Source organism: Veillonellaceae bacterium, from assembly GCA_025992895.1.
Taxonomy (GTDB): domain Bacteria; phylum Bacillota; class Negativicutes; order Veillonellales; family Dialisteraceae; genus Dialister.
In genome coordinates, this window is the sequence record DAJPGA010000001.1 from 1 (window position 1) to 57,671 (window position 57,671).

The window sequence follows — 57,671 nt, forward strand, 5'->3', positions numbered from 1 at the left end:
GAGATCTTATGGGCAAACGCCAGCAATCGGTCAAGGAAGAGCGAGTCAGAATCGTTCAGGAGTGCATCGCCAGTGGATGCGATTATAACAAGATAGCCAAGAAGTACAACATGTCCTACCAAACGCTCTACACATGGGTAAAAAAGTTCAAGGAAATGGGCGAAGTTGGTCTTGAGGATTACAGAGGAAAGCCGATCAGGCTCCAAACGCCCCGGACCGAAGAAGAACAGCTGCGTCAGGAGAATGCCAGACTTCTTGAAGAACAGAAGGATCTTATAGCAGAGATTGCCCTGCTAAAAAAAAAAGATGGAGATAGAGGAAAGGTTGCGTTCCTCGAAGGATTCAGCCTTACTCACCTTCTCAGAGATTTTAAAGCCATAAAAGAAGTCCATGAAGAAACCAACATCTCCATAGAAAGTCTCTGCCGACTCTCAAAGGTCTCCCGGGCAGCTTATTACGGATGGCTGAATCATATTAAGAGCGGCCGTGAACTGCTGAGAGAAAAGGTCGCACAGGAGGTCATGAAAACCCATCAGGAATATCCGGATATGGGATACCGCCGGATTAACGATTGGATCAAGAAGGATGACAACATCAATATAAATGTAAGCGACAGTCTGGTTCTTCGTATCATGCGGATACTTAATATTAAGTCCGTGATCAAGTACAAGACCGATGGTTGCACTCGTAACGCAAAGGATCCAAAGTACATTTTTGAAAACCTGCTGAACCGTGACTTTGATGCCGGCGTGTCCAATGCAAGATGGATGACGGATGTCACTGAATTCAAGTACACAACTGCTGATGGAGTTTTGCACAAGTTATATTTAAGCGCGATTATTGACGGCCATGATCGCCGGATTGTCTCTTATGTCATCGGCGACAGGAACAATACTGCACTGGCTTTTGAGACAATGGAAAAGGCACTTAAAGAGAATCCTGGAGAACATCCAATGATTCATACCGACCGCGGATTCCAGTATACAAGCAACGGATTCCATAAGATTGTTGAAAAAGCAGGACTGGTTCACAGCATGTCCCGTGTAGGCTGCTGTGCAGACAACGGTCTGATGGAAGGGTTCTGGGGAATGCTGAAGCGCGAACGTTACTACACACGTAAATTCACCAGCCGTAAAGCAGTGGTAAGCATGATCAACGGCTACATCTACTTCTACAACAACAAACGCATTCAGCGCAAATTACATCTTTTAGCTCCAATGGAAGTATTCAACGCAGCTCCAATGGCTGCATGATTAAGATTAAAGTACGATTAGATTTTTTATGATATTTATTTGTCTGTATTAACAAATCCGCACCACGCTGCCGTCCGTAGCATTTCCGCCGTAGACCGTTTCTTCTGCATCTTCCGAAACCTCATTCACTTTGCCGGATACATCCTCTGCCTGTACTATCGTCCCTGCTGCGCAGGCTAAAAGGAGAGCCATCACTGACAGCCTTAAGAAAACCTTCCCGTTTTTCATTCCCATTCGCCTCATTCTTTAGAACAATATAAAATTCCCTGTCTTAGTTATAAAACAGGGAATGTCGGTTGTGTATTATCCGAAAATATACTTTTTTTATTTTTGTGAGGAAATTGTTATCTGTGCAGCCTTTTTTTGATTACAGATTACAATTTGAACAGTCTTGCGTGGAAGGAGATCTGGCGCATGGTGGGCATGCTGTCGAATTTGATGAGGTAGGCATGGGCGCTTCCGTCGACTTCGACGATGGTGCCCGGGCCGAAGACGGGATGGCGGACGCGGGTGCCTGCTTCCATGGTCGTTTCATCTTTGTCTTCCTGCAGGAAGGCGGTCGATCTTCCTACGTAGACCATGGTTTCCTTCATGAGCTGTTCATCGACGGGCGGATCGAATTCAAGCTTGTCCCTGTCGATGTCCAGGATGAATCTTGACGGGTATCTTGGCGAGCCGTCGAGGTTGGCGCCGCCGGCTTCTGTGATGTAGAGGGCTTTTTCGGCTCTCGTCATGGCGACGAAGGCGAGGCGTCTTTCTTCTTCCATAGCATTCACGGTCCTTGTCTTCCTTGACGGGAAGATGCCTTCGTTCATGCCGCAGATGAAGACGTACGGGAATTCAAGGCCCTTGGCGGTATGGACGGTCATAAGCTTCACTTTGTCCTGTCCTTCCCCGGTGTCCATGTTTGAGAAGAGGGCGGCGTGCTCCAGGTAATGGACGATGTTCGTCTCTTCGCCGCAGGTGGTTTCGTATTCGAAGACGGACTGCTTGAGTTCCGCCAGATTGTCGAGGCGTTCCTGGCTGCCTTCGGTGCGGAGCATTTTCTCGTACCCGCTCTCGTCAAGGATGGCAGAGAGGACTTCGGAAACGGGTTTTCCTTCGCTGTCCTTGGCGAAGGTATCGATGAGTTCGATGAAATCAGCGGCGCCTGTGCGTTTCAGCGTGGGTTCCTCGACGTTCTTCCTGAGGGCTTCAAAGAGCGTGCAGCCGTTTTCAGAGGCGTAATTCGTGAGGAATTCCATGCGGCGCTGCCCGATATTTCTCTTCGGCTTGTTGATGATCCTCCGGAAAGCCATGTCATCCTGGCTGACGATCATGCGCAGGTAGCAGAGAGCGTCCTTGATTTCCATCCTTCCGAAGAACTGCGTGCCGCTGTAGATGGTGTATGGGATTTTCTTCTTGAGGAGCTTTTCCTCAAGGTTCCTTGTGACGTAGTGAGCGCGGTAAAGGAGCGTGATGTCCTTGTACGGGACGCCCTTCTTATGGAGCTCTATGATTTCCTTTGCCACGCGGCCGGCTTCCTCGCCCGCTGTCTTTTCCATGAAGCAGGTGACCTTCGGGCCGCTTGGGCGGTGGGCAATGAGGTTCTTATTGAAGCGGTTCTTGTTCTTGGCGATGAGGGAGTTTGCCGCAGCAAGGATTTCAGGGCTTGAGCGGTAGTTGTCATTCATGAGGATGGTCTTGACGTTCGGGAATTTCTTGTCAAAGTCCAGAAGGAAGCGGATATTGGCGCCGCGCCATGTGTAAATGGTCTGGTCGGGGTCGCCCACGATGAAGAGGTTGTTGTGGTAGCCGCAGAGGGCTTCCATCAGCTTGTACTGGAGCGGGTCGATATCCTGGAATTCGTCGAGCATGATGTATTCGAGGCGCTTCTGCCACTTGAGGCGGATTTCCTCGTTTTCCTCGAAGATGTAAAGCGTGAATTTGATGAGGTCGTTGTAGTCCAGCGCGAAGCATTTCTTTTCCTGGTACAGGTAGCCATAGAAAATGATGTCCTGGACGGTCGTCGCGGTATGGTACTTTTCATAAAGGACCTGAAGCGGCATGGCGATCATGTCCTTGTAGTATTCCGGTTCCCAGACGCACTTCTTCATTTCGATCATGTCGCGTGCCTTGTTGAAGGGCATGTCGCGCAGGGTGAGGCCCATTTCCTCATAAATGATGGCAAGCATCTCGTCGATGTCGGAGTTGTCGATGACGAGGAAATTCTTCGGATAGGAAACGGCAAAGCTGTCCTCCTGCAGGACGGAGACGCAGAAGCCGTGGAATGTATTGACGTATCCTGTGTCGTTGTCGCCGGTCAGGCGGTGGATGCGCATGGCCATTTCGCGCGCGGATTTATTCGTGAATGTGACGCAGAGTATGTGCCCGGGCATGATGCCGAGGTCGTTCACAAGGTAGGCGAAACGGCTGGCAAGGGCGCGTGTCTTGCCCGAGCCTGCGCCTGCGATAACGCGCACGTAGCCTTCTGTCGTGGTGACGGCTTCGATCTGTTTCTCATTGAGTCCTTCCAGTATGTCCATATTTCCCTCCGAACTGATATTCTTATTTTATTATACAACGGACGGAAATACTTGTCAGCCCAATGTGATGGCGGCGATGCCTGCCATGGAAATGACGACACCCAGGATCTTCCTCGGCGTGATTTTTTCGCCGTAAAGGATAGTCCCCATGACCATGAGGGCGAGGACGATGAGGCCGTTCGACACGATGAAGGCGGTATTGACGGTCCAGCCTGCCTGGTACATGTAGACATTCCCAAGCTCGATGCCGACGATGGCGGCGCCAAGGCCAAGAGCCGCCGGATTGATGGTGAAGATGTCCTTCTTCCATCCTGCTTCCCCTGTCCCCTGGATGAAATAAATCGCAAAGGAAACGGCGGATGCGACGAGGTAGGTCACGACGAGCGCGACAAAGGGATCCATACCGGTCGAGACTTCCTTGAGTCCGACCTGGTATCCGACGCTGGATAAGATGATAAGGCCGATCGGCCACCAGAATTTTAACATAGTCCCCTCCTATTTCACGATGCAGAACATGCCGGTCAGAGTGAGAAGGATGCCGGCAAGGCGCATCCAGCTCATCGAGTCTCCGTAGAAGACGCTCCCGACGATGGCAAGGACGACGACAATGGAGGCGGTGTAGACGATGAATCCCACGTTCATCGGCCAGCCTGCCCTGTACATATAAATGGAACCGACTTCAAGGCCTGCAATGGCGGCGCCCACGACGATGGCCGCGGGCTGGACGAGGAGGAGCTCGGCAAAGATGCTCTTTCCCGGCACCATGATTTCAAAAAGGACGGCGCAGACGACGGCGCTTGCGATATAGGTGACGCCCAGGGCTGCCATGGGGCTGGCGTGCGAGGAGAGTTTCTTCGCGCAGACCTGGTAAATGACATCAGCGCCGACGACGAGTGCGACCGGCCACCATAGGGCAAATAATTCCATAACGATACCTCTTTCCATTCCTGTGATTAAAAAAAGGTGCTCCAGCTGTTCTCTCCCGGCTGTGCCGTACCTACGGAGAACTGCTGAAACACCTTCGGACTTTCGTCCATCTTGTCCAACCCGGTGGCGGGACAAGGGGTATTGGTTATTCTTTTATGACTGAGATTCCTTCTTCTTCCAGCTTCCTCATGAAGGAGCTGACGACGGAAAGGCCTTTCTTCAGTGCTTCTCCATCATGGCCGTAGCCGATGCGGAGGGCTCTTCTTTCTTCGAAGCATGTGCCAGGGACGGCGAATGCGCCGGTTTCCTTAAACATTCTCTGACTGAAAATGTCGGAGTCGATGTCAAGGTCGTAATAGACAAGCGCCATCGTGCCGGCTCTCGGCCTGACGTAGGAAGTGCGCGGCTCCTCTTTCACCCATGTATCGAGGATGGGAAGGTTTTCGCGGAGGATGGCGCGGTTCCTCTCAAGGATCTTTTCCTTATGGCGGAGCGCAAGGGCTGCCATTTCCTCGTCGAAAAGTCCGCAGCTGACAAGGTCATAGTCCCTGACGCGCTTGAACTGGCGGAGGGCTTCCCGGCTCTTTGTCGCCAGCCATCCGAGGCGGAGTCCTGCCAGAGAGCAGGCCTTGGACATGGAGCCTGTCGCGATGCCTTTTTCGTAAAGGTCGGCAATCGACGGGCAGGCAGCGCCTTCGATGGAAACGCCGGCATAGACTTCGTCGCAGAGGATGTAGGCGCCAGAGCTCCTTACAATCTCGACGATTTCCTTCATCATGTCTTCTGGGATGAGGGAACCGGTCGGGTTGTTCGGATTGTTGATGCAGATGAGGCGAAGGCCCCTTGCCGCGGCTTTCCTGAGTTCGTCAAGATCGGGAAGGAATCCGTTGCTTCGCCTTAGTTTCAGGACCGTGACGTTGGCGCCAAGTGCGCGGGGCGTCGAGTAGAACTGCTGGTAGCTCGGGGAAAAAGCGACGACCCTGTCTCCGGGACGTACGAGGGAGAAAAGGACGTGCTGGTTTCCGCCGGTCGCGCCATGCTGGGTAAGGATGTCGTCCGGGGTGATCGTCTCATAGAGCCCGGCGATTTCTTCCTTGAGGGAGGCAAGGCCGTAAATGCTTCCGTAGGACTGCTCCTTCTCAAAGAGAGCTTCCACGAAACCTTCCCTGTCTTCTCCTGCAAGGGCAAAGAGTTCCTTCAGCGTCATGGGACGGGCGCAGGTGTCGGTGATATTGTATTTTGCATCCGATTCGTACCTGTCCATCCATTCTTCCACGCCAAACCGCTCGATATTCATGCTTCCCAGCCTTTCTATAACAACACTAAAACGCCGGCTGCTGCCGGTAATCTTTACTATATTACCATGAAATAATTATTACGGCAAACTAGCCGATGAAGATTTCAATACCGATGGCAATCAGGATGATGCCGCCCAAAATGATGGCCTTGTCTGCGAGCTTCATGCCGAATGTCTTGCCCAAAATGAGGCCCGCGATGCAGATGAAGAAGGTGACGATGCCGATGATGAGACTCGCAAGGAGCGCATCGGATACATCGTATTCCGCAATCGTAAAGCCGACGGAAAGGGCGTCGATGGAGGTCGCAATCCCCTGCAAGAAGAGCGCTTTCATATGGACCTGCGGATGGACGGCTTCTTCTTCGCCCGTCAATCCGTCCTTGATCATGAAGCCGCCGATGGCGCAGAGAAGGATGAGGGAAATCCACGGGATGAGCGGCCAGAGGAACTGGAACACATCGATGAGCATATTGACGCAGATCCAGCCGATGAACGGCATCGCGAACTGGAAAAATCCAAAGACCCCGGCGATCAGCGTCATCTTCCTCTTTTTCATGTACGGTTCCTGCAGACCGTTTGCCAGTGAAACGGAAAAGGCGTCCATGGCAAGGCCCGCGCCAAGAAGAAGATTGTTCAGAAAAAACAAAAAGCTCAAAATGATCCCTCTATCCAATACGAACAAAAAAGACCCACGCGCACGAAAACCGTACGCGTGAGTCTCGCGATTATGAATACAGCCAGGTACCATGACCAGTATGTTGACTGTTTCGCCCAAGGGCTGCTACTCCCTCACACATTGTCACTTATATTATCATTATGGCCATTCCCTGTCAAAGCTGTTTTTATCGATATTACATATTTTTGAGGACATCGGCAAAGGAATCAAAGGTCATATCCGCCAGAGCGTTGATTTCTTCCCTTTCCCCGTCCGAGTACTTGTCGTAAATCGCAGCGACGGGAATGCCGGCTGCCTTGGCCGCCCTGACGCCGATCAGGGAGTCTTCGAAGATGAAGCAGTCTTCCGGTTTCTTTCCCAATTCAGCAAGGAGCTTCTCATGGATCTGCGGATCCGGCTTGATGCGTTCGGCATCTTCCCTCGTGTAGATTTTCGCGAAGTACTTGTCGACGGGTGCCTTCTCGCGGATGTTCTTATTTTTTGTCCGGTAGACTTCCATGTTCGCGCGCTTTGTCGTCGTGGAAATGACGAGTGTCTTTCCAAGGGACGCGAGCTTCTTGATGAGTTCCGGCGCGCCTTCCTTGTAGTCGACGCGGTTCACGAGGAAATCCTGCGCGATTTCATAACGGCGCTTCATGATGTCCCTGCCGGATTTCTCTGAATGGTAAATCCTCCCCAGCTCTCCGCAGTAGGAAACGTAAGGATCGTCGTCTGCGCGGAAGCGGGTCAGGAGCTCGTCCCTTCTCCTCTGCGTGAAGGATGGATCCTCTTCGGGGCCTCCGAGCTCTTTGATGAGGGCAGCGTCGACGTCATTCCATACTCCGACGGAGTCGATGAGCGTGTCGTCCATATCAAAGATGATCGTGTCCCCGGCCTGTGAAAGCCATCCCTTCTTATTCATTGACGAATGGTTTGACGTCCTTGACGGCTTCTTTCGCATCGATGCGTTTTTCGCCATTGTCGAGGTCGATCAGGACGTAGCGGTCAAAGCCCATGCCCAGTTCCTTCATGTAGGTCAGCTGGCGCAGGCCATGACGGGATTCCATGCGTTCCACGAGGTCGTGATGGTCTTCTTCCTTCATGGCATAGACGCAGTCAACGCAAGCCTGGTCGACAGCGAGGATGTCAAGAGATGCAAGGATGCCGACATTCGGGGTTACAACCGGTGCGGCAGCGACGCCTTCACAGTCGCAGGATACGGACATATTTCTCATGACATTGATATAAGCGATCTTCTTGCCGAAATGGTCGATGGTTGCTTTGGTGGATTCGGTCATTCTTTCCATGAATTCTTCGGTGCCGATCGACCACTGGTCCTGCCCTTCATAGGTGTGGATCATGGCTTTGCCGACGCGGCCGTCTGCACAGCCGATGCCGATATTCTTGTTGGATCCGCCGAAACCGCCCTGGGTGTGGCCCTTGAAATGGGTAAGAGCCAGGAAGGAATCATAATCCAGAAGGCCCTTGCCAACGGACATAGCGTCGAACCATTTGCCGCCTTTGACAGGAAGCATCGTGGTGCCGTGGGATTCGTCGTCGATGATGTCGACCGGTGCGAATGTCCAGCCATTGACCTTCAGTGTTTCCCTGTGCTGTTCGGTCGTGTAGCGGTCGCCTTCATAATAGGTGTTTGTTTCAATGATCGTGGCATCCGGGATTTCCTTTTCAAAAAGTTCCTTGACCCACGGGCGCGGCAGGATGTTCGGGCCGTGCTTTTCGCCGGTGTGCAGCTTGACGGCAATCTTGCCGGTCAGGTTTGCACTGATTTTTTCATAAATTTTCTTGAGCCCTTCAGCGGAAAGGTCTCTTGTGAAATAGACGATCGATTCATTGCCCGTTCTTTCTTCGTACGGAATGTAATGATCTCCGCCTGTTCCTGGTTTTACTTCTGCCATAATTCTTCCTCCTTTGGCGGCCGGTCTCCCGGTCCCTCTTCCAAATGCAGATGAAAAATTGATCTTTGTTTTAATGAAAGGGACTCCCTGCGCCTTTTGGGCGCGCTAAAAATGCAGGAGCTTTCCCCCTGCATTTACTATAATCCCAAATCCACTATATGTAAAATAGCCATATGTTATAGTTCACTATACCTTTGGCGCATAGGCGCAAAACACTAGTCTTTCAGTGTCCCGTCAAGGAAAGCGGCCGCCTCCGGGTTCTTTCTGATCTCCGCCAGATCCTCTTCTGTCGGATACTTCGGGATGTCCCTGTCGTGATTGACAAGGCAGAGGAAACCAAGGATTTCTCCGCGGTCCGCCCGGAGCTGGTGCCACTGCCACGGAGCAATCGTCAGAAAATCTCCTTCTTCGACAGCATAGACCTGATCGCCCAGAAGGACATGGCCTTTCCCCTTGAAGATCATGACAGCATGCATGTGCTTATGATGCTCCAAAGACGAGAAGCCGTTCTTCTCCACCTGGAAATAACGGAACTGCACCGGCAGGTCATTTTCATTGTCAAAAAGGATCTGCTTCGTCACTTCGCGGAATACGCCCGGGTTTTCCTTATAGATATGGGGTTCTACTCCATCCCATCTGTTCTTGTCCGGATGAAATTTATGAATCATGTTGTACCTCCCATTTTCTTCCATTTGTCCCATTGTAGCACAGGAAAGAGCTTGAGAAAAGAAAAGGACATGAGGGAGCCCTTTGCGGTCCTTCTCATGTCCTTCGATTTTATTTTTACTGCAGTACGCCGATTTCCTTGTAGTACTTCGCAGCGCCCGGATGGAGCGGAACGCCTGCGATATCCTTGACAGCATTCGCTGCGGTGAGCCCCTTCAGGTTCTTCTGGGACTGGCCGAGTTCATCCATGTGTTCCCAGAGTGTCTTCGTCATCTGGTAGACGACATCGTCCGGCAGATCGCCGCGGCAGAACATGACCATCTTGATGGCGGATGTATTCACGTCTTCATTCTGGTTCGGGTACGTGCCTGCCTTGATGGTGTAGCTGGTATACCATGGGTACTTCGCTTTCAGTTTTTCAATGAGCTCATTCGGAATCGGGACGAGGTGAGCGCCGCTTGTCAGCGCCTGGGTGACGGCGGAAGCCGGTGCGCCGGACATGATCCATGCGCCGTCGATGGATCCGTTCTGCAGCATATCGGCTGCGTCGGTGAAGGTGATGTATTCCGCCTGGATGTCTTCCGGGAACTTCATGCCGGCCGCCGTGAAGTGGACGTCGCATTCATTGTAGACGGAAGATCCTGCAGAAGCTACGGCAAATTTCTTGCCCTTGAAGCCTTCGAGTGTGTTGATATTCGTATTGGCTGCGGCGACGACCTGGTTCGGATTGAGGTACAATCCCCCGATGGCTTTCAAATCCTTGTATGCATGGCCTTCAAAGCTGTCGGTGCCGTTCAAACACTGGTACACGTTGCTGGAAATCGCAATCGATACCTGCGCTTCGCCGTCAGAGACCATATTGAGGTTCGCGATGCCGCCTGCGGAGGCCTGGCTGGATGCCTGCATGCCGGGGATATTCTGGCTCCACATATTCGTGATGGCTGCGCCTACGGCATAGAGTGCGCCGGATGCACCTGCGGTCGGGAAGTTGATGCGGATCGTCTGGCCTGCTGCCGGTTTCGACTGTGCCTGTCCGCTGCTCTTTTCATCTCCGCATCCTGCAAATGCAGCCGTCAAAACGAGTGCTGCTGCCGCTGCCGCCATTGTCTTTTTCCATTTGCCCATTTTACTTTTCCTCCTATGCTCCTAATGCTCCGGGTTCCTTAGCCGGAGACTTTATCGATTAGTTTCATTATACTATTCTTTTTAGAAATCCGCATTCCTAAGCTGCATTTTCTTTGCTCTTTTTATGGAAATACTGGAATGCAATGACGCCGATGAGTCCGACGGCTCCTGCAAGGTCCGTGAGAGACCCCGGGAAGAGCAGGAACGGCGAGGATGCGATGAGAATAATCCGTTCAATCCACGATGCTCTTCCTAAGATCCAGCCTTCAAGGCCTGCCACGAGGGCAAAGGTGCCGACAGCAGCGGTGAAGACGCACCAGAGCGTCGCCCATACGGTCGCTGTCTTGTCGACGCCGATCAGAAGGACAGGATTATTCAGGAAGAAGAACGGGATGATGAAGCCGATAAGTCCCAGGCGGACAGCCCAGAGACCCGTCTTTGTCTGGTCGGATCCTGCTATGCCGGATGCGACGTATGCGGACATGGCAACCGGCGGCGTGATATTGGAAAGGCAGGCATAAATCAGGCAGAAAAGGTGCGCGATGAGAGGCATGGCCCCTGCCTTGATGAGGACAGGAACAGCGACGGCCTGCACGATGACGTAGGCTGCAACGCCTGGAACGCCCATGCCGAGGATGGCGGACATGATCATGACGAGGAAGCCTGCGAGGTAAAGGTTATTGTTATGAACGATGGACAGGATGAGGTAGCCCATGTTGAGCCCCATCGAGGTCAGGGTGACAGTACCAATGATGACGCCGATGATGACGCAGCAGACACCGACGGAAATCGCGCTCTGCGAGCCTTCGACGACAGCCGCCAGAATCTTGTCCGGCGTCATTCTCGTATCCTTGCGGAGCCAGCTGGCACCGATTGTGACGAAGATGGAAATGACGGCGGCATAGAGCGGTGTGAAGCCTGCAAACATGAGGCCGATCAAGCTGATGAGCGGAAGGACCAGGTGCCCCTGCTCCTTGAGGACGATCTTCACGTCCGGGATATTTTCCTTGGCAATGCCGGAAAGGCCGAGACGCTTTGCCTCGAAGTGGACAGCAAGAAGAAGGCCGATGTAGTAGAGAAGCGCAGGCGTCACTGCAGCAAGCGCTACATAGGTGTAAGACAGGTTCAGGAATTCTGCCATGACAAAGCCGACAGCGCCCATGATTGGAGGCGTAAACTGGCCGCCCGTCGATGCGACGGCTTCGACTGCACCCGCAAATTCCTTCTTGTAGCCCGTCCTCTTCATGAGCGGAATCGTAATCGTACCGGTCGTTGCGACATTCGCTATCGCTGAACCATTGATCATGCCCATGAGGCCGGATGCAATGACAGCCACCTTCGCCGGGCCGCCGGATGTCTGACCAACAAGGGTCAGAGAGAAATCATTGATGAACTTGGAAAATCCGCTGTGCTTCAGGAACGCGCCGAAGACAACGAAGAGGAAAATGTACGTCGCAGAAACACCGACGCCGGTGCCAAGGACGCCCTCTGTCCCCCAGAACTGGGTGATGAGGACACGCTTCAAAGTAAAACCGTTATGACCGAGGTATCCCGGAAGGTAGGCACCGAACCAGTTGTAAGCCAGGAAAAGAGCGGCCAGGATGGCCAGATTTCCTGATGCGCGGCGCGCTGCTTCGAAGACGCAGACGATGCCGACGAGTGCAATACCGATTTCCAGATTGCTGATGCGCCCGCCCGTCTGGGCAATGCGCGTAAAGTTCAGGATCAGATAGCCGAAGGAGCCGACCGATCCCAGAATGAATGCGATATCCCATACCGGCGGAAGCTTCCGTTTCCTTGTCTCCGACTTGAACGTCGGGAAGAGAAGGAATGTAAAGACGAGCAGGAAAATCGTGTGGATCGCGCGAAGGTTCACTGCGCTGATCGCCCCGATCGTCGTGAAGTAAAGCTGGAATGCGGTCCATACGCAGAGAAGAACGATGATCGCCTTCCCGAGCGGCCCCTTGTAAACGCGAAGACGCGAATCCGCGTCCTTTTCCTCAAGGATTTCCTGGGACTTCTTGTCCAGGGCCTCCTTCTCCGCCATCGCGTCTTCGATGCGGACTTCTTTCCTTTCTTTTTCCATAAGTACCTCCCATGCTCCTATTCTCCATCGATAAACTCTTTATCGAAAGTATTGATTATTGAAAGTATACCACGGAACGGAAAAGCGGAAAAGAAAAACCGTCCTTTCATATATATTTTTCTTACATAAGAAGGATACGGACTATACAGGAAGCAAGGAAATGGAGAAAATGCGTGATTTCATACACCATCAAAAAATGAACTGCTGCCAGAAAGAAATGGCGCATTTAGGGCATAAAAAAGGGATGTGAAAAAATCCTGGAGTCAGCATCTTTGTTTTCTCGAGCGAAGCGAGGTTTAGCTGTCCCCGTCAGGGGAAAGTGGCGCCGTTAGGCGACGAAAGGGGTTCATTACGTGCAGTTTCTAAAAAGGCAAGCCATCCTCTTAGGTTCTCAGATGGTGCTTGTATATCTATGTCAGATTCATTTTCTAGTCGTATATTCCAATACAAAAGGACTGCAGCAAAATGATTACACATTTTGCCACAGCCCTTCTTTATATTTCTCTTATCAATTACTTGCTTTCGAAGAATGCTTTGTAAGCGAGGTAAGTTTCGTAAGCGTCGGCCTTGGAGAGGAGGTCGTACGGTGCGTGCATGGAGAGCATGGCTGTGCCGCAGTCTACGACTTCAGCGCCCCAGTCTGCCATCATGAATGCGATCGTTCCGCCGCCGCCCTGGTCTACTTTGCCAAGTTCACCGATCTGCCAGCATACGCCTGCTTCGTTGAAAATGGTGCGGATCTTCTGGAGGAATTCAGCATTGGCATCGTTGCTGCCTGCTTTGCCGCGGGATCCGCCGTACTTGGTCAGGTTAATGCCGTAGCCAAGGAAGGATGCGTTGTCTTTTTCGGATACTTCCGGGAACATCGGATCCAGGCAGGAGTTGACGTCTGCGGAGAGCATTTCACTGTTTTCCATGGTTTCATAGAAATCAAGGATGGTGTTCTGTCCCTGGAGGGAGAGGAGCTTCATGACGAATTTGACGAAGTAGGAGGATTCCATGCCGGTGTTGCCGTAGGATCCGATTTCTTCCTTGTCTGTCAGGAGAGCGGCCTGTGTCTTGACGCCCGGCTTTGCATCGAGGATGGCTTCCAGGTTTGCATAGGAGCAGACTCTGTCGTCCTGTCCATAGGATGCGATGAGGGAACGGTCAAAGCCTACGTCACGGCTCTTTTCAGCCGGTACGAGTTCGAGTTCAGCAGCTGCGAAGTCTTCTTCTTCGATGCCGTAGGTGTCCTTGAACATCTTCATGAGAGCTTCCTTCGGCTTCTGGTTTTCATCGGAGTTGGTAGCGATGATTGGCTGGAGCTGTTCGCCTGTGATGCCTTCTGCGAGGGATTTCTTCATCTGGTCCTGTGCCATATGGATGAGGAGGTCGGAAATGTAGAATACCGGGTCGCTGTCTTTGAGGCCGATATTGATTTCCACTTTTCTGCCGTCCTTGGTGTATACGACGCCGATCAGAGCGAGCGGAATGCAGGTCCACTGGTATTTCTTGATGCCGCCGTAGTAATGGGTGCGGAAGTATACGACGCCTTCCTGTTCATGGACCGGGTTTGCCTTGAGGTCCAGACGCGGGGAGTCGATGTGGGAGCCGACGATCTTGATGCCTTCATGAACCGGTTCTTCACCGATGACGGCCAGGATGACGGACTTGTCCTTCTGGTTCCAGTATACTTTGTCGCCTGCTTTCAGGGATTTCATATCATAGACAGGTTTGAAGCCTTTTGCTTCCGCCTGACGGATGATTTCTTTGGCTGCCAGTCTTTCTGTTCTGGCTGTATCAAGGAATGCTTTGTACTTTTCGCCATAGTCCATGACGGCTTTGCGTTCGGTTTCGTCCATGCGCTGCCATACGGACTTGGTTCTGCTGTATGTTTCTTTCATGTCATACCTCCTAATAGAGAATTATTATCACATTACTTATTATAACGCAAAAGGGACGGACAGGAAATATCCCTTCCGCCCCTCTCCTTTATTCCCCTTTATACGGGAATGCTTTATTCAGCAAGTAGGTCAATGCCACAAAGATGCCCATGACTACGAAAACCATGGGATACGCGATGACCATCAGGTAAATGGCTGATTCAACAGAGCTCATAGTTTCCTCCTTATCCTAATACAGGGATCAATGCAAGGACGAGACCGCCGGCGACGACGGAAGCGACCTGGCCTGCCACGTTGACGCCCATGGCATGCTGGATGATGTAGTTTGTCGGGTCTTCCTTGAGCGCCATTTTCGCAATGACACGGCCGGACATCGGGAATGCGGAAATGCTGCATGCGCCGATCATCGGGTTGATTTTCTTCTTCAGGAAGAGATTGGCAATCTTGGCAAAGAGAACGCCGCCCACAGTATCGAATACGAAGGCAACAGCACCCAGAGCCAGGATCTTCAGTACGTCGAATGTAAGGATGTTTTCTGCTGTCATCGTAGCGCCGACTGTGATGCCGAGGAAGAGCGTAACGAGGTTGGACAGCTCATTCTGCGCAGCATCTGACAGGGAATCGCAGACGCCGGAAACCTTCAGCATGTTGCCGAACATGAGCGCACCGATGAGCGGTACGGAAATCGGGGCAATGATGCCTGCCAGAAGAACGACCATGAACGGGAAGAGGAACTTCGCTGTCCAGGAGACCGGCTTTTCTTCCTTGAATCCCATGCGGATTCTTCTTTCATGCTTTGTCGTCATGAGTTTGACGATCGGCGGCTGGATAATCGGCACGAGGGACATGTAGCAGAACGCCGTGACCGTCAGCGGAGCCAGCAGATTTGTCGCAAATTTCTGTGCGACGAAGATGGTGGTCGGGCCGTCAGCAGCACCGATGATGCCGATCGAAGCCGCTTCATTGAACGGGAAGCCGACCATAGCAGCGAGAAGCGCTGCCGCAAAAATACCGAAGTGCGCTGCCGCTGCAAAGAGCATAACGTACGGAGCGCGGATGAGCGGTGTGAAATCACACATCGCACCGACGGCGATGAAGATCAGGACAGGGAAAAGCTCGTTGGCGATGCCTGCATTATAGAGCACCGTCAGGAAACCTGGTTCACCGCCTCCCGTCGGGATGACCGCGAAATGTCCGGGGATGTTAGCCAGGATACATCCGACCCCCATCGGGAAGAGAAGCATAGGCTCATAGTCCTTCTTCACTCCCAGCCAGATGAGGAGCCCGCCGATGAGGAACATGATCCATACCGTCGGATCCTGCATCCCCATGACGCCCGTAAATAGTTCCTCAAGAACTGATTCCCAATTTGCCATACCAATAAGACCTCCTTGTGTAAAAAAAGAAATGACCGGCACTGCTATCCCTAAACCTAAAAAAAGACCCGACATTTTTCAATGCCAGGTCCTATTTTCAGGATGATTTCCTACCCCTGTGCCATACGCAGGAAACCGTATTATGGAATTAAATATTGTATCCAAGTGCCGGAAGAATCATGAATACAAGAATTGCCCAAATAATGCCGGCGGCAATGAAAATACCAACCGTGATAGCAACGCCTCCCTTGGAATGCGGTACACCCAGCAGACTGAAATTTCCCAAAGGGCCGCGGCGGACCATGAATCCGTTAGAACTTCTCGGTTTGAACCACCTGAGTTTTCTCTCTTGTCCGATGCCGTAAGCTACGATGACGGCTACAACAGAAGCCACCACCCAGTAAAGTATGAACCGGGCCGCGCTGAAATCATGCACGTCCGACAGATCGATCATTTGCATCTTGTTAGTACTCCTTCTACGTGTATATCATACCAGTACTTCTATTATAATGCAACGGACCCGATTTAGCAAAGGAATACCGCCCCTTGCGCCCCTTTTTATAGAAAACCCTCCGTTATTCTCCATCCGAAGCATTCTTTCGGAAATCTATCATGTTTGCTATGTCCCTGTCAAGAGACATACAAAGTATTTAAGAATTGTTCATACAATGCATTCCCATCGGGCAGCAGACGATTTTTTGACAGGAAATGGTCATCCAGGCGTCCTGAACATCTTTCTGCCTTTCGCTCCATTTGATGAATGAACCTTTTCACCTTAGACCACCCCTGACTTACCGGCTGCTTTCAACCATTTTGTATTCCTGCAGCAGAAGAGATTTTGCTGTACTTTTTGAGTACTTCCTGGCATCCATCTGATGACTCCCCAATGACCTCTCGGGCAAAGGATGGAATAAGAACATCTGCATTTTCACGGCAGCATTTACCGGGAGCACTCATCTCGGGAAAAGGCAGGTACCGATCAGGGGATAATCCCTCAAATGAATGATGACAGGTGAAAATATTTCCATGCACTGTGCAGCAAAACTGAAACCTTGCGGGCAGGAACAAAAATTAAAAGCAAGAGCATCCTGCTGAACGATCCCCCATCCACAGCGCTCCCCTCTTGGGAATGCGGGGTTGCAATCTGGGAGATAATACAACCCTTACTGGATAAGCCTCTTTCGCTCCTTGCAAAATCATAGCAGACATCATTCCTTCTATCAGAAAAGACAACGGCAGCAGAATCACTTTCTCCGACGAGACTGCCCGGCGGCTTGAAGCTAAAAACTCATTTCTTATTTGCCCTGATCTTATTTTCCCGGAGAAGTGCGAGCAACATACTGGATTCCCTCTTCCTGTCTTTACAGGTACATCCTACTCGATGCCCCGCAAAGGAGAGGGAATCTTAAAATGCCGATGAAGCCCGATAGACACTGGTTCCATCGATCATAAAAACACCACGAAATGTCCTATAAGTTCTACGATTACAGGACTAAATATTAATACAATGATTCCTGATACCTGTATCAAAAACCGAATACGAGGCAGACTGGTCTCCCTTGCTGTCCTGCAACTCATCGCATCACGACCAGCTGGAAGAGTACGCACCCGCGCCCCGGTACTTCCAAGGTTATGTCCCCTGATACTTTTCCGCCTCTGCTGCAAGTAAAGAAACAACAAGGACAGCTATTTTCCATAACAGCAATCTTACCAAAATCCATTCATCCTGGAAATTTAAGATCCTGTTTCATCCCATATTTACAGTTGTTTTCAAATTTTTTATTACCACGTTTTGTCCGCCCGTTAAGAATCCCTGAAAATCTTAAATGCCGATGAAGCCCGATAAATACAGGCCTCATCGGCTATAAAATCACCACGAAATGTCCTATGAGTCTTCTCCACTTTGGCAAACAAAAAACGCACCTCCGAAGAGATGCGTTTTTATTGCTCGGGATGATCTTACGATCAGCCTCCGAACTGAGCCAGCATGGTGCCTGCAGCAACTGCAGTACCGATAACGCCTGCTACGTTCGGGCCCATTGCCTGCATCAGCAGGTAGTTGGACGGGTTGTCTTTCAGACCTACAACCTGGGATACACGAGCTGCCATTGGAACGGCAGATACGCCTGCGGAACCGATCAGCGGGTTTACCTTGTTGCCAGATGCGATTCTCATGACCTGACCGAACAGTACGCCGCCAGCGGTGCCAGCTGCGAATGCTACGAGGCCGAGGATGATGATTTCGATGGTCTGAACACGAAGGAATTTATCGCCGGTCATGGTCAGGCCTGTGCCGGTTGCAAGGAAAATGGTAACGATATTGCACAGTGCGTTCTGAGCGGTATCAGACAGACGAGCGGTAACACCGGAAACTTCAAACAGGTTGCCGAGGCAGAGGCATCCCATCAGGGCTGCTACTGGCGGCAGAAGCAGGGAAACAACGATAGCTACAACGATCGGGAATGCAACCTTTTCGAAGTGGGTTACAGGACGAAGGTTAACCATCTTAATCTGACGCTGTTTCTTGGTGGTGCAGAGTTTCATGATCGGTGGCTGAATCAGCGGAACCAGGGACATGTAAGAGTAAGCAGCAACTGCGATAGCGCCCAGCAGATGTGGAGCCAGTTTAGTTGTCAGGTAAATAGCGGTCGGGCCGTCAGCACCACCGATGATACCGATGGAAGCTGCTTCCTGAACGTTGAAGCCGAGCATCATAGCGCCGGCCAGTGCTACGAATACGCCGATCTGAGCAGCTGCGCCCAGAAGAACTGTCTTCGGGTTAGCGATCAATGGGCCAAAGTCTGTCATTGCACCTACGCCCATGAAAATCAGCGGCGGGAAAATTTCGTATTTAATACCAAAACCAATAGCCATCATAACGCCCATATCGGTTTCGAAACCGGTATTCGGGAAGTTAGCCATAATATCGCCGAATGCGATTGGCAGAAGCAGAAGAGGTTCGTATTCTTTTGCAATTGCCAAGTACAGCAGGACAAGTCCTACTAAAATCATAACAATGTTTTCCCAGGTCAGAGAGGCAAAGCCAGAGTCTGTCCATACGGAAACAAGTGCTCTCATAAAGCCATCCATATTTGTATCCTCCTATTTTTCAGTTATTGAATTATTTCTTCTTATTCTTGGTCGGGTCCACAATGTGGATGAGCTGAATAACGAATGCCAGGAAAATCAGTACGGCAAATACAATAACCATGTTGGTGATACAAATCGAAAGTGGGCTTGGAGTTTCCATGTAATAATCCACCTTTCTACGATAAGGCATCTAAGATGCCCGCGGCAAAGCCGCCTGAATATAAGGGAAGACGGGATCCGGGAAAACCCGGACCCCTCCTTCGTCAGATGCAGAAGCATCTTTGTCCTTCAAGAACGATCCCTGATTAATGGAATGGCCAGAAGATCGGGATAATGATGACGCACGCAACCCAGGAGATCAGGCACATCGGAACGCCGACCTTGACATAGTCGTTGAAGGAGAATCCGCCAGGTCCGAGGACCAGTGTGTTTGGCGGAGTAGCCATTGGTGTTGCGAATGCCATGGAAGCTGCAATACCAAGAGCCATCAGAACCGGTTTCGGATCGCAGCCGATGGACTGAGCGATAGAAATACCGATTGGTGCAAGCAGAGCTGCAGATGCAGTGTTGGACATGAACTGTGTCAGAACGTTGGAGATCAGGAACAGTACAGCGGTCAGGAGGTATGGGTTCGGGTTTGCGCCCATCATACCAACGACGGTGTCAGCAATCAGTTTGCCTGCGCCGGTCTTATCCATTGCTGTTGCAACGGAAAGCATACCAGCGAACAGGAAGATTGTTACCCAGTCGATACCAGCATATGCTTCTTTTTCTTTGAGGCAGCCGGTGATGACGCAAAGGATTGCGCCGGTAACTGCTGCGGTGTGCAGCGGGAGGTTCTTAAGGCCAAGAGCCATGCAGACTACAACGCCGATCAGGATAAGACCAGAAATCCACATCTTTGTCTTGCTCTTCGGAGCTGCATCATCGCCTGCGCCGGCTTCTTCTTTAGCAGCTTTGACTGCTTCTTCGTCCATAGCGCCTGCAGATTTGTCTGGCAGGAGGTGACGGCCGATGAACAGTGTGTAAAGAAGAATGATGATGGACAGCGGAATACCGATCTTAGCGAATTCGAAGAATCCGAAGGTCGGGAGTCCTGCTGCGGACAGTGCGCCGGTTACGATAACGTTTGGCGGAGTACCGATCATGGTGATGGTACCGCCGACGTTAGCAGCGATAGCCAGTGGCATCAATTCCTTGGAAGCCGGGATTTTAGCAGCCTGGCAAATGCCGACGATAACTGGCATCAGGCAGGCAACTGTACCGGTGTTGGAGGAAACGGAGGACAGGACGATGGTAACGAGCATGATTGCGCCCATCAGACGAATCTCGCCTGTACCTGCCTTCTTAACTACTGCAACGCCGATTGCTTCAGCGAGGCCAGTCTTAAACATGGCAGCGCCGATGACGAACATGCCGCCGAAGAGGACGACAGTGGAGTTGGAAAGACCTGCATAAACCTGTTTGGACGGAAGTACGCCCAGAATACCGAGAGCGGTGCAGGCTGCCATTGCGGTAACAGCCAGCGGAATCAGTTCGGTAACAAACAGGAAAGCAGCGACTGCCAGCACGCACAGTGTGATTATAGCTGGATCCATAAATGTTCACCTTCCTAAAAATGACTTAAGCGGATGGTCCATACCCAGGTGAAGGTTCGGATCATCCGGCAACATTCCGGAAAGATCAAGAGACTCATATGAAATTGTGATAAAAATAAATGCTTGACACTTGATGAGTCCAGAAATCATTCCGGAACACAACCCCTGGTCAACCTGCTATCCTCCTTTCGAATATCCCCCGGGGCGGGGATTTTTGTCACGTAAATGCAAAACGCTTCCAAATTCTGACACCTGCTGTCAGCAAATTACAATGTACTTGCATTTCGTGAGCACCTGTTGGTTATTGTAACGGCCTTCCTTTCATTTTTCAAACGCGTTTCGGGCACCCGGAACATAATTTCCCTCGCTGATTTTTGAAATTTTAAATGATATTCGGTTGCAAGTGCATTAAAAATGTAAAAAAAAGAGCTCCCGAAACGGGCTCTTTTCGTCCGCAAATGCAAACATAAACTTTTCATAAAAAATGTTGATGCAAATAGATAGCATCGTTATCTATCTGTTTTTTATTTTTGCTGCATTTGCAAATCAAATCCATGTATTAGATATGTATGCTATGTATCATTTCGGAATTTTTAACAGTCATTTTTAAGTCATTCCTAATAATTGCGTATCAGATTTTTTGTATAGTATGCTATAAAGTTTCATTATATCCATTTCCATTAGGCTGGTTATATCTGCCACTGGCAGTGCACTTCGTCCGATAATACCGGACTTCCTTAATGCGAACCCCTAGTTCCTTGCAGCATTTTTCCAAAAACGGGTCCTTTTCATTCCCTTTCACCCCTTTCCTGTTCCTATTTCCGGATCCTTTTTCTGCTTTTCTTTCCCTACCCTGCCGGTCAGTCATTGGGGCGTTGCGGCAAGAAGGCAAACGAAAAACGCACCTCCGAAGAGATGCGTTTTTATCATTCGGGATGATCTTACGATCAGCCTCCGAACTGAGCCAGCATGGTGCCTGCAGCGACTGCAGTACCGATAACGCCTGCTACGTTCGGGCCCATTGCCTGCATCAGCAGGTAGTTGGACGGGTTGTCTTTCAGACCTACAACCTGGGATACACGAGCTGCCATTGGAACTGCAGATACGCCTGCGGAACCGATCAGCGGGTTGACCTTGTTGCCAGATGCAATTCTCATTACCTGACCGAACAGTACGCCGCCGGCGGTACCAGCTGCGAATGCTACGAGGCCCAGAGCAATGATTTCGAGTGTCTGAACACGAAGGAATTTATCGCCGGTCATGGTCAGGCCTGTGCCGGTTGCAAGGAAAATGGTAACGATGTTGCACAGTGCGTTCTGAGCGGTATCGGACAGACGAGCGGTAACACCAGAAACTTCAAACAGGTTGCCGAGGCAGAGGCATCCCATCAGGGCTGCTACTGGCGGCAGAAGCAGGGAGACAACGATCGCTACAACGATCGGGAATACTACCTTTTCGAAGTGGGAAACCGGACGAAGGGTAACCATCTTAATCTGACGCTGTTTCTTGGTGGTGCAGAGTTTCATGATTGGTGGCTGAATCAGCGGAACCAGGGACATGTAAGAGTAAGCAGCAACTGCGATAGCGCCCAGCAGATGTGGAGCCAGTTTAGTTGTCAGGTAAATAGCGGTCGGGCCGTCAGCACCACCGATGATACCGATGGAAGCTGCTTCCTGAACGTTGAAGCCAAGAGCCATAGCACCAGCCAGTGCTACGAATACGCCGATCTGAGCTGCAGCGCCCAGAAGCATGGTCTTCGGGTTAGCGATAAGCGGACCAAAGTCTGTCATTGCGCCTACGCCCATGAAAATCAGCGGCGGGAAAATTTCGTATTTAATACCAAAACCAATAGCCATCATAACGCCCATATCGGTTTCAAAGCCGGTGTTCGGGAAGTTGGCCATAATATCGCCGAATGCGATTGGCAGAAGCAGAAGAGGTTCATAGTCTTTTGCAATTGCCAGGTACAGCAGGACAAGTCCTACCAGAATCATAACTACGTTTTCGATTGTCAGAGAGGCAAAGCCAGAGTCTGTCCATACGGAAACGAGTGCTCTCATAAAGCCATCCATATTCGTATCCTCCTATTTTCCAGTTATTGAATTATTTCTTTGCCTTGTTCTTGGTTGGGTCAATGATGTGAATCAACTGAATGACGAAAGCCAGAACAATCAGAACTGCGAATACAATAACCATGTTGACGATACAAATCGAAAGTGGGCTCGGAGTTTCCATGTAATAATCCACCTTTCTATTGATGGGGTTCCTTTAACGGTTCCCCTGTGCGGGTCCGCCGCACCCGGTAAAATAGTAAGGACCGCTTCCGGACAGGGCCGGAAGCGTCTTACTCAAGAAGCAAATCTTTTTTCATCCTTCAGGGACAAGCCGGATTAATGGAATGGCCAGAAGATCGGGATGATGATAACGCATGCTACGAAGGAAATTACGCACAGCGGTACGCCGACCTTTACATAATCGTTGAATGTAAAGTTGCCAGGTCCAAGAACCAGGGTGTTTGGCGGAGTAGCCATTGGGGTAGCGAATGCCATGGAAGCTGCGATACCAAGTGCCATCAGTACAGGTTTCGGATCACATCCGATTTCCTGAGCGATGGAAATACCGATCGGAGCAAGAAGTGCTGCGGATGCGGTGTTAGACATGAACTGTGTCAGGATGTTGGAAATCAGGAACAGTACAGCGGTCAGGAGGTACGGGCTTGGGTTATCACCCATAGCGCCTACGACGGTGTCAGCAATCAGTTTGCCTGCGCCGGTCTTTTCCATAGCGGTTGCAACGGAAAGCATACCAGCGAACAGGAAGATTGTTACCCAGTCGATACCAGCATATGCTTCTTTTTCTTTGAGGCAGCCGGTGATGACGCAGAGGATTGCGCCGGTGACTGCTGCGGTCTGCAGCGGTACGGTCGGGAGTTCAAGAGCCATGCAGACTACAACGCCCAGCATGATCAGACCAGAAATCCACATCTTGGACTTGCTCTTTGGAGCCTTGTCATCAGAAGCACCTGCTTCTTCCTTAGCAGCCTGAACTGCTTCTTCGTCCATTTCGCCAGCATTGTGGGATGGAAGCATACGACGGCCGATGGTCAGCATCCATACGAGGATGATGACGGACAGCGGAATGCCGATGTAAGCGAATTCAAAGAATCCGAATGTCGGGAGTCCTGCTGTAGCCAGTGCGCCGGTAACGATAACGTTTGGCGGAGTACCGATCATGGTGATGGTACCGCCGACGTTAGCAGCGATAGCCAGTGGCATCAATTCCTTGGAAGCCGGAACCTTTGCTGCCTGGCAGATACCGATAACGACTGGCATCAAGCATGCAACTGTACCGGTGTTGGAAGATACAGAGGACATAGCGATGGTAACGAGCATAACTGCTGCCATCAGACGAACTTCGCCAGTACCTGCTTTTTTAACAACGGCAACGCCGATTGCTTCTGCAAGGCCGGTTCTGAACATGGCAGCACCGATGACGAACATACCGCCGAAGAGAACGACGGTGGAGTTGGACAGACCTGCATATACCTGTTTAGCAGGAAGAACGCCCAGAATACCGAGAACGGTACAAGCTGCCATAGCTGTGACTGCCAGCGGAATCAGTTCTGTAACGAACAAGAAAGCTGCAACCGCCAGGACACACAGTGTGATAATGGCTGGATCCATAATTTTCACCTTCCTTAGTGATGATTCTTTGACCGGCTTCCCAACCGGTGCGGGAGGATGCTCGTCAAAGAATGTTTCCGGAAGATTTTTGGAGACTCATATGAAATTGTTTGATAAAAATAGCTTGAATCGAATGAATCCCGAAACATATTCCGGAAAACGATGTATTCCCTTGTGAACCTGCTATCCTCCTTTTGAAATGATCCCGGGACAGGATCTGCATTTCTATGGACTTGTAGTTGCAATCCATAGGCACCTATGGATAATGATAACGGCCGTTCCCTGCCTTTTCAATAGCGCCAAAATGCACCATTTTTTCACGTTTGTTGGCAATTTTTCCTATTAAGAATCCATCCGTGACAAATTCAGACATCACTGATTTTTGCACTTTATTCCCATTCCTTATTCCGTTTGCAGACAATAAAAAAGCACCTTCCAATCGGAAAGTGTGATTTCATCGAATTGCATTGCATACTATATATTTTGGCTGCCCGCTTTTGGATACCTGCTTTTGCATTTTAAGCATAGCAATCTATGTTTTATGAGGTCAGCCTATCCATAACATCGCATACTATTGAAATTGCTGTATATCAATAATTGCAATAAGGCTTTATAAATATCGTTTATATCAAGCAAAAATGTCCGGTTTTCATAGATTTTATCGCAATTCTTTTGCATTTATTTTCTTCTATCTTTCGAAAAGAAATTTTAAAGAATTTTTGATGAAATTTTTGAAAAAGGGATAATCCCCCTCCCCCTTCTCCAGGGAAGGGAGAGGATTGGATTCCCAAGACTCCTTTTCAGGAGGAAACATTCTGCTTCTTTAAATCCGGTCCGGATCAGGATCCAAACTGTGCGAGCATGGTGCCTGCAGCGACTGCAGTACCGATAACGCCTGCTACGTTCGGGCCCATTGCCTGCATCAGCAGGTAGTTGGACGGGTTGTCTTTCAGACCTACAACCTGGGATACACGTGCTGCCATTGGAACTGCAGATACGCCTGCGGAACCGATCAGCGGGTTTACCTTGTTGCCAGATGCAATTCTCATTACCTGACCGAACAGTACGCCGCCGGCGGTGCCAGCTGCGAATGCTACGAGGCCCAGGAAAATGATTTCGATGGTCTGGAGACGGAGGAACTTGTCGCCGGTCATGGTCAGGCCTGTGCCGGTTGCAAGGAAAATGGTAACGATGTTGCACAGTGCGTTCTGAGCGGTATCGGACAGACGTGCTGTAACACCAGATGTTTCAAACAGGTTGCCAAGGCAGAGGCATCCCATCAGGGCTGCTACTGGCGGCAGAAGCAGGGAAACGACAATTGCTACGACGATCGGGAATACTACCTTTTCGAAACGGGTAACCGGACGAAGGGTAACCATCTTAATCTGACGATGAGCTTTTGTGGTGCAGAGCTTCATAATTGGCGGCTGAATCAGCGGAACCAGGGACATGTAAGAGTAAGCGGCAACTGCGATAGCGCCCAGCAGATGTGGAGCCAGTTTAGTTGTCAGGTAAATAGCGGTCGGGCCGTCAGCACCACCGATGATACCGATGGAAGCTGCTTCCTGAACGTTGAAGCCAAGAGCCATAGCACCAGCCAGTGCTACGAATACGCCAATCTGAGCTGCAGCGCCCAGAAGCATGGTCTTCGGGTTAGCGATAAGCGGACCAAAGTCTGTCATTGCGCCTACGCCCATGAAAATCAGCGGCGGGAAAATTTCATACTTAATACCAAAGCCGATAGCCATCATAACGCCCATATCGGTTTCAAAGCCGGTGTTCGGGAAGTTGGCCATAATATCGCCGAAAGCGATTGGCAGAAGCAGAAGAGGTTCATAGTCTTTTGCAATTGCCAGGTACAGCAGGACAAGTCCTACCAGAATCATAACGATGTTTTCGATTGTCAGAGAGGCAAAGCCAGAGTCTGTCCATACGGAAACAAGTGCTCTTATAAAGCCATCCATGTTTGTATCCTCCTATTTTCCAGTTATTGAATTATTTCTTTGCAGTTTTGTTCTTGGTTGGATCCACAACGTGAATCAGCTGAATGATGAAAGCCAGAACAATCAGTACAGCAAATACAATAACCATGTTGACGATACAAATCGAAAGTGGGCCCGGAGTTTCCATGTAATAAATCCACCTTTCTATTGATAGGACGCTCTTCCAAGCATCCTTTGTGCGGAACCGCCGCACCCGGTAAATGTAAGGGCTGCCTCCGGTACCTGCCGGAGGCGCCTTACTGGTAAGACTTGATTTCGTCCTTCAGGACATTTCAGATTAATGGAATGGCCAGAAGATCGGGATGATGATAACGCAGGCAACCCAGGAAATCAGGCAGAGCGGAACACCAACTTTTACATAATCGTTGAATGTAAAGTTACCAGGTCCAAGAACCAGGGTGTTTGGCGGAGTAGCCATTGGGGTTGCGTAAGCCATGGAAGCTGCGATACCAAGTGCCATCAGTACAGGTTTCGGATCGCATCCGATGGACTGTGCAATGGAGATACCGATCGGAGCAAGAAGTGCTGCGGATGCGGTGTTAGACATGAACTGTGTCAGGATGTTGGAAATCAGGAACAGTACAGCGGTCAGGAGGTACGGGCTTGGGTTATCACCCATAGCGCCTACGACGGTGTCAGCAATCAGTTTGCCTGCGCCGGTCTTTTCCATAGCGGTTGCAACGGAAAGCATACCAGCGAACAGGAAGATTGTTACCCAGTCGATACCAGCATATGCTTCTTTTTCTTTGAGGCAGCCGGTGATGACGCAGAGGATTGCGCCGGTGACTGCTGCGGTCTGCAGCGGTACGGTCGGGAGTTCAAGAGCCATGCAGACTACAACGCCGACCATGATGAGACCGGAAATCCACATTTTTGTCTTGCTCTTTGGAGCCTTGTCATCAGAAGCACCTGCTTCTTCCTTAGCAGCCTGAACTGCTTCTTCGTCCATTTCGCCAGCATTGTGGGATGGAAGCATACGACGGCCGATGGTCAGCATCCATACGAGGATGATGACGGACAGCGGAATGCCGATGTAAGCGAATTCAAAGAATCCGAATGTCGGGAGTCCTGCTGTAGCCAGTGCGCCGGTAACGATAACGTTTGGCGGAGTACCGATCATGGTGATGGTACCGCCGACGTTAGCAGCGATAGCCAGTGGCATCAATTCCTTGGAAGCCGGAACCTTAGCTGCCTGGCAGATACCAACAACAACTGGCATCAAGCATGCAACTGTACCGGTGTTGGAAGATACAGAGGACATAGCGATGGTTACGAGCATAACTGCGCCCATCAGGCGAACTTCACCGCTGCCTGCTTTTTTAACGACTGCAACGCCGATAGCTTCGGCAAGACCGGTTCTGAACATAGCAGCACCGATGACGAACATACCGCCGAACAGTACGACGGTGGAGTTGGACAGACCTGCATATACCTGTTTAGCAGGAAGAACGCCCAGAATACCGAGAACGGTACAAGCTGCCATAGCTGTGACTGCCAGCGGAATCAGTTCGGTAACGAACAAGAAAGCTGCAACCGCCAGGACACACAGTGTGATAATGGCTGGATCCATAATTTTCACCTTCCTTAGTGATGATTCTTTGACCGGCTTCCCAACCGGTGCGGGAGGATGCTCGTCAAAGAATGTTTCCGGAAGATTTTTGGAGACTCATATGAAATTGTTTGATAAAAATAGCTTGAATCGAATGAATCCCGAAATAATTTCCGGAAAACGACTCCCCTGAAGAACCTGCTATCCTCCTTTCAAAAATGGTCCCGGGGTCGAACCCTTATCTATGGATTTTCAGTTGCAATCCATAGGCACCTATGGATAATTCTATGCACGGGATACCCCCTTTTCAAGCTGTATACAAAACCTCAAAACCCCTGTATTTACCGCATTTATTTTGCACTTGAAAAATGCTTATGACATATTTTGTCACGCTGTCTTTTTGCGCAGTATTTCTATTTGCTTTTACATCCTGACTAAATGCAAAATACCGCTTTTGGCCAGAAATTCCGTCATTTTCGAATTACATAGTATACTATCTTTATGCTTACGGATACTATGCAGCAGTATTTCTGCAAATTCATTGTGTATACTATGTAAATTTAAGTATCAATTAACTATTACATAGTATGCACATCTAAATACATGCCTATCAACATTTACAATAAAGGATTATAAGCGTTGTTTATATAGCGGTAGTATCTCAGAAAATCCCTGTATTTACCGCTTTTATTTATATTCCTGAATCTGCACTTGCCTGTCATTATTTACAGCTTTCTTCCTTATAGAAAGTATACTATTTGTTCCATTTTTCCGTATTTTGATATACTCCCCTTTTTGTGGTCTTATCCGATCCTCTTTATGTCCTTTTCCTTGCCGAAAGCCCCGGATTGCAAACAAAAAACGCACCTCCGAAGAGATGCGTCTTTTATGATCCGTACTGATCTTACGATCAGGATCCGAACTGTGCGAGCATGGTGCCTGCAGCTACTGCGGTACCAATAACGCCTGCTACGTTCGGGCCCATTGCCTGCATCAGCAGGTAGTTGGACGGGTTGTCTTTCAGACCTACAACCTGGGATACACGAGCTGCCATTGGAACGGCAGATACGCCTGCGGAACCGATCAGCGGGTTGACCTTGTTGCCGGATGCGATTCTCATGATCTGGCCGAAGAGGACGCCGCCAGCGGTGCCGGCTGCGAATGCTACGAGGCCGAGAACGATGATTTCGATGGTCTGGATACGAAGGAATTTGTCGCCGGTCATGGTCAGGCCTGTGCCGGTTGCAAGGAAAATGGTAACGATGTTGCACATTGCATTCTGAGCAGTATCGGACAGACGTGCTGTAACACCGGAAACTTCAAACAGGTTGCCAAGGCAGAGGCATCCCATCAGGGCTGCTACTGGCGGCAGAAGCAGGGAAACTACGATAGCTACAACGATCGGGAATGCAACCTTTTCGAAGTGGGTTACAGGGCGAAGGTTGACCATGCGGATCTTACGCTGTTCTTTGGTGGTGCAGAGTTTCATGATCGGTGGCTGAATCAGCGGAACCAGGGACATGTAAGAGTAAGCAGCAACTGCGATAGCGCCCAGCAGATGTGGAGCCAGTTTAGTTGTCAGGTAAATAGCGGTCGGGCCGTCAGCACCACCGATGATACCGATGGAAGCTGCTTCCTGGACATTGAAGCCGAGGAGCATAGCGCCGGCGAGGGCTACGAATACGCCGATCTGAGCTGCAGCGCCCAGAAGAACCATTTTCGGGTTAGCGATCAATGGACCAAAGTCTGTCATTGCGCCTACGCCCATGAAAATCAGCGGCGGGAAAATTTCATACTTAATACCAAAACCAATAGCCATCATAACGCCCATATCGGTTTCAAAGCCGGTATTCGGGAAGTTGGCCATAATGTCGCCAAATGCGATTGGCAGAAGCAGAAGAGGTTCATATTCTTTTGCAATTGCCAGGTACAGCAGGACAAGTCCTACTAAAATCATAACAATGTTTTCCCAGGTCAGAGAGGCAAAGCCAGAGTCTGTCCATACGGAAGCAAGTGCTCTCATAAAGCCGTCCATATTTTGTATCCTCCTATTTGATTATTTTTTCTTTGCCTTTGTCGGGTCAATAACATGAATGAGCTGGATAACGCACGCCAGGAAAATCAGAACGGCGAACACGATTACCATGTTGGTGAGACAAATGGAAAGCGGGCTTGGAGTTGCCATGTAATAATCCACCTTTCTACGATAAAGCATCTAAGGATGCCCGCGGCAAAGCCGCTTAAAATAAGGAAGACGGGATCCGGGAAAATCCGGACCCCTCCTTCGTCAGATGCAGAAGCATCTTGGCCTTCAAGGACAATTCCCTATTAATGGAATGGCCACATGATCGGGATGATGATAACGCTGACTATAAGAGACAGCACGCACATCGGAACGCCGACTTTGACATAGTCATTGAAGGAGAATCCGCCAGGTCCGAGGACCAGGGTGTTTGGCGGAGTAGCCATTGGTGTGGCGAATGCGCAGGATGCCGCGATGCCAAGTGCCATCAGAACCGGTTTCGGATCGACGCCGATGGACTGTGCAATGGAAATTCCGATCGGAGCGAGGAGCGCTGCGGATGCGGTGTTGGACATGAACTGCGTGAGAATGTTGGAAATCAGGAACAGTACTGTTGTCAGGACATACGGGTTCGGGTTTGCACCCATCATGCCTACGACGGTATCAGCAATCAGTTTGCCTGCGCCGGTCTTGTCCATTGCTGTTGCAACGGAAAGCATGCCTGCGAACAGGAAAATGGTTACCCAGTCAATACCTGCATATGCTTCTTTTTCCTTGAGGCATCCGGTAATGACGCAGAGGATAGCGCCGGTAACGGCAGCTGTGTGGAGCGGCAGGTTCTTGAGGCCAAGAGCCATAGCCAGAACGACGCCGATCAGGATCAGGCCGGAAATCCACATCTTTGTTTTGCTCTTCGGAGCATCTCCGCCTGCGCCTGCTTCTTCCTTAGCAGCCTTCACAGCTTCTTCGTCCATCGCACCTGCAGATTTAACCGGCAGGAAATGACGTCCGACGAAGAGTGTGTAGAGGAGGATGATGATGGAGAGCGGAATACCGATCTTAGCGAATTCGAAGAATCCGAATGTCGGAAGCCCTGCTGCTGCAAGGGCGCCGGTAACGATAACGTTTGGCGGAGTACCGATCATGGTGATCGTGCCGCCTACGTTAGCTGCGATTGCCAGAGGCATTAATTCCTTGGATGCAGGAATCTTAGCTGCCTGGCAGATGCCTACGATAACCGGCATGAGGCAGGCAACGGTACCAGTGTTGGAGGATACGGAGGAGAGAACGATCGTGACGAGCATGATAGCTGCCATGAGCGGAATCTCATTCGTTCCTGCCTTCTTAACGACGGCTACGCCGATTGCTTCAGCAAGGCCTGTCTTGAACATAGCCGCGCCGATGACGAACATGCCGCCGAAGAGTACGACTGTGGAGTTGGAGAGTCCCGCATATACCTGTTTAGACGGAAGTACTCCCAGAATACCCAGTGCGGTACAAGCTGCCATAGCTGTGACAGCCAGCGGAATCAGTTCGGTGACGAACAGGAATGCTGCCACTGCGAGTACACACAGGGTGGTTATAGCTGGATCCATGAATGTTCACCTTCCTTATTCATTTTTCATTCCATAGGCTTTCCTTGGGTGCTTTGGAAAGCGGAATTGGAAGAATGTCCCGGAAGAGTGTGGGATTCATATATATAATTGATAATAGCTGGATAGATAAATGAATCCTTCTGTTTCCCCCCGGAAACTGAAATAGCTCCTTGGAAACCTGCTATCCTCCTTTCTGAAGACCCGGAGCGGGCCCTGGATTTGTGACGGATTTCCCCCTCCGGCACATGCACCTGAACCCATTGTATATACGGGCGACAATTTTTTCAAACTTGCCCGGCTTTATTCCAATCGTTTTTTAATCGTTTCTGTTATATTTACGTTATATTTAATTTATAATTAGCCTCATTTCATTTATAAACTTTGCTAATCATTCTTATCTCATCTGTATCTATTCGCTTTGCTCATCCTTGGCTGTATTTATCGTATACTATGCAATAAAGTATAGATTGCTATATTCTAGAATGCTATATAAATGCTAAGCATTTCCATCTTATACTTTTTGTTTTTCTGAATTTGCATTGAATATTTCCATTCCATAGCTACCTATTTATTAATTCAGCTAGTGATAATAATTATCATCAAAATCGTTCTCAGTAAAAACGTCGTAATCTATGTAAAGTCGACAATTAAAATGACGAAAAACGTCAAAATCTAAAAAATTATTAGAAATAAAAATCCGCAGAAATCAGAGATGAAAGTCTCTTTTTTCTGCGGATTTCATTATAAGCAGTATGCTTTTATGCGATAAGACTGGGGAATTCCAGTCTTAACCTCCGAACTGAGCCAGCATGGTGCCTGCAGCTACTGCAGTACCAATAACGCCTGCTACGTTCGGGCCCATTGCCTGCATCAGCAGGTAGTTGGACGGGTTGTCCTTCAGACCTACAACCTGGGAAACGCGGGCTGCCATTGGAACTGCAGATACGCCTGCGGAACCGATCAGCGGGTTGACCTTGTTGCCGGATGCGATTCTCATGATCTGGCCGAAGAGGACGCCGCCAGCGGTGCCGGCTGCGAATGCTACGAGGCCGAGAACGATGATTTCGATGGTCTGGATACGAAGGAATTTGTCGCCGGTCATGGTCAGGCCTGTGCCGGTTGCAAGGAAAATGGTAACGATGTTGCACATTGCATTCTGAGCAGTATCGGACAGACGTGCTGTAACACCGGAAACTTCAAACAGGTTGCCAAGGCAGAGGCATCCCATCAGGGCTGCTACTGGCGGCAGAAGCAGGGAAACTACGATAGCTACAACGATCGGGAATGCAACCTTTTCGAAATGGGTTACAGGGCGAAGGTTGACCATGCGGATCTTACGCTGTTCTTTGGTGGTGCAGAGTTTCATGATCGGTGGCTGAATCAGCGGAACCAGGGACATGTAAGAGTAAGCAGCAACTGCGATAGCGCCCAGCAGATGTGGAGCCAGTTTAGTTGTCAGGTAAATAGCGGTCGGGCCGTCAGCACCACCGATGATACCGATGGAAGCTGCTTCCTGGACATTGAAGCCGAGGAGCATAGCGCCGGCGAGGGCTACGAATACGCCGATCTGAGCTGCAGCGCCCAGAAGAACCATTTTCGGGTTAGCGATCAATGGACCAAAGTCTGTCATTGCGCCTACGCCCATGAAAATCAGCGGCGGGAAAATTTCATACTTAATACCAAAACCAATAGCCATCATAACGCCCATATCGGTTTCAAAGCCGGTATTCGGGAAGTTGGCCATAATGTCGCCAAATGCGATTGGCAGAAGCAGAAGAGGTTCATATTCTTTTGCAATTGCCAGGTACAGCAGGACAAGTCCTACTAAAATCATAACAATGTTTTCCCAGGTCAGAGAGGCAAAGCCAGAGTCTGTCCATACGGAAGCAAGTGCTCTCATAAAGCCGTCCATATTTTGTATCCTCCTATTTGATTATTTTTTCTTTGCCTTTGTCGGGTCAATAACATGAATGAGCTGGATAACGCACGCCAGGAAAATCAGAACGGCGAACACGATTACCATGTTGGTGAGACAAATGGAAAGCGGGCTTGGAGTTGCCATGTAATAATCCACCTTTCTACGATAAAGCATCTAAGGATGCCCGCGGCAAAGCCGCTTAAAATAAGGAAGACGGGATCCGGGAAAATCCGGACCCCTCCTTCGTCAGATGCAGAAGCATCTTGGCCTTCAAGGACAATTCCCTATTAATGGAATGGCCACATGATCGGGATGATGATAACGCTGACTATAAGAGACAGCACGCACATCGGAACGCCGACTTTGACATAGTCATTGAAGGAGAATCCGCCAGGTCCGAGGACCAGGGTGTTTGGCGGAGTAGCCATTGGTGTGGCGAATGCGCAGGATGCCGCGATGCCAAGTGCCATCAGAACCGGTTTCGGATCGACGCCGATGGACTGTGCAATGGAAATTCCGATCGGAGCGAGGAGCGCTGCGGATGCGGTGTTGGACATGAACTGCGTGAGAATGTTGGAAATCAGGAACAGTACTGTTGTCAGGACATACGGGTTCGGGTTTGCACCCATCATGCCTACGACGGTATCAGCAATCAGTTTGCCTGCGCCGGTCTTGTCCATTGCTGTTGCAACGGAAAGCATGCCTGCGAACAGGAAAATGGTTACCCAGTCAATACCTGCATATGCTTCTTTTTCCTTGAGGCATCCGGTAATGACGCAGAGGATAGCGCCGGTAACGGCAGCTGTGTGGAGCGGCAGGTTCTTGAGGCCAAGAGCCATAGCCAGAACGACGCCGATCAGGATCAGGCCGGAAATCCACATCTTTGTTTTGCTCTTCGGAGCATCTCCGCCTGCGCCTGCTTCTTCCTTAGCAGCCTTCACAGCTTCTTCGTCCATCGCACCTGCAGATTTAACCGGCAGGAAATGACGTCCGACGAAGAGTGTGTAGAGGAGGATGATGATGGAGAGCGGAATACCGATCTTAGCGAATTCGAAGAATCCGAATGTCGGAAGCCCTGCTGCTGCAAGGGCGCCGGTAACGATAACGTTTGGCGGAGTACCGATCATGGTGATCGTGCCGCCTACGTTAGCTGCGATTGCCAGAGGCATTAATTCCTTGGATGCAGGAATCTTAGCTGCCTGGCAGATGCCTACGATAACCGGCATGAGGCAGGCAACGGTACCAGTGTTGGAGGATACGGAGGAGAGAACGATCGTGACGAGCATGATAGCTGCCATGAGCGGAATCTCATTCGTTCCTGCCTTCTTAACGACGGCTACGCCGATTGCTTCAGCAAGGCCTGTCTTGAACATAGCCGCGCCGATGACGAACATGCCGCCGAAGAGTACGACTGTGGAGTTGGAGAGTCCCGCATATACCTGTTTAGACGGAAGTACTCCCAGAATACCCAGTGCGGTACAAGCTGCCATAGCTGTGACAGCCAGCGGAATCAGTTCGGTGACGAACAGGAATGCTGCAACCGCAAGCACACATAGTGTGATAATCGCTGGATCCATAAAAACCACCTTTCTTGTTTATTGTTATTATTATTCTTGTTTTCAAAGAATATCCGCCGCTTCTGCGGCCAGAATTTTTCCAGAAAAGTGAAAAGGTCCATGCTCTAATCCATCTATTAAATAATGAATATTGCAGAATACGGATCTTGATGAGCCCCCTCATAATCCTGGAAACCAACCGGACTGCTATCCTCCTTTTTCTACGTCCCGGGTTCCCGGCCGGGTCCGCCTTGAAGTACGCTCCCCTGTGAAGCGTCTGAATTAATGGTACAAGAAAAGTTCGGAATTTACAAAAAAACATAGTACTTTTACCGTTTTTTAGGTATGTGTACTATGTTTATGCATTTTATCATCGTTTATCTCAATGAATCTCAATGGATATTTTCGGCTCGATGACTTTCACTCACTTATCAATTTATTTGATAGATAACTTAGAATCTAATGTATTCTCCTGATTTATAGCTTTTTCATGCATAAATCTCCAATTTCTAACAGGAGGACATCTTTTTATCATTATCTTTTGGCAGCCCTAAACAAAGAATAGTTTGTATACGATATTTCTTGAAAAAATCGGCTCATTTCATGGTTTCTCTATAATTACCAATAGATTTATTTTATAAATGATTTTTCCGATTTTTCCTTATTTTGTTGCGAATGGCAGGCGATTCCTATCTTCCGCAGCTGATTTTCATCATTTTTCATCATGAATCGCTTCGGATATCGATGGATATCGTCCGATTTCATGCTTTCTTTCATTTTCGCCTCTGAGGGCGTCTCTAAAGCGCGTTTCGATTTCGTCGTCCTTCTTCCCACGCGAGAGCCGCAAACCACTCAGAGACCCCGAATTTTGCGTTTCTCGCGAAGTTTGAGTGGTGGCACGGATAATTTTATGCATCAAAAAAAGCCCCTCCAATTGGAGAGGCCTTTGACCTTGCCCTGGAAGGGAAGGCCGGGATAGGATTACGAAAGGTTTCAAACAAATCAGAGCTGAGTTCCTCCCTTTATTCCTTGCGCAGCTGCCACCTTCGGGGGAAGTGGGCCGTATACCAGTTGAATCCACGTTAAGATCAGTAATGACTTCTATCATTATGCACGGGCCGAAAGGGGTGCAGTTTCTAAAAAAGGCTGGGCGAAAACAGCATTTTCTAAGAAGGCGAAGCATCATCGCCTATGGTTTTCAGATAACACAAGCCTATATTTATGTCAGATAATCCTCCAATGGAATATTCCAATAGAAAAAGGGCTGTGACAAAATGTTTGCACACTTTGTCACAGCTCCCATTTGTCTTTTATTTCGTTTCTTTTGCTTCTGTTTCTTTCCTGGCCGGTTCTTCCTTGGCGGTTTCTTCAGGCGCTTTTTCTTTTGCTTCGCTGGTGGCGATGCCTTTCTTTCTGGCAGCTTCCAATGTATCGGTTCTGGTGCCGTCTTTGAGTTCGACTTCTTCGCCGTGGAAGTCTTCGCCTGTCAGTTCGTCAGCGCGGCCGCCCATTTCGGTGCCCTTCTGACGGAGCTGCTTGATGCCTTCTTCGAAGTCCATTTCCGGATGTTCCTTGAAGTAGCCCTGTTCACGGAGTTTCTTTTCCATGCCTTTATAAGTAAAAGTGACGACTTCTTCCTGCGGGATGCGGATCTGGCCTGGCAGTTTCTTTTCGAATGCCTTCCAGAATTCTTCAGAGGCTTTCATGAGGACGCGGCCGACTTTCTGGGTGCTTCCGATATCGTAAAGGAGGGACCAGATCGGACGGTTGTCCATTTTTGCGTATTCGTGGAATGTGTAGCGGTAGGTGACCGGCTTCATGAGCTGGTTCTTGAAGTGGTGCACGCCGTAGATTTCATCATAGGGAATGATGATTTCCTTCTTATGGCCTACGCCGGTTTTCAGCATGTAGAGACCGTCGTCTTCCAGACGGTAAACGGTCTTGGTGAGGACGGTATCGAGCAGCCACCAGAGGATGGCAATCTGCATGCCGATATCGATGACAGGCACGCGGCCGTGGACGACGCCCCAGTATCCGGTCCAGCATACGTAGGCTGCCCAGAGGATGAATCCTAACGCTGCAGGAATCATATAGGGTTTGTAAAAATAGGAATGGTCGACGAAATCTTTCGGGGATCCAGTCTTGGTGATCTTATTTGCCATGCTTCATACTCCTTTTGAGCAGCAATAAAGGGAAATCAATGCATTGATTATACCACAACGGGCATCCGGAAAAGCGGGAATGCCCCTATGGTGTTCCATCTTATTTATCCATTCCATCATCCATTATACGTCCAGGAAAGGGGCGGGATGCCAAGAGCCCAGAGGCCTGCTCCGACGGCATAGACAACGATGCCGATGATGAAGAAGCGGAGTCCTACCATGAGGACGCCTTTCGTGATGACAAGGATATTATGGAAATTCGGATCCATGAAGGTGTAGGGATAGAGATGGCTCTTCCCGTGGAGGACGATCGTCAGCCATGCCCTGAAGTAGACGAAGACGACATAGAGTGCAGGGTAGACCATCCATGTGATCGTGGTGTACCAGTGCATTTCGCGCTTGTCCACGAAGAGAATGTAGTCAATCATCATCAGGATCGGAATGATGTAATGGAATATGTAGTTGTAAAAGGAAAAGTGTTCGTAGCTGATATCGTTCAGCTTGTGGGTCCTTATGGCGCCCGGCCGCACGATGAGATGGTACATGAGCGACAGTGTCCCGAGGCTCGCTGCGACAGCGTAGCGGAAGTCGGCCGTATAGAGGACCGGCATGTCCACTTTCATGAGCGTCGCGCCCAGCCAGAGTACGAACAGGGTAAATGTGGAAAATGTGTAGTACTGGATTCTTGACCAGAAAACAAAAGGCGTCAGGACCTTATGCTTCATCAGGAGGATCAGCCCTATGATCAGAAGGACGAAGATCACCCAGCGGTAAATTAAAGCGACCGGCATATGCACCTCGAAGAAAAAGACAAACGGGAATCTATCCCGGATAAGCATTCCCAAAATGCTTATTTCTTGTTTCTCTTTCCTCTTCTCGCCTGCTTGTGGCGGGCTTCAGCGCGGAGACGGCGGATCTCTTCCTTCTCACGGATCTTGTCTTCCTCTTCCTGTCTTCTTTTCTTCTTCTGCTGGTAGTTGTAAACATTCATTGCCAGGCAGATGAGGATCATAGCGGCAATGGCGACGGTTCTCACGTTCACGCCATTAGCGATAATGTTCCAGACGGCGAAAGCGACAGCTACGCCAAATAAAAGTCCACGTGCTCTCATTCTTGTAATTTCTCCTTTGCGCGGGAAGGCCGCGTTGATTTTGTAAAAAACGTTAAAAGCATATCGCTCTTATTTTAATAGTTTTTGTTCATGATAGCAATACAAATAAAAAATATATTCTATATGTTCATGAAAAAGATCTCCGCCCGATTTTAAAGAAAAAGGCGTTTTTAAGCCGGCATTTTTTTGAATGAGTAATCAGTAATCAGTCGTTTCTTTCCCGTCCGCGAGCGAGAGGGGCTTTTTCAAGCGAAATTGAGCGAAATATCATCCGGGCAATAAAAAAGATGCCTGAGCCCGATGGCCCAGACATCTTTCATGATTGGAAATTTCCTTACTCAGGAGTTCTTGATGCCCCCATGCAGTTCCATTTTGCGTGCTTTGCAGGCCGGACATTCTCCGTCCCCGCCTCCGCAGCAGCTTCCTCCGCCGAATGTCACCTTGTAAATATGGCGGCATGCCATGACGAAGAGGATGGCGATGGCAGCAATGACTAAGTAAACGCCAATGCTCAATGAAATCACCCTTTCTGAAATAATGGTGCTTACGCCTTCGCGCCGGCTCCTTCCAGAATTTCTTCCTTCTTCTTGGGAGCAGGACGGACGATCATCCAGAGAGCTGCCAGGCTGACGACGATGGCCAGGACCTGTGCAATGCCGAAGGATGCGCCGTAGTAGAGCCAGCTTCCGATGTTGTAAGCGACGAATGCCATGCCGTATCCGAGCATGACCTGGAATCCGATGGCAAGAGCTGCCCATTTCTTGTTACCCATTTCACGGGCAATCGTAGCCATAGCTACGACGCACGGCGGGTCGAACAGGTTCAGGATCATGAAGGAGAAAGCGGCAATCGGTGTAAACATGCCGGCAATGCCAGCCATGAGTTCCATATCTTCTGCATCAGCAGCGACGCCGTTCAGGACAGCGAGGGTGCCGATAGCGTTTTCTTTTGCCATTTCAGCGGAAATGACAGCGACAGCGCCCTTCCAGTCGCCCAGGCCGACCGGTGCGAAGATCCAGGAAATAGCTCCGCCGAAGGCTGCGAGCATGGAGTCTTCAATATCGACCATTTCCAGGGACGCATTGAATGTGGAGAAGAACCAAATGATGACGCAGGCTGCGAAAATGATGGTGCCTGCCTTGATGATGAAGCCTTTCGCTCTGTCCCACATATGACGGATAACACCCTTCATGGCCGGAATATGGTATGCCGGAAGTTCCATGACAAACGGTGCCGGATCGCCGGCAAAGGCAGAGGTCTTCTTCAGAGCAATGCCCGCCAGAACGATGACGGCAATGCCCAGGAAGTACATGGCCGGAGCCATGAGTACCGAGTCCGGGAAGAAGGTGGATGTGATCATGGAAATGATGACAGCCTTCGCGGAGCACGGGATGAAGGTGCAGAGCATGATGGTCATGCGGCGGTCACGCTGATCTTCGATCGTACGTGTCGCCATGACAGCCGGCACGCCGCAGCCGCTTCCGACCAGGATCGGAATGAAGGACTTGCCGGACAGGCCGAATTTGCGGAAAATACGGTCCATGATGAATGCGACGCGCGCCATGTAACCGGAGTCTTCCAAGAGTGCCAGGAAGAAGAAAATAAGAACAATCTGCGGCACGAAGCCAAGGACGGTGCCGACGCCGCCGATGATGCCGTCGACGACAAGGCTTTCCAGCCAGTCAGGAGCAGCAATGGCTTCCATGAGGCTGGCAGCTGCACCATTCACATATTCACCGAAGAATACGTCATTCGTCCAGTCGGTGGCCCATGTGCCTATGGTTGTGACGGAAATGTAGTACACAAACGTCATGATGGCGAAGAAAATCGGAAGAGCAAGGATACGGTTCGTGACAACGCGGTCGATCTTGTCGGAGACTGTCATTGCATGGCCGTCATGCTTCTTCGTCAGGACGCTGGAAATGATGCGTCCGATATAGGAGTAACGCTGGTTGATGATGATGGATTCGGAATCATCATCCATTTGATCTTCGCAGTCCTTGATATGTGTATCAAGGTGTGCGAGCATTTTCGGGTCGAGCTGCAGCGCATCGGTGGCATCATGATCTCTTTCAAATACCTTGATGGCATACCAGCGGACGAATTCGCTGTCCACTTTATCATGGATGGATTCTTCAATATGCGCGATGGCGTGTTCCACGCTTCCAGTGAATACGGAAGGAAGGCGGTGCTTCTTGCCGCTCTTGGCAGCCTCGATGGCTCTTTCAGCAGCTTCCTTGCAGCCCTTGCCCTGCAGTGCGGAGATTTCCACGACTTCGCATCCCAGTTCCTCGCCCATCTTCTTGATATCGATCTTGTCCCCGCTCTTCTTGACGAGGTCCATCATGTTGACTGCCATGACGACCGGCAGTCCGATTTCAATCAGCTGTGTGGAGAGGTACAGGTTTCTTTCCAGATTCGTACCATCGATGATATTCAGAATCACGTCAGGCTGCTCGTTGACCAGGTAATTTCTTGCTACCTTTTCTTCCAGTGTATACGGGGACAAAGAATAAATCCCCGGAAGATCCTGGATAATGACATCCTTGTGTCCTTTGAGGATGCCGTCCTTCTTTTCTACGGTGACGCCGGCCCAGTTTCCCACATACTGGTTGCTGCCGGTCAGTTCATTGAACAGTGTCGTCTTGCCGCAGTTCGGATTGCCCGCAAGGGCGATTCTGATTGACATTCTGACTCCTTTCCTACCTTAAGGAATAATATATAAGGAAATTACTCTTCCACTTCAATGACTTCCGCTTCATTCTTGCGGATAGAAAGTTCGTAGCCACGGACGGTCAGTTCGATCGGATCGCCCAGTGGTGCTACCTTGCGGACAAAGACATCGACGCCCTTCGTGATGCCCATGTCCATGATGCGGCGGCGCGTCGGTCCGTTGCCGCCGATCCTCTTGACCTTGGCGGTCTCCCCGACTGCCACTTCCTTCAATGTTTTCATAGCTGCTCCCTTCCTCCTTTAAAAGAAAATTCTCTGCGCCATGGATTTGTCGAGAGCAATGCGGCTCCCTTTGACCTGCACAATCAGATTGCCTGCCATGTGGCTGACAATCAAAACTTCTGCGTCCATCACAAATCCGAGTTCAGCCAGATGCTGTCGGACGTCGTCTTTCCCTGAAATACGGCGTATCGTCACAGTCTCGCCTTCCTTGGCAAATATGAGAGGCATCATTTATATCACCTCGATGCTTTCTTAAAAAGGAATTTCTTTCCGGCTCCGTGAAGGCGCCGGCCAATCACCCCATCGTTGATTATGTCATAATCTTAATGCACGTATTCAAAATTAGTCAATATCTCAAAATAATTTTTATTAGGTTGTCCTTTTCATTATTTTTCTGTATCCCGTTTATTGTTAAGGAAATTAGAAAATAAAGTAGGTTGAAACTTTAAATTTCATATCCAATATAATTAAATTCTTATTCACTTAATTTAATTTTTTCGATATTTATTCTTTTTATATCTATCTTCCTAAATATAGTGAGCACCCAAAAGTGCCCTGCCATTGGATAAATCCCGGAATTCCCGATATTTTCTGCCTTTCATGACAACGAATTCAGTTTGGAACACGCGTCCAAAATCCGCAATAAATGTTTAGGCATACCCACGCATTGTACGCTTGCATGCCATGAGAAAGTACACATATCCCACATGAGAAAAGGGCTTTTTGACTCCCTTTCTGCGGGGAGTTCCTGGTTTCTGATTCTGGAAACCGGGGATTTATGCAATAGAAAAAAGGGCTGTGCCAAAATGATTACACATTTTGGCACGGCCCCTTTTGTGTGGGTATATCCAATTAGAGAATTAGCTGATATAAGCGGATTGAGGGAGATGAAAACCATAAAACCGGACTTCGTCCGTGGAAATCAACCCTATCCACCGCGAAGCGGTCCCCCTTCCCCGTCTGGGAAGGCAAGCCTGGTGGTACCCTGATTCTGCTGCTTTATTAGGTCTATTTTATTTCCTGTGGTAGGTGATGAAGCGGTGCGGGATGTTTCCTTCGCCTTCTGTTTCTTCGGTGACGACCCAGTCTTCGGGACGGATCTCAGGGAAGAAGGCATCGCCGTCGAAGGGTTTCTCTACTTCTGTGATGTAGAGGGCGCCTGCGTACGGGAGGAGCGTCTTGTACATGTGCTCGCCGCCGATGACGAAGTTTTCTCCTTCGGGCAGGGAGTCCATGAGGGACTTCACGTCGTGGAAGAGGAGGACGCCTTCGGGCGCTTTGTAGTCCTTATTTCCTGTGAGGACGTAGTGGACGCGGCCTGGAAGGACACCGGGGAGACTTTCGAAGGTCTTCCTTCCCATGATGATCGGATGGCCCATCGTCAGTTTCTTGAACCGCTTGAGGTCGTCGGAGAGGTGCCAGAGAAGGGCATTGTCCTTTCCGATGGCGTTATTGGATGCTTTGGCAACGATGATGGAGAGGCTCATACGGACACCTCCATGGCAATCTTGTCGTGATGCTTGTAGTTTTCAAGGACGATGTCTTCCGGCTTGAAGTCGTAGAAGTTCTTGATGTCAGGATTCAGGACGAGCTTCGGTGCATCGTAAGCCTCGGGCAGGCGGGAAAGCTGGAGGAGAAGCTGTTCCTTATGGTTTTCGTAAATATGGGCGTTGTTGATGACGTGAGTGAAAAGGCCCGGGCGGAGTCCGCTCACCTGCGCAATCATGCAGACAAGCGCTGCGTACTGTGCCATGTTGAAGGGCACGCCGAGTCCCATGTCGCCGCTTCTCTGCACGAGCATGCAGTTCAGGCGGCCGTCAGCGGAGACGTCCCACATGGTCAGGAAGGCGCAGGGATAGAGCGCCATGTCCGGCAGGTCCTGGACGTTCCAGAGGTCGACGACCATGCGGCGGCTCTGCGGATCCTTCTTCAGTGTTTCAAGGAGCGTGTCCACCTGATGGTACTTGCCCAGCTGGTAGCCGTATGCCTTTCCGATCGTGCCGTCTTCTCTCATCCATTCATCCCATACGTGGCAGTTCCAGTCCTGAAGGACACGGACGTCGTTCGACTGTTTCTGCCAGATCCAGAGGATTTCCTTCACGGATGTCTTGAATGCGACGAACTTGGTCGTCAGGATCGGGAATTCCTTTTCAAGGTCAAACTGCATGATCTGGTGGGGCAGCTTGTAGGCAGGCATGCCGGTGCGGTTGTCTCCAAGGGCTCCGTTTTCGAGGATATTCTTCACTATGCCTAAGTACTCTTTATCTGCAAGGCTCATGTCTCTCTCCTTACTCCGCACTCTGCGGTGATGACTTGATAATATTGATGAACGCGTCTCCGTATTCAGCGGACTTCTTCGGTCCTATGCCGCGGATGGCCCGGAGCTCTTCCTTTGTCTCAGGACGCTTCCTTGCCATTTCCGAGAGGGTGTCGTCGGTAAAGATACGGTTGACCGGCACGCCTTTCTTTGACGCGAGGTAATTTCTGTAAAACTTAAGCTGCGCAAAGAGCGCTGTAGAGGATGGCTCCTCTTCCGTCAGCTCTTCTGCAGTGTCTTCCGGTTCTGTTTCCTTGAAGACCGGATTCTTTCTCCATGTCTCGCGGAGCTTTTCGTCCTTGTCTGCTTCTTCGAGGAAAATTTTCAGGAAACGGGCGCCGTACTTCCTTAGCTTGAACTCGCCCACGCCCCTGACGGTGCTCATTTCTTCGAGTGTCTTTGGAGAAATGACAGCCATGTCTTCCAGTGTGGCATCGGAAAATACAACAAAGGGCGGCACATGCTCGGCGGATGCGATTTCTTTCCGGAGGCTTCTGAGCTTTTCGAAAAGACTGCCGTGGACCGGGCTTCTGGCGGCCAGTTTCCTTTCAACGGCAGCATCCGCCATGGCGTCTTCTGCGCTGAAGGCAAGGCCGAATACATTGGCTTTCCCTTCAAGGACGTCCTCTGCCTTGTTTGTGAGTCGCAGTACCGGGTACGGTTCGCCTTCACGGACGAGGTAGCCGTCAGCGACGTAGCTGTTCAGCGCGCTCTTGATATGCCTGGCCTTCACGAAGGACAGCTTGCCATACGTCGGGAGCTCGTCAAGCTTCCTGTCCAGCACTGCCTTCGCGCGGCTGCCCGCCAGAATGTCTGCGACAGTCGATGCGCCGAAGCGCCCGTGGAGCGAGCGGACGGTCTTGAAAATGAGGGCGGCCGTGTCCGTCACGTCCACCTTCGCCTGCCCGCTTTCGCAGTTGCCGCAGTGGCCGCAGGGCTCATCCGCCTTCTCCCCGAAGTAGGTCAGGATGAAATTGCGGAGGCAGGCCGTCGTCTGGCAGTAATCGATCATGGCATTCAGACGGTGGTAGTCCATCTTCTTCTGCTCTTCGTCCTGATTGCCCTGATCGATGAGGTAGCGCTGGATGCCCGAGTCCCTTCCATTGTAAAGAAGGATGCATTCCGCGCTCGCGCCGTCTCGTCCGGCTCTCCCTGCTTCCTGGTAGTACGCCTCGAGGCTCTTCGGCATCTGGTAATGGATGACATAGCGCACATTGCTCTTGTCGATGCCCATGCCGAATGCATTCGTCGCCGCCATGACGGGCGTACGGTCGTAGGAGAAATCCTCCTGCGCCTTTCGTCTTTCGTCGTCTTCCATCCCCGCATGGTACCTTCCTGCGCGGATGCCGGCGCGTTTCAGAAGGTCGTGGACCTCGTCGACTGCCTTTCTTGTCGCACAGTAAATGATGCCGCTTTCCTTCTTGTGCGCCTTCACATACCTGAGGAGCAGCGCTTCCTTGTCCGCATCACGGATGACGCGGAAGGACAGGTTCGGACGGTCGAGCCCTGTACGGAAAATTTCCGCATCAGAAAGTCCCAGGCTCTTCTTCATATCCTCTTCGACAGCCGGCGTCGCGGTCGCTGTGAAGGCCGTGACGATCGGTTTCTTCGGAAGGGAATCGACGAAGGTCTTGATTTTTCTGTACGACGGGCGGAAATCATGGCCCCACTGGGAGACGCAGTGCGCCTCATCGATGACGACCATGGAAATCGGTACCTGCGCCAGGCAGTCAGTGAAATAGGACGGTTCCAGCTTTTCCGGCGCCATGTAAAGGATCTTGATGCGGCCCCTGTACATGTCGCGCAGGCGCTCGATTGCTTCATCATAAGGCACCGTGCTGTTCACGTACGAGGCAGGGATGCCCTGCTCCGTCAGCGCCTCCACCTGATCCTTCATGAGGGAAATCAGGGGCGAAATGATGATGGACCCGTGAGGAAACATCATGGCAGGTATCTGAAAACAGATGGATTTCCCGGCGCCCGTAGGCATGATTGCCAGAATATCCTTCTTCTTCAGGATCGTGGAAATGACTTCCTCCTGTACAGGCCGGAACGAATCGTAGCCAAAATACTGCTTCAGCACTTCACCCGGGGTCATGCGCATCCTCCTTCCCCCGCTGCCGCCATGCGGCCAACAGGCTTTCCGCCTTTGTTTTTAGATCCGCGCCTCTCCTGCGCGAATCTACGCAACTTATATTATAGCATAATATAGATGATTCTTTATCTGGAAATAGAATCCATTCTGCCACGAAAAAAAAGCTGCGGCAAAATGACTTTGTCACAGCTCCTTTTGATTCAGATTTTATCTTTTGCCCGGACGGTACTTGTCGTAGACGTAGAAGAGCTTGTCTGTCAGGAAGGAAATGGCTTCCTTTCCTTCGAGGACGTCTGTCCAGTAGCTCGGGATGAAGGTATCGCCGAAACGTACGCCTTCGATAGCGCCAGTAATGGCAGCTGTCGTATTGCTCTTTCCTCCGTGGTTGGCGGAAATAATGACGGCTTCGAGCGGGTCATCTACGGCAATGGAGCAGTAAATGGCAATCGCCAGTGCTTCTTCTGCATTCGTGCCGTCGCCAAAGGATGCGATGGAGTCGATGTGATCCCATACGCCTGTCTTTCCTGCCGGGCGGTTGTCTGCCTGCTGGCGGGCTGCCGACATGAGGGACAGGATCGGATCGGTCTTGTGCATCTTCGTCAGGATGGATTCCGCATAATCCAGGGATTTCGGGAATGACATGCCTTCTGCCAGGCATGCGATGATACATGCGAGGGCACCGGAAGAATAATAACCAACCGGATTGGAATGGGAAAGGGCTGCTGCCTTGACGGCTGTATCAAAAGCCATCTTCCCGTCGCCTGCAAAGGTAAGGCCGATCGGAACGGCTCTTGCGAGAGATGCGCTTCCCTTGCTGTCATTCACTTTATTTTTCGTCGAGCCGCGGCCGTCTTTGGAAAAGGCTCCCAGAAGCCCTTCTTCCGGATTTCTGCGCGCGTGCATGAATTTCTCTCTGACCAGGCAGAATTCCCTTTCATGGGACTGGCGTCTCATCCAGGTCTTCTGGCCTCTTCTGGGTTCTTCACCCGTCTGGCTGTAGTACCAGCGCATATAGCTTCTGTATATGCCTTCTATGATATCGAGCTTCTTGGCATCCGCCCAGAGTATCCCGTCGATTGTTGCCAGGAGTGTCTGTGTGTTGTCAGAAACAGGTGCTTTCTTTCCGTTTTTCGGATCGCCCACGAGGGTGCGCAGTCCGAATGGACCAAATCTATGCTTAATTCTGGCCACGGAGAGATTCTGCAGCGGATACCCCAATGCATCCCCGCACGAGGCGCCTATGATTGCGCCGCGAAACTTCTCTATCTCCGCCATTTTTTCCTCCTTCGATGTTTGAAATCTGCCTCTGAAAACCTTCTTTCAGACGAAAGCACCTTCCCAGTCCTTCGTCCACATTTCCCTCTCAGGAAAATAAAAGTTCCTGCAAATGACTCTCACAGAAACTTGAGTAGTATAGAAAAAATTTAACTTATACCCGTACACTATCATATTTTCTTTATTATAACACATTTTATACTCGGAAAAAGAGATAGTATGCATAAAACAGGACTAAAAGTTCAGTAAGGAGAATCTCCTAGTATAAGCGTCCCATAAGAAATAATCCTGCCAGAATGACAACCTGGATAAGGAGCATCACAGGGACAAGGATGCGGAATTTCCAGTGCTTCGTCTTGTGATGGTAATGCTTCATGCCAAGAAATGCGCCAAGGGACCCGAAACAGAACGCGGCAAGAAGAAGATTTCTTTCTGAAATCCTCCACTCCCCCTTGATCGAGCGCCTCTTGTCTTCGCCGTAAAGAAAAAACACGGCGAGGTTGATGCAGATAAGAATCACAGGAATCGCTTGTTCCATAAATCCATCCTTCCTCTATGCCTTTACTTTTATTATACTCCCCCTGAAAAACTCCCTTATATATATTTAATCATTTATACGTGTACGAATATCTTCTTCCGTGTTAAGATAAAGAATGTGTATACAAATTTACGATCTTTAAGGAGACCCTTATGGACTTATTGATGCAGTACCTTATCATATGCCCTCTGGTCATGCTGGCCGGATTCATCGATGCGATTGCCGGAGGCGGCGGACTGATTTCCCTGCCGGCTTACATGATCGCAGGGATTCCCGTCCATCATGCGATTGCGACGAACAAGATGAGCTCGACGATGGGTACGGCGCTTGCGACATTCAAGTTTGCAAGGAAAGGCTTCATCCCGTGGAAAATCGCCCTTTCCTGTGTCGTCTGCGCTTTTGCAGGCTCGACCCTTGGCGCGAATCTGGCCCTTCTTGTCAATGCCCACATCTTCATGCTCTTCATGATTATCGTGCTCCCGCTGACAGCCGTCTACGTGCAGAAGACGAAGAGCCTCATCGTGGAAAAGGAACCGCTCTCCTTCAAGAAGACGACCATCCTCAGCATGGCCATGGCTCTTCTGATCGGTGTCTATGACGGTTTCTACGGACCGGGCACAGGCACATTCCTGCTGCTCCTCCTGACGGGCGTCGCCCACCTTTCCATCCATAAGGCCAACGGCGTCACGAAGGCCATCAACCTGACGACGAATGTCGCTGCTCTCTGTGTCTTCCTCCTGAATGCGAAGGTCCTCTTCCCGCTTGGCATCATTGCAGGGCTCTTCGGCATGGCAGGCAACTGGCTGGGTGCTTCCTACTTTGCGAACGGCAGCGCAAGAAACGTGAAGCCGATCATCATGATCGTCCTTGGCATCTTCTTCCTGAAGGTCATTTACGAATTATTCTTTAAGTAAGAGCCTCTGCTCTTTTCGAGGTACGAATGAAATACAAATCCCCCAACATTGGCAGTTTCAAGGCGCTGCTCCCCTTCCTCATCTTCATCGCCATCTACCTTGGCGCTGGCATCTACTTCCAGATGCAGGGCGTGGACATGGCTTTCTATCAGTTCCCTTCCGTGACGGCGATGTTCATTGCCGTGCTATCGGCCTTCTGTCTCGGAAGCGAGCCGATCATGTTCAAATTCGGCATCTTCTCGAAGGGCGCTGCCAATGACAACATCATGACCATGCTCATGATCTACATCCTGGCGGGTGCCTTCTCCGCTGTGGCTGCTGCCATGGGCGGACGCGACGCAACGGTCAATCTTGGCATCAGCATGGTCCCGGCACAGTACCTGACGGCCGGCATCTTCCTCATTTCCGCTTTCATGGGAACGGCTACGGGCACGTCCATGGGAACGGTCGCCGCCATCATACCGATTGCGGCGGGCATCGGAGAGAAAAGCGGCATTTCCGCTCCCCTCATCATTGCGGCCTGCGTGGGCGGTGCGATGTTCGGCGATAACCTTTCCATGATTTCCGACACGACGATCGCGGCGACAAAGACGCAAGGCTGCGCACTGAAGGACAAGTTCAAGGTGAACTTCCTCATCGCCCTTCCGGCGGCCATTGCAACGATTGCCGTCCTCCTCGTCCTTGGAACGCCCGGCGCGGCTCTTCCTGATCCTTCCGAAGGATTCGACTTCATGAAAGTTCTTCCCTACATCGTCGTCCTTCTTCTTGCCCTCATGGGAACGAACGTCTTCCTCGTCCTTGTCATCGGCATCTTCCTCGCCGGCGGCATCGGGCTTTTCGCAGGAGACCTCACGATCATATCGCTTGCCCAGGCCATCTGGAACGGCTTTACCAGCATGAACGAAGCCTTCTTCCTCGCCCTCTTCTGCGGCGGCATTTCCGAGATGATTTCCTACTACGGCGGCATCACCTGGCTCATCAATAAGCTCCACGGCATGATCAGGGGGCCGAAGACAGCGCAGCTTGGCATCGCTTCCCTCGTCTCCCTTGTGGACTGCGCGACAGCGAATAACACCGTCGCCATCATCGTATCCGGCGACGTAGCCAAGCAGATCAGCGAGAAGTACAAGGTCGACCCGAGAAGAAGCGCTTCCCTCCTCGACATCTTCTCCTGCATCTTCCAGGGCATCATCCCCTACGGCGCGCAGCTCCTCACCGCGGCTGCCCTTGCTACGCAGAGCGGCGTGAAGATCACGACTTTGGACATCGTGCCGCATATGTGGTACTGCCTCTTCCTTGCCATCTTCGGCATCCTCTCCATCTTCATCCCCTACGCAGACGGCCTCTGCAGGAGGAATCCATGGGACTGGGAAAAAGGAAAACCAGTGGAAAGTAAATAATGAAATAATAAAGGACTGTGATGAAATGAGATCATTTCGCCGCAGTCCTTTTTTGGTGGGGATGAGGGGAAGGGACGATTCAGATTAAAACCATACAACCAGCCTGACGGCTGTCGGTAATCAACCCTATCCGCCGGCATCAGAATTTGAGGCCGGCACCTTCCCCGTCTGGGAAGGCAAGTTTAAAAACCATACAACCGGCTTACAGCCTGGGAAATGAACCTCCTCAGTCGGCTCCGCCGCCAGCTCCCCCTACGGGGCGAGCTCTGACACCATTTCCTTGCTTCGCAAAGGGAAAACATGCAAACCAGCCTAATGGCTGAGGAAATGCAACTCATCCGCCCCGTACACTAACTTATGTGGCATTTGTGTTGCCACTGCTAATGTCAACTGGTATACGGCGCACCTTCTCTTCCAGAGCAAGGTCAAGGGCAACTTCCCCGTCTGGGAAGGCAAGTTTAGTGTGCTTCGTTCTGAAATGGCCGGGATTTGCTGAATCCCCTTGCTGTTTTCCCCACGCAAAAAGACCCTTGCGGGTCTTTTTGGTTGTTCTATGATATTATTCTCCCGCTTCGCCGGTTTCTGCGAGGACGTGGGCGCAGCGTGCGCATACGTGCGGATGAGCCGGGTCGGAGTCGACGTCCGGGGTTCTCTTCCAGCAGCGTTCGCATTTTTCGAGTTCGCAGACGGAGACGGTGACTTTGACGTTTCCTTCTTCGTCGGATACTGCGTTTTCAGGAGCGCTTTCGGTGCCTTCTACGAGTTTGGTCTGGGATACGATGCAGAAGTCTGCAAGTTCCTTTTCCATAGCTTTGAGGATATCGTAAGCTTCGCCTTTTGCGTATACGGTGACTTCAGCGTCGAGCGGGTGGCCGATGGTCTTTGCCTGGCGTGCTTCTTCGAGGGCTTTGGTGATGACGCTTCTGACTGCGAGGCGTTTTTTCCATTTTTCATCGAGTGCTTTGTCGAGGAACTTGTCGTTCAGTTCCGGCATGGATGCCATGTGGACGGACCATTCGCGTTCTTCCTTGTTCGGGAGGTCCTGCCATACTTCTTCAGCGGTGAAGCAGAGTACAGGAGCTACGAGGCGGACGAGGCTTGTCAGGATTTCGTACATAGCGGTCTGCGCGCTTCTTCTGAGGCGGGAGTCTGCTTTTTCTGTGTAGAGGCGGTCTTTCAGGATATCGAGGTAGATAGCGGAAAGGTCGACGGTGCAGAAGTTGTGTACGGCATGGTACATGACATGGAATTCATAGTCTTCATAAGCTTTGAGGACGGTTCTCTTGACCTGTTCGAGGCGCAGGAGTGCCCATCTGTCCATTTCTTCCATATCTTCATATGCTACGCTGTCCTTCTTCGGATCGAAGTCGTACAGGTTGCCCATGAGGTAACGGAATGTGTTTCTGATCTTTCTGTATACGTCGCTCATGGATTTGACGATCTTATCAGACAGTCTGACGTCGCCCTGGTAGTCGACGGAGGAAATCCAGAGTCTCATGACGTCGGCGCCGTAGCGGTTGATGATGTCCTGTGGAGCAACGACATTGCCGACGGACTTGGACATCTTTCTGCCTTCGCCGTCCATGGTGAATCCGTGTGTCAGGACTGCTTTGTATGGAGCATATCCATTGACGGCTACGGAGCAGAGGAGGGAAGAATGGAACCAGCCGCGGTGCTGGTCGGAGCCTTCGAGGTACAGGTCAGCCGGGAACTGTACGCCGTCTTCCTTCCAGTCTTCATGCGGGTAACGGAGGACGCCGTTCCATGTGGAGCCGGAGTCGAACCATACGTCCATGATGTCTTTTTCTTTATGGAAATGGGTGCCTCCGCAGTGCGGGCATTTGAAGCCTTCCGGAAGGAGTTCTTCAGCGGAATGAGCCCACCATGCATCGGTGCCTTCTTCTTCTACGATTTTTTCGACTTTCTTCATCGTTTCATCAGTGATGACCCACTTGCCGCAGTCGTCGCAGTAGAATGCAGGAATCGGCACGCCCCAGGATCTCTGGCGGGAAATACACCAGTCCTGACGGTCGCGGATCATGTTGTAGAGACGGTCATGGCCCCAGGACGGGATGAAGCGTGTATCGTCGACAGCTTTCAGTGCCTTGTCTCTGAAGTCGTTGATGGATGCGAACCACTGCTCGGTAGCACGATAGATGACAGGGTTCTTGCAGCGCCAGCAGTGTGCGTACTGATGGTGGATGGATTTCTTGCCGAGGAGGTGGCCTTCATGAGCCAGAGCGGAGATGACCGGGCCTTCTGCGTCCCAGATGCTCTTGCCCTCGAGGAATTCGCCTGCTTCAGCCGTCATGTTGCCCTTTTCGTCAACCGGGCAGATGACTTCCTGTTTCAGCTTGCCAGCATTTTCATAGGGCTTGTAGACTTCAAAGTCTTCAACGCCGTGTCCAGGAGCGGTATGAACGCAGCCTGTGCCGGCATCAAGGGTGACATGGTTGCCTTCGAGGACATAGATGGTGCGGTTGTAAACAGCCAGCGGATGATGGAAGGTTGCGAGGTCCCATTCAGCGCCGAGCATTTCGCGGCCGACAAATTCGTAGTCTTCGATCTTGCAGTCAGCCATGGCAGCCGGAGCGAGTTCCTTGCTCATGAGGTAGTATTCATCAGCGGCTTTGTTGTGTACCCATACATAGGTGAATTTCGGGTTCACGCTGATGTAGAGGGATGCCGGGATGGTCCACGGTGTGGTGGTCCAGATAACGGCAAAGAGCTTGGATGGATCGACGCCGTCCGGTCCAAGGCCCTTGATATCCACAGCCGGATACTTGACGTAGATGGACGGGGATTTTCTGTCCTTGTATTCGATTTCTGCTTCAGCCAGGGCTGTTTCGCAGTGCGGGCACCAGTAAACGGCTTTCTTGCCCTTGTAAATGTAGTGCTTCTTGGCCATTTCGCCGAGGACTTCGAGTTCCTTCGCTTCGAGGTGCGGATCGAAGGTGACGTATGGATGCTTGAAATCGCCGACAACGCCCATGCGGATGAAGTCTTCCTTCTGGATAGCAATCCATTTCTTAGCGTATTCCAGGCACTTTCTGCGCAGTTCGAGCGGGGTCATGTTGGCGCGGTCTTCACCGGAGTCCTTGAGGACGGCATATTCGATCGGAAGGCCGTGAGTATCCCAGCCCGGGATGTAGTTGGCATTGTAGCCAGCCATGTATTTGTAACGGACGATGACGTCCTTCAGTGTCTTATTCAGTGCATGGCCGATGTGGATCTTGCCGTTTGCATAGGGAGGTCCGTCGTGCAGGACGAAAGTCGGAGCGCCGTCATGCTGTCTCTTCTCCACTCTCTTTTCATACAAATCATTTTTCTGCCAGAAATCCACGAATTCCGGTTCCTTCTTCGGAAGGTTGCCGCGCATCGGGAATTCTGTCTGAGGCAGATGCAGGGTTTTGCTGTAATCCATTTTCAAATTCCTCCTAAGGAAATCTTCGATTTCCAAAATAAAAAAATCCCGCCCGATAAGGGGCGGGATTCTATCCCGTGGTACCACCCTCATGACCTTACGGCCACTCGGCACAGTTAACGATGTCCCGTCAGGGCTTTTCTTCCCTGAAGCTCCGAAGTGATCTATCCGCGCCACTCGCCGCCCCTTCTCACCGACCGGGGCTCTCTTTGGACTCATGCTTGTGCGGACCGTCTCCATCCACGCTTATATGTATTATTTATTTTACTGATTACTGTATGGTAAGTCAAGAAACTTTTTGAAAGAGGGAGATTGAGGGAGCATTCATGAAGGGAATGATTAAAGGGGATGCAGAAATGTGCGATCATTTTTGCATCCCCTTTATGCCTGCATATCCGATTAGAAGATTTTCCAGCACAAGTGCACCTTTGGATTGTCTGAAAACCATACAGCAAGCCATCGGCTGAGGAACAGAACCATTAAAACCATAATACCAGCCTATCGGCTGAGGAAATGCAACTCATCCGACCCGTACACTAAGACTTATGTCATTATCATGAATCACTTCTATACCAACTGGTATACGGCCCACCTTCCCTTCCAGGGCAAGGTTAAGACCGGCCTACGGCCCTTCTTCCCCGCCCCAGGAAGGCAAGTCCGGAGCCGGATTCGTGCAGTCCCTCTTCATCTTATTTAATTCATTTTCTTAATTAATTCATTAGTTCCCACCAGCGGCCGAAGTACTGGTTCTTGTCTCCGATGCGGAGGGTTTCTCCGATCATGGGTGTCAGGAGCGTCAGGTCTTTTTCGTGTGCTGCTTTCACAAGGCGGACGTACGGGTCCTTCCACTGGTGCGTGGAGAGCGGGTACTTTCCATTGTGGCAGGGAACGACGGTCTTCGCATGGAGGTCGACGGCTGCCTGGGCTGTTTCTTCCGGCATCATGTGGACGGAGTGCCAGTCCTTGTTGTACTGGCCGTCTTCCAATATTGCCAGGTCGAATCCGCCGAACTGGTCGCCGATCCTTGCAAATCTTCCGTCATAGCCGCCGTCTCCGCTGTAGAAGACTTTCCTTCCAGGCGTGATGAAGGCAAAGCCTGCATAGAGCGTCTGATTTCTCTTCAGCATCCTTCCTGAGAAATGGCGCGCAGGGAGGACCCAGACGGTGAGGCCGTCGTCGATCTTGACGGGCGTATTCCAGTCTTCTTCAGAAATCTTTTCGAGCGTGTAGCCCCACTTTTCGTAGTATCCGCCATTTCCAAGGCCGGTCACGACGTGCTTGACCTTCGGCTCGATGGCACGGACGAAGTCATAATCGAGGTGATCCCAGTGATCGTGGGAGAGCACCATGACGTCGATGTCATCCGGTATGTCGTCGGGCGTGTAGATGTTGCTTCCTTCAAAAGCCTTGTCCACGAAGGGAACCGGCGATGCATACTCAGCGGAAATAGGATCGATCAGGATCCTGTGCCCGTTCAGCTGCATATAGTAAGAGGAGTGCCCCATCCAGACAAGGACGTCCTTGTCCCTGGGGAGCTGTTTCAGGTTCGTCTTCACGGTGATCATGGGATCGGCAGGGATCGTCTTTCCCAGTGTCGGGAAGAAGAATTCCTTCCAGAAGCCAAGGGAAGGGGTGACCTTCTCATGCGGCGTCTCGGGGACGAACTCTCCGTTCACGTAGTGCGGAGACGCTTCGATGCGCGCCTTTCTTTCCGGCGTCATCAAAGGATCCATCTGAGGCTGGTTCACAAACCAGTACCCGAAGACCCCCAGAAGGGCGATGGCCGCCACGACCCAGCGCAATATATGAAACATAGTTCCTCCTCTTCTAAAACGGCTTTCCTTATACATTCATTCCGGCTTTTCTGGCTTCCTCAAAGGCAGCGCTTCCTTTCGCCATGCCCGGATTCGTCATGCCGCCTGCAAAGACGGAGCCGGCAAAATGCGACTGTGGGAAGCATTCGATCCAGCCTTCAAGGCCGCTCTTCGCTCTTTTCATCGCATACTCATCCTCTTCAGCGGCTGAAGCCAGAAGGTAGACGTCCTTGAACTGGCAGTCGGCTATGTAGAGCGGGTTCAGCCTGTCGAGGAATGTCTTCATCTGCCCGCTCATTTCATAATAATAAATCGGCGTGGCAAACACAAGAACATCGGACGTGCGGACGATTTCCTGCATATCGTTCATGTCGTCATGGATGACGCACTTTCCTGTCTTCTGGCTGGCAAGGCAGCCCGTGCAGAAACGGATGTCCTTCCCTGTGAGCGAAATGAGCGTCACTTCATTGCCCGCTTCCGATGCGCCCATGGCAAAGGCATCCGCCAGAACGGCCGAATTGCTCCCATGACGAAGACTTGTAGAAATCACAGTGACTTTCTTTCCCATACCTTTTTCCTCCTTAATCCCTTACTCCCTTTTATTGTTATTTATACAGAGACGGTCATTTGCGAAGAGGCGGATTGGCCTTGGCCTGGAATTCTTCCACGTCCAGCCTGTACACCTCGACCTGATTGGCCATCCTTTCGGTGAAGGCCCATTTCCTGTCAGATGTCTGTGCCATGATGATTTCAAGGCCTTGGCACTTCTCCGCCGGATCTTCAAGGATCGTCACAATGCCGCTTCCGATAATGGAATGATAATGATTCGTGAAATCGCAGGCTTCCTCAGCAGGAATGACCATTTCCCCCGTATCGATCACAAAGCCTGCCTTCGGGTTTCTTCGGATACAGTCCAGCCTGTGTCCGCTTCTGCCCCCGTGGAAATAAATGGAAAGTCTGCCGTCCTCATACGTATAGCCGTAATTGACGGGCACGACGTAAATCCTGTCCTCATCATAGAGGCCGATGCGGACGACGCCGCACTCCTTCAGGATGGAATCGATGAGAGCTTCATCGGTGACTCTCCTGTCTTTTCTTCTCATTTCTGTCATGGAAATCCCCCTTTTCCCAATGGTCTACACGCGGTCAGGCCCCATGTAGAGCTTGCGGTAATAGTAAAGAACGAAAAGTATGCCGGCAGCAGCGACCAGCCAGCTCAGCGGATAGACCGCCATGAGCCATGTGAAGGTCTGGTGCGTCGGGAAAATAGTGAAAACGTAAAGAATACGCGTGCCGCAGATGCCAACGAGTGCTGCCATGGCAGGCGCCAGGGACTTTCCGAAGGCACGAAGGAAACCTGAAACAGCTTCGGAAATCATATTGAGCGGTTCAGGAATCAAAATGAATTCGAGGCGGATCATGCCAAGCGCAATGACTTCCGGATCGGAGCTGAAAACGGAAAGGAGGTAAGGCCCTGCCGCCAGCACGATCATGGAAGAGGCGACCGTCGCGGCCAGATTCTGCAGCGTGCAGATCTTCCCCACCCTTCTGCAGCGGGAAAGAAGGCCCGCGCCGTAATTCTGCCCCGTGATGTCGTGCATGCCTGCCCGAAGGAATTCATGATGTAGTACACAAGGATTTCCAGATTGAAAGCGGCCGCCGAAGCTGCCATGACCTCTGCGCCGAGGCTGTTGATGGCCGCCTGGATGACGACATTCGACAGGCTGAAGACAGCGCCCTGCACGCCGGCCGGCGTACCGATGGAAAGGATCTTGCGGAGAATCCCCCAGTCCACTTTCATATCATGGAAGGAAATGTGGATCGCGCTTTTCGTATTCTTCATGAGGTAAAGAAGAAGCGAAGAGCTCATGAGCGTCGCAAAGACGGTGGAAGCCGCCACGGCGACGACATCCATGCCGCAGTAGACGACAAGGAAAAGGCTTAAACATGCCTTGCACGTGCCGGCCGCAAAGAGGCACATGAGCGGCGTCCTCGTATCGCCCTGGCTCCTGAAAATCGCCGAGGTGAAGTTATAGACAAGGATGCCCGGCATCGCGATGAATATGGTTTCCAGGTACTCGCGGGACATTGTCTCGACTTCCTTTGGCACCTGAAGGAGCCGGATGACTGAATCCGCGCTGAGAACGCCGAGCACGGCAAAAAGAATGCCCGCCAGAACGGCGAAGACGATCGTCGTATGCACGGCCTTTTTTACTTTTTCCAGATTTCCCTGCCCCGTGTACTGGGAAATGACGACGTTCGCGCCAAGGGAAATCCCTACAAAGAACGTAACGAGAAGCCCGACGACCGGCGCATTGCTGCCGACGGCGGCCATGGCTTCCTTACCAACAAAACGCCCCATGATGATGATGTCGATGGCATTGAAAAGCTGCTGGCAGATCCCTGTGACCGCCAGAAGTATGGCAAAAGAAACCGTCTTGTCGCCAATCGACCCATGGAGCATGTCCATTTTTCTCATATATCCGTAATCCCTTCTTATTCTATATTTCTTATTATAACAAAAATTACAAAATGATTAACGGATAATAAGGCGGCATCCGGACCTGTCACAAGCCTTTTTCTGCCGCTTCCTTCTGGAGGAACCTGATGAAAGCTTCTGCTGCGCGGCCGAAGGGCTGGTCCTTCTTCCATGCAATGACCGTCTCTATCTTCCTTTCCGGTTCAAGCGGCAGGAAGGAGAGTCGTCTTTCATCAAAAAGCGTGGCCGCTCCTTCCGTCGTAATGACATAGCAGCCAGGATCTTCGGCAAGGATCACGCGGCTTCCGCCCAGGTCCCACTTGATCGGGGACGTGATCGTCTTCCTTACGCTCCCCAGCCAGTTTGCGATTTCTGCATTGAGCTCAAGGCGCCCGGGAAGGATGACCGTCTTCCCCAGGAGATCTTCCTTCCGGATGGATTCTTTTTCCGCAAGGGGATC

At 50.9% G+C, this 57,671-nt stretch carries 52 protein-coding genes (1 of these 52 running past the window's edge); 3 read left to right on the top strand and 49 right to left on the bottom strand.

From position 1 onward, the window contains the following. A partial coding sequence (locus OIM03_00005; protein HJI72663.1) for an IS3 family transposase occupies positions 1–1,253 on the top strand: 1,253 nt, incomplete at its 5' end. Positions 1,254–1,301: 48 nt separating this feature from the next. Here OIM03_00005 and OIM03_00010 read toward each other — a convergent pair. The 42 genes from OIM03_00010 to OIM03_00215 form a co-directional block, all read right to left on the bottom strand. Next, positions 1,302–1,481, bottom strand: coding sequence for a hypothetical protein (locus OIM03_00010; protein ID HJI72664.1), 180 nt, complete (start codon positions 1,479–1,481; stop codon positions 1,302–1,304). A 146-nt stretch (positions 1,482–1,627) separates the two neighbouring features. Beyond that, positions 1,628–3,778, bottom strand: coding sequence for a UvrD-helicase domain-containing protein (locus OIM03_00015; GenBank protein HJI72665.1), 2,151 nt, complete (start codon positions 3,776–3,778; stop codon positions 1,628–1,630). Positions 3,779–3,832: 54 nt separating this feature from the next. Next, positions 3,833–4,264, bottom strand: coding sequence for an EamA family transporter (locus tag OIM03_00020; GenBank protein HJI72666.1), 432 nt, complete (start codon positions 4,262–4,264; stop codon positions 3,833–3,835). A 9-nt stretch (positions 4,265–4,273) separates the two neighbouring features. Next, a complete protein-coding gene (locus OIM03_00025) occupies positions 4,274–4,705 on the bottom strand; it encodes a hypothetical protein (protein ID HJI72667.1) in 432 nt (143 codons plus the stop codon). 145 nt (positions 4,706–4,850) lie between these two features. After that, positions 4,851–6,002, bottom strand: a complete 1,152-nt coding sequence (locus OIM03_00030) for an aminotransferase (GenBank protein HJI72668.1) — start codon at positions 6,000–6,002, stop codon at positions 4,851–4,853. An 88-nt stretch (positions 6,003–6,090) separates the two neighbouring features. Then, on the bottom strand, positions 6,091–6,657 hold the full coding sequence (locus OIM03_00035) for a manganese efflux pump MntP family protein (GenBank protein ID HJI72669.1): 567 nt from the start codon (positions 6,655–6,657) through the stop codon (positions 6,091–6,093). Positions 6,658–6,853: 196 nt separating this feature from the next. Continuing rightward, a complete protein-coding gene (locus tag OIM03_00040) occupies positions 6,854–7,579 on the bottom strand; it encodes an HAD family phosphatase (GenBank protein ID HJI72670.1) in 726 nt (241 codons plus the stop codon). Continuing rightward, positions 7,572–8,573, bottom strand: coding sequence for a DUF362 domain-containing protein (locus OIM03_00045; protein ID HJI72671.1), 1,002 nt, complete (start codon positions 8,571–8,573; stop codon positions 7,572–7,574). The genes OIM03_00040 and OIM03_00045 overlap by 8 nt, the downstream gene beginning before the upstream one ends. Positions 8,574–8,788: 215 nt before the next feature. Further along, positions 8,789–9,241 carry a cupin domain-containing protein gene (locus tag OIM03_00050; GenBank protein ID HJI72672.1) on the bottom strand — a complete coding sequence of 151 codons (453 nt, stop codon included), beginning with the start codon at positions 9,239–9,241 and terminating at the stop codon, positions 8,789–8,791. A 115-nt stretch (positions 9,242–9,356) separates the two neighbouring features. Further along, complete coding sequence (locus OIM03_00055; GenBank protein ID HJI72673.1) at positions 9,357–10,364, bottom strand: TAXI family TRAP transporter solute-binding subunit; 1,008 nt, start codon at positions 10,362–10,364, stop codon at positions 9,357–9,359. 97 nt (positions 10,365–10,461) lie between these two features. After that, positions 10,462–12,450, bottom strand: a complete 1,989-nt coding sequence (locus OIM03_00060) for a TRAP transporter permease (protein ID HJI72674.1) — start codon at positions 12,448–12,450, stop codon at positions 10,462–10,464. A gap of 512 nt (positions 12,451–12,962) precedes the next feature. Continuing rightward, complete coding sequence (locus OIM03_00065; protein HJI72675.1) at positions 12,963–14,336, bottom strand: aminopeptidase; 1,374 nt, start codon at positions 14,334–14,336, stop codon at positions 12,963–12,965. An 88-nt stretch (positions 14,337–14,424) separates the two neighbouring features. Beyond that, positions 14,425–14,550 (bottom strand): OadG-related small transporter subunit, encoded by a 126-nt coding sequence (locus tag OIM03_00070; GenBank protein HJI72676.1) that lies wholly within the window; start codon positions 14,548–14,550, stop codon positions 14,425–14,427. A gap of 10 nt (positions 14,551–14,560) precedes the next feature. Further along, positions 14,561–15,712: a sodium ion-translocating decarboxylase subunit beta gene (locus tag OIM03_00075; protein HJI72677.1), complete on the bottom strand. Its 1,152-nt coding sequence runs from the start codon at positions 15,710–15,712 to the stop codon at positions 14,561–14,563. A gap of 148 nt (positions 15,713–15,860) precedes the next feature. After that, on the bottom strand, positions 15,861–16,172 hold the full coding sequence (locus OIM03_00080; GenBank protein ID HJI72678.1) for a phospho-N-acetylmuramoyl-pentapeptide-transferase: 312 nt from the start codon (positions 16,170–16,172) through the stop codon (positions 15,861–15,863). 1,505 nt (positions 16,173–17,677) lie between these two features. Continuing rightward, the gene (locus OIM03_00085) at positions 17,678–18,802 is read right to left on the bottom strand and encodes a sodium ion-translocating decarboxylase subunit beta (GenBank protein ID HJI72679.1); all 1,125 of its coding nucleotides are present in this window, start codon (positions 18,800–18,802) and stop codon (positions 17,678–17,680) included. Between the two features lie 31 nt (positions 18,803–18,833). Continuing rightward, positions 18,834–18,992, bottom strand: coding sequence for an OadG family protein (locus tag OIM03_00090; GenBank protein ID HJI72680.1), 159 nt, complete (start codon positions 18,990–18,992; stop codon positions 18,834–18,836). A 115-nt stretch (positions 18,993–19,107) separates the two neighbouring features. Beyond that, positions 19,108–20,400: an SLC13 family permease gene (locus OIM03_00095; protein ID HJI72681.1), complete on the bottom strand. Its 1,293-nt coding sequence runs from the start codon at positions 20,398–20,400 to the stop codon at positions 19,108–19,110. A 947-nt stretch (positions 20,401–21,347) separates the two neighbouring features. Next, positions 21,348–22,472 (bottom strand): sodium ion-translocating decarboxylase subunit beta, encoded by a 1,125-nt coding sequence (locus OIM03_00100; GenBank protein HJI72682.1) that lies wholly within the window; start codon positions 22,470–22,472, stop codon positions 21,348–21,350. Positions 22,473–22,503: 31 nt separating this feature from the next. Then, positions 22,504–22,635 (bottom strand): OadG family protein, encoded by a 132-nt coding sequence (locus OIM03_00105; GenBank protein ID HJI72683.1) that lies wholly within the window; start codon positions 22,633–22,635, stop codon positions 22,504–22,506. A gap of 155 nt (positions 22,636–22,790) precedes the next feature. Beyond that, the gene (locus tag OIM03_00110) at positions 22,791–24,083 is read right to left on the bottom strand and encodes an SLC13 family permease (protein ID HJI72684.1); all 1,293 of its coding nucleotides are present in this window, start codon (positions 24,081–24,083) and stop codon (positions 22,791–22,793) included. Between the two features lie 839 nt (positions 24,084–24,922). After that, positions 24,923–26,047 carry a sodium ion-translocating decarboxylase subunit beta gene (locus OIM03_00115; GenBank protein ID HJI72685.1) on the bottom strand — a complete coding sequence of 375 codons (1,125 nt, stop codon included), beginning with the start codon at positions 26,045–26,047 and terminating at the stop codon, positions 24,923–24,925. Between the two features lie 31 nt (positions 26,048–26,078). Beyond that, complete coding sequence (locus OIM03_00120; GenBank protein HJI72686.1) at positions 26,079–26,213, bottom strand: OadG family protein; 135 nt, start codon at positions 26,211–26,213, stop codon at positions 26,079–26,081. 150 nt (positions 26,214–26,363) lie between these two features. Continuing rightward, complete coding sequence (locus OIM03_00125; protein ID HJI72687.1) at positions 26,364–27,656, bottom strand: SLC13 family permease; 1,293 nt, start codon at positions 27,654–27,656, stop codon at positions 26,364–26,366. Positions 27,657–28,545: 889 nt separating this feature from the next. After that, positions 28,546–29,670 carry a sodium ion-translocating decarboxylase subunit beta gene (locus OIM03_00130; GenBank protein ID HJI72688.1) on the bottom strand — a complete coding sequence of 375 codons (1,125 nt, stop codon included), beginning with the start codon at positions 29,668–29,670 and terminating at the stop codon, positions 28,546–28,548. A gap of 21 nt (positions 29,671–29,691) precedes the next feature. Further along, positions 29,692–29,850 carry an OadG family protein gene (locus OIM03_00135; protein HJI72689.1) on the bottom strand — a complete coding sequence of 53 codons (159 nt, stop codon included), beginning with the start codon at positions 29,848–29,850 and terminating at the stop codon, positions 29,692–29,694. A 113-nt stretch (positions 29,851–29,963) separates the two neighbouring features. Next, positions 29,964–31,253 (bottom strand): SLC13 family permease, encoded by a 1,290-nt coding sequence (locus OIM03_00140; protein HJI72690.1) that lies wholly within the window; start codon positions 31,251–31,253, stop codon positions 29,964–29,966. A gap of 787 nt (positions 31,254–32,040) precedes the next feature. After that, positions 32,041–33,165: a sodium ion-translocating decarboxylase subunit beta gene (locus OIM03_00145; protein HJI72691.1), complete on the bottom strand. Its 1,125-nt coding sequence runs from the start codon at positions 33,163–33,165 to the stop codon at positions 32,041–32,043. Positions 33,166–33,186: 21 nt separating this feature from the next. After that, a complete protein-coding gene (locus OIM03_00150) occupies positions 33,187–33,345 on the bottom strand; it encodes an OadG family protein (GenBank protein ID HJI72692.1) in 159 nt (52 codons plus the stop codon). Positions 33,346–33,458: 113 nt separating this feature from the next. Continuing rightward, complete coding sequence (locus tag OIM03_00155; GenBank protein ID HJI72693.1) at positions 33,459–34,748, bottom strand: SLC13 family permease; 1,290 nt, start codon at positions 34,746–34,748, stop codon at positions 33,459–33,461. Positions 34,749–36,037: 1,289 nt separating this feature from the next. Further along, positions 36,038–36,889 (bottom strand): hypothetical protein, encoded by an 852-nt coding sequence (locus tag OIM03_00160; protein HJI72694.1) that lies wholly within the window; start codon positions 36,887–36,889, stop codon positions 36,038–36,040. A 116-nt stretch (positions 36,890–37,005) separates the two neighbouring features. Further along, positions 37,006–37,680 carry a Pr6Pr family membrane protein gene (locus OIM03_00165; GenBank protein HJI72695.1) on the bottom strand — a complete coding sequence of 225 codons (675 nt, stop codon included), beginning with the start codon at positions 37,678–37,680 and terminating at the stop codon, positions 37,006–37,008. 59 nt (positions 37,681–37,739) lie between these two features. Continuing rightward, entirely contained in the window at positions 37,740–38,000 is a 261-nt protein-coding gene (locus OIM03_00170) for a hypothetical protein (GenBank protein ID HJI72696.1), read from the bottom strand. A gap of 338 nt (positions 38,001–38,338) precedes the next feature. Then, the gene (locus OIM03_00175; GenBank protein HJI72697.1) at positions 38,339–38,515 is read right to left on the bottom strand and encodes a hypothetical protein; all 177 of its coding nucleotides are present in this window, start codon (positions 38,513–38,515) and stop codon (positions 38,339–38,341) included. Between the two features lie 29 nt (positions 38,516–38,544). Then, the gene (feoB, locus tag OIM03_00180) at positions 38,545–40,689 is read right to left on the bottom strand and encodes a ferrous iron transport protein B (GenBank protein ID HJI72698.1); all 2,145 of its coding nucleotides are present in this window, start codon (positions 40,687–40,689) and stop codon (positions 38,545–38,547) included. Positions 40,690–40,730: 41 nt separating this feature from the next. Next, positions 40,731–40,955, bottom strand: a complete 225-nt coding sequence (locus tag OIM03_00185) for a ferrous iron transport protein A (protein ID HJI72699.1) — start codon at positions 40,953–40,955, stop codon at positions 40,731–40,733. 18 nt (positions 40,956–40,973) lie between these two features. Beyond that, positions 40,974–41,186, bottom strand: a complete 213-nt coding sequence (locus OIM03_00190; protein ID HJI72700.1) for a ferrous iron transport protein A — start codon at positions 41,184–41,186, stop codon at positions 40,974–40,976. Positions 41,187–41,968: 782 nt separating this feature from the next. Next, the gene (locus OIM03_00195) at positions 41,969–42,442 is read right to left on the bottom strand and encodes a dihydrofolate reductase (GenBank protein ID HJI72701.1); all 474 of its coding nucleotides are present in this window, start codon (positions 42,440–42,442) and stop codon (positions 41,969–41,971) included. Further along, entirely contained in the window at positions 42,439–43,233 is a 795-nt protein-coding gene (locus tag OIM03_00200) for a thymidylate synthase (protein ID HJI72702.1), read from the bottom strand. Before OIM03_00200 ends, OIM03_00195 begins: the two co-directional genes overlap by 4 nt. A gap of 10 nt (positions 43,234–43,243) precedes the next feature. Continuing rightward, a complete protein-coding gene (gene recQ / locus OIM03_00205) occupies positions 43,244–45,370 on the bottom strand; it encodes a DNA helicase RecQ (GenBank protein ID HJI72703.1) in 2,127 nt (708 codons plus the stop codon). A gap of 204 nt (positions 45,371–45,574) precedes the next feature. Next, positions 45,575–46,642 (bottom strand): ADP-ribosylglycohydrolase family protein, encoded by a 1,068-nt coding sequence (locus OIM03_00210; GenBank protein ID HJI72704.1) that lies wholly within the window; start codon positions 46,640–46,642, stop codon positions 45,575–45,577. A 259-nt stretch (positions 46,643–46,901) separates the two neighbouring features. Next, positions 46,902–47,180, bottom strand: coding sequence for a DUF1294 domain-containing protein (locus tag OIM03_00215; GenBank protein HJI72705.1), 279 nt, complete (start codon positions 47,178–47,180; stop codon positions 46,902–46,904). Positions 47,181–47,332: 152 nt separating this feature from the next. On the opposite strand from OIM03_00215, the gene OIM03_00220 reads away from it, so the two are divergent. Both OIM03_00220 and OIM03_00225 read left to right on the top strand, forming a co-directional pair. Beyond that, positions 47,333–48,094: a TSUP family transporter gene (locus OIM03_00220; protein HJI72706.1), complete on the top strand. Its 762-nt coding sequence runs from the start codon at positions 47,333–47,335 to the stop codon at positions 48,092–48,094. A 26-nt stretch (positions 48,095–48,120) separates the two neighbouring features. Further along, positions 48,121–49,494: a Na+/H+ antiporter NhaC family protein gene (locus tag OIM03_00225; protein HJI72707.1), complete on the top strand. Its 1,374-nt coding sequence runs from the start codon at positions 48,121–48,123 to the stop codon at positions 49,492–49,494. Between the two features lie 559 nt (positions 49,495–50,053). Here the strand turns inward: OIM03_00225 and ileS are convergent. The 7 genes from ileS to OIM03_00260 all read right to left on the bottom strand — a co-directional run. Further along, entirely contained in the window at positions 50,054–52,918 is a 2,865-nt protein-coding gene (gene ileS / locus OIM03_00230) for an isoleucine--tRNA ligase (GenBank protein HJI72708.1), read from the bottom strand. A 710-nt stretch (positions 52,919–53,628) separates the two neighbouring features. Continuing rightward, positions 53,629–54,732, bottom strand: coding sequence for an MBL fold metallo-hydrolase (locus OIM03_00235; protein ID HJI72709.1), 1,104 nt, complete (start codon positions 54,730–54,732; stop codon positions 53,629–53,631). Positions 54,733–54,760: 28 nt separating this feature from the next. Further along, on the bottom strand, positions 54,761–55,300 hold the full coding sequence (locus OIM03_00240) for a flavodoxin family protein (protein HJI72710.1): 540 nt from the start codon (positions 55,298–55,300) through the stop codon (positions 54,761–54,763). A 55-nt stretch (positions 55,301–55,355) separates the two neighbouring features. Further along, entirely contained in the window at positions 55,356–55,844 is a 489-nt protein-coding gene (locus OIM03_00245) for a pyridoxamine 5'-phosphate oxidase family protein (protein ID HJI72711.1), read from the bottom strand. A 24-nt stretch (positions 55,845–55,868) separates the two neighbouring features. Next, entirely contained in the window at positions 55,869–56,333 is a 465-nt protein-coding gene (locus OIM03_00250) for an MATE family efflux transporter (GenBank protein ID HJI72712.1), read from the bottom strand. After that, a complete protein-coding gene (locus OIM03_00255) occupies positions 56,222–57,211 on the bottom strand; it encodes an MATE family efflux transporter (GenBank protein HJI72713.1) in 990 nt (329 codons plus the stop codon). The genes OIM03_00250 and OIM03_00255 overlap by 112 nt, the downstream gene beginning before the upstream one ends. Positions 57,212–57,299: 88 nt before the next feature. Then, on the bottom strand, positions 57,300–57,671 hold the 3' portion of the coding sequence (locus OIM03_00260; protein HJI72714.1) for a substrate-binding domain-containing protein. It continues 306 nt past the right edge of the window; only the last 372 of its 678 coding nucleotides appear in the window; the start codon falls outside the window, past its right edge; the stop codon is at positions 57,300–57,302.

Excerpts from the sequence above, each read along its gene's own strand:
- OIM03_00210 (HJI72704.1), bottom strand. The coding sequence starts at position 46,642 with ATGGCGGAGATAGAGAAGTTTCGCGGCGCAATCATAGGCGCCTCGTGC.
- OIM03_00225 (HJI72707.1), top strand. The coding sequence starts at position 48,121 with ATGAAATACAAATCCCCCAACATTGGCAGTTTCAAGGCGCTGCTCCCC.
- OIM03_00065 (HJI72675.1), bottom strand. The coding sequence starts at position 14,336 with ATGAAAGAAACATACAGCAGAACCAAGTCCGTATGGCAGCGCATGGAC.
- OIM03_00055 (HJI72673.1), bottom strand. The coding sequence starts at position 10,364 with ATGGGCAAATGGAAAAAGACAATGGCGGCAGCGGCAGCAGCACTCGTT.
- OIM03_00150 (HJI72692.1), bottom strand. The coding sequence starts at position 33,345 with ATGCTTTATCGTAGAAAGGTGGATTATTACATGGCAACTCCAAGCCCG.
- OIM03_00115 (HJI72685.1), bottom strand. The coding sequence starts at position 26,047 with ATGGATGGCTTTATAAGAGCACTTGTTTCCGTATGGACAGACTCTGGC.
- OIM03_00045 (HJI72671.1), bottom strand. The coding sequence starts at position 8,573 with ATGGCAGAAGTAAAACCAGGAACAGGCGGAGATCATTACATTCCGTAC.
- OIM03_00165 (HJI72695.1), bottom strand. The coding sequence starts at position 37,680 with ATGCCGGTCGCTTTAATTTACCGCTGGGTGATCTTCGTCCTTCTGATC.
- OIM03_00025 (HJI72667.1), bottom strand. The coding sequence starts at position 4,705 with ATGGAATTATTTGCCCTATGGTGGCCGGTCGCACTCGTCGTCGGCGCT.
- OIM03_00170 (HJI72696.1), bottom strand. The coding sequence starts at position 38,000 with ATGAGAGCACGTGGACTTTTATTTGGCGTAGCTGTCGCTTTCGCCGTC.
- OIM03_00105 (HJI72683.1), bottom strand. The coding sequence starts at position 22,635 with ATGGAAACTCCGAGCCCACTTTCGATTTGTATCGTCAACATGGTTATT.
- OIM03_00160 (HJI72694.1), bottom strand. The coding sequence starts at position 36,889 with ATGGCAAATAAGATCACCAAGACTGGATCCCCGAAAGATTTCGTCGAC.
- OIM03_00155 (HJI72693.1), bottom strand. The coding sequence starts at position 34,748 with ATGGATCCAGCGATTATCACACTATGTGTGCTTGCGGTTGCAGCATTC.
- OIM03_00255 (HJI72713.1), bottom strand. The coding sequence starts at position 57,211 with ATGAGAAAAATGGACATGCTCCATGGGTCGATTGGCGACAAGACGGTT.
- OIM03_00120 (HJI72686.1), bottom strand. The coding sequence starts at position 26,213 with ATGGAAACTCCGGGCCCACTTTCGATTTGTATCGTCAACATGGTTATT.
- OIM03_00080 (HJI72678.1), bottom strand. The coding sequence starts at position 16,172 with ATGCAAATGATCGATCTGTCGGACGTGCATGATTTCAGCGCGGCCCGG.
- OIM03_00125 (HJI72687.1), bottom strand. The coding sequence starts at position 27,656 with ATGGATCCAGCCATTATCACACTGTGTGTCCTGGCGGTTGCAGCTTTC.
- OIM03_00075 (HJI72677.1), bottom strand. The coding sequence starts at position 15,712 with ATGGCAAATTGGGAATCAGTTCTTGAGGAACTATTTACGGGCGTCATG.
- recQ (HJI72703.1), bottom strand. The coding sequence starts at position 45,370 with ATGACCCCGGGTGAAGTGCTGAAGCAGTATTTTGGCTACGATTCGTTC.
- OIM03_00010 (HJI72664.1), bottom strand. The coding sequence starts at position 1,481 with ATGAAAAACGGGAAGGTTTTCTTAAGGCTGTCAGTGATGGCTCTCCTT.
- OIM03_00060 (HJI72674.1), bottom strand. The coding sequence starts at position 12,450 with ATGGAAAAAGAAAGGAAAGAAGTCCGCATCGAAGACGCGATGGCGGAG.
- feoB (HJI72698.1), bottom strand. The coding sequence starts at position 40,689 with ATGTCAATCAGAATCGCCCTTGCGGGCAATCCGAACTGCGGCAAGACG.
- OIM03_00185 (HJI72699.1), bottom strand. The coding sequence starts at position 40,955 with ATGAAAACATTGAAGGAAGTGGCAGTCGGGGAGACCGCCAAGGTCAAG.
- OIM03_00200 (HJI72702.1), bottom strand. The coding sequence starts at position 43,233 with ATGAGCCTTGCAGATAAAGAGTACTTAGGCATAGTGAAGAATATCCTC.
- OIM03_00145 (HJI72691.1), bottom strand. The coding sequence starts at position 33,165 with ATGGACGGCTTTATGAGAGCACTTGCTTCCGTATGGACAGACTCTGGC.
- OIM03_00050 (HJI72672.1), bottom strand. The coding sequence starts at position 9,241 with ATGATTCATAAATTTCATCCGGACAAGAACAGATGGGATGGAGTAGAA.
- OIM03_00070 (HJI72676.1), bottom strand. The coding sequence starts at position 14,550 with ATGAGCTCTGTTGAATCAGCCATTTACCTGATGGTCATCGCGTATCCC.
- ileS (HJI72708.1), bottom strand. The coding sequence starts at position 52,918 with ATGGATTACAGCAAAACCCTGCATCTGCCTCAGACAGAATTCCCGATG.
- OIM03_00220 (HJI72706.1), top strand. The coding sequence starts at position 47,333 with ATGGACTTATTGATGCAGTACCTTATCATATGCCCTCTGGTCATGCTG.
- OIM03_00135 (HJI72689.1), bottom strand. The coding sequence starts at position 29,850 with ATGCTTTATCGTAGAAAGGTGGATTATTACATGGCAACTCCAAGCCCG.
- OIM03_00130 (HJI72688.1), bottom strand. The coding sequence starts at position 29,670 with ATGGACGGCTTTATGAGAGCACTTGCTTCCGTATGGACAGACTCTGGC.
- OIM03_00240 (HJI72710.1), bottom strand. The coding sequence starts at position 55,300 with ATGGGAAAGAAAGTCACTGTGATTTCTACAAGTCTTCGTCATGGGAGC.
- OIM03_00015 (HJI72665.1), bottom strand. The coding sequence starts at position 3,778 with ATGGACATACTGGAAGGACTCAATGAGAAACAGATCGAAGCCGTCACC.
- OIM03_00090 (HJI72680.1), bottom strand. The coding sequence starts at position 18,992 with ATGCCTTATCGTAGAAAGGTGGATTATTACATGGAAACTCCAAGCCCA.
- OIM03_00190 (HJI72700.1), bottom strand. The coding sequence starts at position 41,186 with ATGATGCCTCTCATATTTGCCAAGGAAGGCGAGACTGTGACGATACGC.
- OIM03_00085 (HJI72679.1), bottom strand. The coding sequence starts at position 18,802 with ATGGATGGCTTTATGAGAGCACTTGTTTCCGTATGGACAGACTCTGGC.
- OIM03_00250 (HJI72712.1), bottom strand. The coding sequence starts at position 56,333 with ATGCACGACATCACGGGGCAGAATTACGGCGCGGGCCTTCTTTCCCGC.
- OIM03_00095 (HJI72681.1), bottom strand. The coding sequence starts at position 20,400 with ATGGATCCAGCTATAATCACACTGTGCGTGCTGGCAGTCGCTGCTTTC.
- OIM03_00140 (HJI72690.1), bottom strand. The coding sequence starts at position 31,253 with ATGGATCCAGCTATAACCACCCTGTGTGTACTCGCAGTGGCAGCATTC.
- OIM03_00040 (HJI72670.1), bottom strand. The coding sequence starts at position 7,579 with ATGAATAAGAAGGGATGGCTTTCACAGGCCGGGGACACGATCATCTTT.
- OIM03_00030 (HJI72668.1), bottom strand. The coding sequence starts at position 6,002 with ATGAATATCGAGCGGTTTGGCGTGGAAGAATGGATGGACAGGTACGAA.
- OIM03_00020 (HJI72666.1), bottom strand. The coding sequence starts at position 4,264 with ATGTTAAAATTCTGGTGGCCGATCGGCCTTATCATCTTATCCAGCGTC.
- OIM03_00110 (HJI72684.1), bottom strand. The coding sequence starts at position 24,083 with ATGGATCCAGCCATTATCACACTGTGTGTCCTGGCGGTTGCAGCTTTC.
- OIM03_00245 (HJI72711.1), bottom strand. The coding sequence starts at position 55,844 with ATGACAGAAATGAGAAGAAAAGACAGGAGAGTCACCGATGAAGCTCTC.
- OIM03_00195 (HJI72701.1), bottom strand. The coding sequence starts at position 42,442 with ATGAGCCTCTCCATCATCGTTGCCAAAGCATCCAATAACGCCATCGGA.
- OIM03_00235 (HJI72709.1), bottom strand. The coding sequence starts at position 54,732 with ATGTTTCATATATTGCGCTGGGTCGTGGCGGCCATCGCCCTTCTGGGG.
- OIM03_00215 (HJI72705.1), bottom strand. The coding sequence starts at position 47,180 with ATGGAACAAGCGATTCCTGTGATTCTTATCTGCATCAACCTCGCCGTG.
- OIM03_00100 (HJI72682.1), bottom strand. The coding sequence starts at position 22,472 with ATGGATGGCTTTATGAGAGCACTCGTTTCCGTATGGACAGACTCTGGC.